Annotated in this window: 49 protein-coding genes and 1 tRNA gene (2 of these 50 running past the window's edge); 27 read left to right on the forward strand and 23 right to left on the reverse strand. The window is 61.8% G+C overall.

The annotated features are described in order from the left end of the window. A protein-coding gene (locus ACWGS8_RS30490; RefSeq protein WP_454584414.1) for an HAD family hydrolase crosses the window boundary here: on the forward strand, positions 1–456 show its 3' portion. Its footprint begins 261 nt before the window's first position; 456 of the gene's 717 nt are visible here — the last part of the coding sequence; its start codon lies beyond the left edge, outside the window; its stop codon occupies positions 454–456. 89 nt (positions 457–545) lie between these two features. On the opposite strand, the gene ACWGS8_RS30495 is transcribed toward ACWGS8_RS30490, so the two are convergent. The 3 genes from ACWGS8_RS30495 to aceA form a co-directional block, all read right to left on the reverse strand. Then, positions 546–953 carry a response regulator gene (locus tag ACWGS8_RS30495; RefSeq protein ID WP_454584474.1) on the reverse strand — a complete coding sequence of 136 codons (408 nt, stop codon included), beginning with the start codon at positions 951–953 and terminating at the stop codon, positions 546–548. 277 nt (positions 954–1,230) lie between these two features. Beyond that, positions 1,231–1,473, reverse strand: a complete 243-nt coding sequence (locus ACWGS8_RS30500; protein ID WP_006202762.1) for an SMc00767 family acetate metabolism repressor — start codon at positions 1,471–1,473, stop codon at positions 1,231–1,233. A gap of 57 nt (positions 1,474–1,530) precedes the next feature. Beyond that, on the reverse strand, positions 1,531–2,820 hold the full coding sequence (gene aceA / locus ACWGS8_RS30505) for an isocitrate lyase (protein WP_454584415.1): 1,290 nt from the start codon (positions 2,818–2,820) through the stop codon (positions 1,531–1,533). 248 nt (positions 2,821–3,068) lie between these two features. Here aceA and ACWGS8_RS30510 point away from each other — a divergent pair, with 248 nt between their 5' ends. From ACWGS8_RS30510 to ACWGS8_RS30535, 6 genes are all read left to right on the forward strand, one after another. Beyond that, on the forward strand, positions 3,069–4,517 hold the full coding sequence (locus ACWGS8_RS30510) for a helix-turn-helix domain-containing protein (RefSeq protein ID WP_454584416.1): 1,449 nt from the start codon (positions 3,069–3,071) through the stop codon (positions 4,515–4,517). Between the two features lie 136 nt (positions 4,518–4,653). Continuing rightward, complete coding sequence (locus ACWGS8_RS30515; RefSeq protein ID WP_454584417.1) at positions 4,654–5,607, forward strand: DMT family transporter; 954 nt, start codon at positions 4,654–4,656, stop codon at positions 5,605–5,607. A gap of 314 nt (positions 5,608–5,921) precedes the next feature. Beyond that, complete coding sequence (locus ACWGS8_RS30520; protein WP_454584418.1) at positions 5,922–7,019, forward strand: polyamine ABC transporter substrate-binding protein; 1,098 nt, start codon at positions 5,922–5,924, stop codon at positions 7,017–7,019. 81 nt (positions 7,020–7,100) lie between these two features. Continuing rightward, the gene (locus ACWGS8_RS30525) at positions 7,101–8,243 is read left to right on the forward strand and encodes an ABC transporter ATP-binding protein (protein ID WP_454584419.1); all 1,143 of its coding nucleotides are present in this window, start codon (positions 7,101–7,103) and stop codon (positions 8,241–8,243) included. Between the two features lie 9 nt (positions 8,244–8,252). Further along, entirely contained in the window at positions 8,253–9,218 is a 966-nt protein-coding gene (locus ACWGS8_RS30530) for an ABC transporter permease subunit (protein ID WP_454584420.1), read from the forward strand. Next, positions 9,215–10,033, forward strand: a complete 819-nt coding sequence (locus tag ACWGS8_RS30535; RefSeq protein WP_183456425.1) for an ABC transporter permease — start codon at positions 9,215–9,217, stop codon at positions 10,031–10,033. The genes ACWGS8_RS30530 and ACWGS8_RS30535 overlap by 4 nt, the downstream gene beginning before the upstream one ends. A gap of 35 nt (positions 10,034–10,068) precedes the next feature. Here ACWGS8_RS30535 and ACWGS8_RS30540 read toward each other — a convergent pair whose 3' ends face one another. Further along, entirely contained in the window at positions 10,069–11,919 is a 1,851-nt protein-coding gene (locus ACWGS8_RS30540) for an AsmA family protein (protein WP_454584421.1), read from the reverse strand. Positions 11,920–12,116: 197 nt separating this feature from the next. On the opposite strand from ACWGS8_RS30540, the gene ACWGS8_RS30545 reads away from it, so the two are divergent. After that, the gene (locus ACWGS8_RS30545; protein WP_454584422.1) at positions 12,117–14,075 is read left to right on the forward strand and encodes an acetoacetate--CoA ligase; all 1,959 of its coding nucleotides are present in this window, start codon (positions 12,117–12,119) and stop codon (positions 14,073–14,075) included. A 238-nt stretch (positions 14,076–14,313) separates the two neighbouring features. Here the strand turns inward: ACWGS8_RS30545 and ACWGS8_RS30550 are convergent, their stop codons facing one another. Continuing rightward, the gene (locus ACWGS8_RS30550; protein ID WP_454584423.1) at positions 14,314–18,366 is read right to left on the reverse strand and encodes a PAS domain S-box protein; all 4,053 of its coding nucleotides are present in this window, start codon (positions 18,364–18,366) and stop codon (positions 14,314–14,316) included. Positions 18,367–18,616: 250 nt separating this feature from the next. Between ACWGS8_RS30550 and ACWGS8_RS30555 the strand changes: the two genes are divergently transcribed. The 9 genes from ACWGS8_RS30555 to ACWGS8_RS30595 all read left to right on the forward strand — a co-directional run bounded on the left by ACWGS8_RS30555 (position 18,617) and on the right by ACWGS8_RS30595 (position 27,699). Then, entirely contained in the window at positions 18,617–19,075 is a 459-nt protein-coding gene (locus tag ACWGS8_RS30555; protein WP_454584424.1) for a phasin, read from the forward strand. 355 nt (positions 19,076–19,430) lie between these two features. Then, a tRNA-His gene (locus ACWGS8_RS30560) sits at positions 19,431–19,507 on the forward strand. Positions 19,508–19,785: 278 nt separating this feature from the next. After that, a complete protein-coding gene (locus ACWGS8_RS30565) occupies positions 19,786–20,004 on the forward strand; it encodes a hypothetical protein (protein ID WP_454584425.1) in 219 nt (72 codons plus the stop codon). Further along, entirely contained in the window at positions 20,001–22,439 is a 2,439-nt protein-coding gene (locus ACWGS8_RS30570; protein WP_454584426.1) for an ATP-binding response regulator, read from the forward strand. Before ACWGS8_RS30565 ends, ACWGS8_RS30570 begins: the two co-directional genes overlap by 4 nt. Positions 22,440–22,444: 5 nt before the next feature. Then, complete coding sequence (locus ACWGS8_RS30575; protein ID WP_454584427.1) at positions 22,445–22,831, forward strand: response regulator; 387 nt, start codon at positions 22,445–22,447, stop codon at positions 22,829–22,831. A gap of 254 nt (positions 22,832–23,085) precedes the next feature. Then, a complete protein-coding gene (locus ACWGS8_RS30580; protein ID WP_454584428.1) occupies positions 23,086–23,478 on the forward strand; it encodes a response regulator transcription factor in 393 nt (130 codons plus the stop codon). Then, positions 23,478–25,235 (forward strand): YaiO family outer membrane beta-barrel protein, encoded by a 1,758-nt coding sequence (locus tag ACWGS8_RS30585; protein WP_454584429.1) that lies wholly within the window; start codon positions 23,478–23,480, stop codon positions 25,233–25,235. The genes ACWGS8_RS30580 and ACWGS8_RS30585 overlap by 1 nt, the downstream gene beginning before the upstream one ends. A gap of 2 nt (positions 25,236–25,237) precedes the next feature. Beyond that, the gene (locus tag ACWGS8_RS30590; protein ID WP_454584430.1) at positions 25,238–26,275 is read left to right on the forward strand and encodes a HEAT repeat domain-containing protein; all 1,038 of its coding nucleotides are present in this window, start codon (positions 25,238–25,240) and stop codon (positions 26,273–26,275) included. Beyond that, positions 26,272–27,699, forward strand: coding sequence for a glycosyltransferase family 2 protein (locus ACWGS8_RS30595; RefSeq protein ID WP_454584431.1), 1,428 nt, complete (start codon positions 26,272–26,274; stop codon positions 27,697–27,699). The genes ACWGS8_RS30590 and ACWGS8_RS30595 overlap by 4 nt, the downstream gene beginning before the upstream one ends. An 8-nt stretch (positions 27,700–27,707) precedes the next feature. On the opposite strand, the gene ACWGS8_RS30600 is transcribed toward ACWGS8_RS30595, so the two are convergent. The 9 genes from ACWGS8_RS30600 to ACWGS8_RS30640 form a co-directional block, all read right to left on the reverse strand. Next, a complete protein-coding gene (locus tag ACWGS8_RS30600) occupies positions 27,708–28,079 on the reverse strand; it encodes an Hpt domain-containing protein (protein ID WP_454584432.1) in 372 nt (123 codons plus the stop codon). A gap of 170 nt (positions 28,080–28,249) precedes the next feature. Continuing rightward, the gene (locus tag ACWGS8_RS30605; RefSeq protein ID WP_454584433.1) at positions 28,250–28,960 is read right to left on the reverse strand and encodes an ATP-dependent DNA ligase; all 711 of its coding nucleotides are present in this window, start codon (positions 28,958–28,960) and stop codon (positions 28,250–28,252) included. 275 nt (positions 28,961–29,235) lie between these two features. Further along, positions 29,236–29,574 carry a slr1659 superfamily regulator gene (locus tag ACWGS8_RS30610; RefSeq protein ID WP_454584434.1) on the reverse strand — a complete coding sequence of 113 codons (339 nt, stop codon included), beginning with the start codon at positions 29,572–29,574 and terminating at the stop codon, positions 29,236–29,238. Positions 29,575–29,592: 18 nt separating this feature from the next. Beyond that, on the reverse strand, positions 29,593–30,153 hold the full coding sequence (locus tag ACWGS8_RS30615; RefSeq protein ID WP_454584435.1) for a slr1658 superfamily regulator: 561 nt from the start codon (positions 30,151–30,153) through the stop codon (positions 29,593–29,595). A gap of 2 nt (positions 30,154–30,155) precedes the next feature. Then, complete coding sequence (locus ACWGS8_RS30620; protein WP_454584436.1) at positions 30,156–32,522, reverse strand: SpoIIE family protein phosphatase; 2,367 nt, start codon at positions 32,520–32,522, stop codon at positions 30,156–30,158. Next, a complete protein-coding gene (locus tag ACWGS8_RS30625; protein ID WP_454584437.1) occupies positions 32,519–33,697 on the reverse strand; it encodes a methyltransferase domain-containing protein in 1,179 nt (392 codons plus the stop codon). The genes ACWGS8_RS30620 and ACWGS8_RS30625 overlap by 4 nt, the downstream gene beginning before the upstream one ends. A gap of 2 nt (positions 33,698–33,699) precedes the next feature. Then, positions 33,700–34,215 carry a ubiquinone biosynthesis methyltransferase UbiE gene (locus ACWGS8_RS30630; RefSeq protein WP_454584475.1) on the reverse strand — a complete coding sequence of 172 codons (516 nt, stop codon included), beginning with the start codon at positions 34,213–34,215 and terminating at the stop codon, positions 33,700–33,702. Between the two features lie 175 nt (positions 34,216–34,390). Further along, complete coding sequence (locus tag ACWGS8_RS30635; RefSeq protein WP_454584476.1) at positions 34,391–36,037, reverse strand: putative bifunctional diguanylate cyclase/phosphodiesterase; 1,647 nt, start codon at positions 36,035–36,037, stop codon at positions 34,391–34,393. 400 nt (positions 36,038–36,437) lie between these two features. Beyond that, on the reverse strand, positions 36,438–37,580 hold the full coding sequence (locus tag ACWGS8_RS30640; RefSeq protein WP_454584438.1) for a helix-turn-helix domain-containing protein: 1,143 nt from the start codon (positions 37,578–37,580) through the stop codon (positions 36,438–36,440). Between the two features lie 232 nt (positions 37,581–37,812). On the opposite strand from ACWGS8_RS30640, the gene ACWGS8_RS30645 reads away from it, so the two are divergent. The 4 genes from ACWGS8_RS30645 (at position 37,813) to ACWGS8_RS30660 (ending at position 40,653) form a co-directional block, all read left to right on the forward strand. Next, positions 37,813–38,115: a hypothetical protein gene (locus ACWGS8_RS30645; protein WP_454584439.1), complete on the forward strand. Its 303-nt coding sequence runs from the start codon at positions 37,813–37,815 to the stop codon at positions 38,113–38,115. A 23-nt stretch (positions 38,116–38,138) separates the two neighbouring features. Then, complete coding sequence (locus ACWGS8_RS30650) at positions 38,139–38,459, forward strand: hypothetical protein (RefSeq protein WP_454584440.1); 321 nt, start codon at positions 38,139–38,141, stop codon at positions 38,457–38,459. 129 nt (positions 38,460–38,588) lie between these two features. Beyond that, a complete protein-coding gene (locus ACWGS8_RS30655) occupies positions 38,589–38,780 on the forward strand; it encodes a DUF1059 domain-containing protein (RefSeq protein WP_454584441.1) in 192 nt (63 codons plus the stop codon). A 568-nt stretch (positions 38,781–39,348) separates the two neighbouring features. Beyond that, positions 39,349–40,653, forward strand: a complete 1,305-nt coding sequence (locus tag ACWGS8_RS30660) for a hypothetical protein (RefSeq protein WP_454584442.1) — start codon at positions 39,349–39,351, stop codon at positions 40,651–40,653. A 264-nt stretch (positions 40,654–40,917) separates the two neighbouring features. Here ACWGS8_RS30660 and ACWGS8_RS30665 read toward each other — a convergent pair whose 3' ends face one another. Beyond that, positions 40,918–41,679: an SDR family NAD(P)-dependent oxidoreductase gene (locus ACWGS8_RS30665; RefSeq protein WP_454584443.1), complete on the reverse strand. Its 762-nt coding sequence runs from the start codon at positions 41,677–41,679 to the stop codon at positions 40,918–40,920. A 102-nt stretch (positions 41,680–41,781) separates the two neighbouring features. Between ACWGS8_RS30665 and ACWGS8_RS30670 the strand changes: the two genes are divergently transcribed. Together ACWGS8_RS30670 and ACWGS8_RS30675 are read left to right on the forward strand one after the other, a co-directional pair. Next, positions 41,782–43,065: a class-III pyridoxal-phosphate-dependent aminotransferase gene (locus tag ACWGS8_RS30670; RefSeq protein WP_454584444.1), complete on the forward strand. Its 1,284-nt coding sequence runs from the start codon at positions 41,782–41,784 to the stop codon at positions 43,063–43,065. A gap of 120 nt (positions 43,066–43,185) precedes the next feature. Beyond that, positions 43,186–44,190 (forward strand): phosphotransferase enzyme family protein, encoded by a 1,005-nt coding sequence (locus tag ACWGS8_RS30675; protein WP_454584445.1) that lies wholly within the window; start codon positions 43,186–43,188, stop codon positions 44,188–44,190. 6 nt (positions 44,191–44,196) lie between these two features. Here the strand turns inward: ACWGS8_RS30675 and fabG are convergent, their stop codons facing one another. The 6 genes from fabG to ACWGS8_RS30705 all read right to left on the reverse strand — a co-directional run bounded on the left by fabG (position 44,197) and on the right by ACWGS8_RS30705 (position 51,870). After that, complete coding sequence (fabG, locus tag ACWGS8_RS30680) at positions 44,197–44,961, reverse strand: 3-oxoacyl-ACP reductase FabG (protein WP_454584446.1); 765 nt, start codon at positions 44,959–44,961, stop codon at positions 44,197–44,199. An 80-nt stretch (positions 44,962–45,041) separates the two neighbouring features. Then, entirely contained in the window at positions 45,042–46,568 is a 1,527-nt protein-coding gene (locus tag ACWGS8_RS30685; RefSeq protein WP_454584447.1) for an APC family permease, read from the reverse strand. Between the two features lie 97 nt (positions 46,569–46,665). Further along, on the reverse strand, positions 46,666–47,364 hold the full coding sequence (locus ACWGS8_RS30690; RefSeq protein WP_454584448.1) for a cysteine hydrolase family protein: 699 nt from the start codon (positions 47,362–47,364) through the stop codon (positions 46,666–46,668). Between the two features lie 9 nt (positions 47,365–47,373). Further along, the gene (locus tag ACWGS8_RS30695; protein ID WP_454584449.1) at positions 47,374–47,793 is read right to left on the reverse strand and encodes a diol dehydratase small subunit; all 420 of its coding nucleotides are present in this window, start codon (positions 47,791–47,793) and stop codon (positions 47,374–47,376) included. Then, positions 47,790–50,060: a propanediol/glycerol family dehydratase large subunit gene (locus ACWGS8_RS30700; protein WP_454584450.1), complete on the reverse strand. Its 2,271-nt coding sequence runs from the start codon at positions 50,058–50,060 to the stop codon at positions 47,790–47,792. Before ACWGS8_RS30700 ends, ACWGS8_RS30695 begins: the two co-directional genes overlap by 4 nt. A gap of 166 nt (positions 50,061–50,226) precedes the next feature. Continuing rightward, positions 50,227–51,870 carry an alpha/beta hydrolase gene (locus ACWGS8_RS30705; protein WP_454584477.1) on the reverse strand — a complete coding sequence of 548 codons (1,644 nt, stop codon included), beginning with the start codon at positions 51,868–51,870 and terminating at the stop codon, positions 50,227–50,229. 226 nt (positions 51,871–52,096) lie between these two features. On the opposite strand from ACWGS8_RS30705, the gene ACWGS8_RS30710 reads away from it, so the two are divergent. The 4 genes from ACWGS8_RS30710 (at position 52,097) to ACWGS8_RS30725 (ending at position 56,028) form a co-directional block, all read left to right on the forward strand. Beyond that, entirely contained in the window at positions 52,097–52,594 is a 498-nt protein-coding gene (locus tag ACWGS8_RS30710) for a DUF1269 domain-containing protein (protein ID WP_454584451.1), read from the forward strand. Positions 52,595–52,657: 63 nt separating this feature from the next. Continuing rightward, the gene (locus tag ACWGS8_RS30715; RefSeq protein WP_454584452.1) at positions 52,658–53,020 is read left to right on the forward strand and encodes a hypothetical protein; all 363 of its coding nucleotides are present in this window, start codon (positions 52,658–52,660) and stop codon (positions 53,018–53,020) included. 538 nt (positions 53,021–53,558) lie between these two features. Further along, a complete protein-coding gene (locus ACWGS8_RS30720) occupies positions 53,559–54,581 on the forward strand; it encodes an AI-2E family transporter (RefSeq protein ID WP_454584478.1) in 1,023 nt (340 codons plus the stop codon). A gap of 307 nt (positions 54,582–54,888) precedes the next feature. Then, positions 54,889–56,028: a helix-turn-helix domain-containing protein gene (locus ACWGS8_RS30725; RefSeq protein WP_454584453.1), complete on the forward strand. Its 1,140-nt coding sequence runs from the start codon at positions 54,889–54,891 to the stop codon at positions 56,026–56,028. 358 nt (positions 56,029–56,386) lie between these two features. Here the strand turns inward: ACWGS8_RS30725 and ACWGS8_RS30730 are convergent, their stop codons facing one another. Together ACWGS8_RS30730 and ACWGS8_RS30735 are read right to left on the reverse strand one after the other, a co-directional pair. After that, positions 56,387–57,394 carry a linear amide C-N hydrolase gene (locus ACWGS8_RS30730; RefSeq protein WP_454584454.1) on the reverse strand — a complete coding sequence of 336 codons (1,008 nt, stop codon included), beginning with the start codon at positions 57,392–57,394 and terminating at the stop codon, positions 56,387–56,389. Then, a protein-coding gene (locus tag ACWGS8_RS30735; RefSeq protein WP_454584455.1) for a hypothetical protein crosses the window boundary here: on the reverse strand, positions 57,297–57,671 show its 3' portion. Its footprint extends 108 nt past the window's final position; only the last 375 of its 483 coding nucleotides appear in the window; its start codon lies off the right edge, out of view; the stop codon is at positions 57,297–57,299. Before ACWGS8_RS30735 ends, ACWGS8_RS30730 begins: the two co-directional genes overlap by 98 nt.

The raw sequence follows: 57,671 nt of genomic DNA on the forward strand, positions 1-57,671 counted from the left end.
ATAGCGGAGATACTCGAGGCCGGCCGTGAGATGCTGAGCCACCCGATCGAGGTCTTGCCGCATGTGCGCGAGACGGTGGAGAAACTTGCCGGCGCATACCGCCTCGTGCTGATCACCAAGGGCGACCTTTTCGATCAGGAGCGCAAGCTGGCCGGATCCGGCCTCGGCGACCTGTTCGACGCGGTCGAGATCGTCAGTGACAAGAATGCCGCGACCTATTCCCGCCTTTTCAGCCGCCACGGCGATGGCCCCGCAAAGAGCATGATGGTCGGCAATTCGCTGAAGTCGGACGTAGTGCCGGCCATCGAGGCCGGCGGCTGGGGCGTCCATGTGCCGCACGAACTGACCTGGGTGCTCGAGCATGTCGAGGCGCCGCTCGCCGAGCCACGGTTCCGCCAGATATCCGACCTCGGGCAATTGCCCGAACTGGTGCAAGACATCACCAGAGGGAGTTAAGCGCGCTTTGCGTGTCGCCCAAAAGTGACCTCGGTTTTGGGAGAGCGGCACGCATCAAAAAGGGACCTAAGGCGCGTCAGCTAATGCGCTTAGCGGCTTATCAGGCGATCGATCACCGGTTGCAGCCGCTCGGGCGTGATCGGCTTGGCGACGACGACGTCAATCACGTTCGACAGGCCCAGGCTCTCCGGCGTACCGGTTTGGGTCGAAAGCAGGATCACGGGTGGAAAGGATTTGCCCGAAGCCCGTCGCAGCGTTTCGATACCGGACATCAGGGTGTCGCAGTCCTTGTTGTCCGCGCCGCCATCCAGCACAATCACGCCGGGCACCAGTGTTCGCAAGGTCTTTGCCGCCATGTCGGGCGATTCCGAGATTGGCTTGAGCCCGGATCGCTCGACGATCTTCGACACCACCACGCGATTGATCGGCGATTTCCCGACAACAAGCACTTGCGAGGGACTGCGTATCGTCTCGGTGCTTGAATCCTGGGTCACCAGATTCGGATGTTTTGCGGTCTCGCCCTTGTTACTCACTGGGCACCCAAGTCGTCCAAGAAGCTCGCCCCCATTTCAATGCAGAGTTGAATCTGGGCGACAATTGGCGTGAGATCGCACTCCATGTCAAGTTGAAATAAAAACCTTCCGAAAACGCCTCCCGCGACAGTGGAGTCAAGCAACAGTACTGTACTGCCCTGTCCACGGATTGGTTGCATAAAAATAAAATTCACCTGCGCATACACTGCGCAGGTGAAGGGTCGGTTGCAACGATTTCCGGTCAGCCATGGCTCTGCTGTGTGACGATCACCGGGATCAGCAGGTCGCCCCAATTGCCGTCGCCGCCATGGTGCCGCGCCGAGCGCACCAACTCCACCGAGACGCCCGCCTCGACCGCCTTCATCACCGACTGGTTGAGCCTGTGCAGATCGTTGGCCAGCATGCGGATCGTCGCCTGCTGGTCGACGCTCATCGTGGTCGATTGTTCTTCCGCCCGTTCCTTGACGCGGCTTATCGATGCCATTGGTCTTCTCCTGTGCCTGAAGCCCTGTCGGGCGTTTCCTCGGTGTTTTCCGATCCGCTATTCGGCGGCCGGCCTGAACTGTGCGTGCTCGGTCGATTCATGCATGGCGGTGGTCGACGACTTGCCGCCGGTGATTGCCATCGACACGGCGTCGAAATAGCCGGTGCCGACCTCGCGCTGATGCTTGGTCGCGGTGTAGCCATTGGCCTCCGCTGCGAATTCGGCCTCCTGCAACTCGGAATAGGCCGCCATCTGCCGTTCCTTGTAGCCACGCGCCAGTTCGAACATGCCGTAGTTGAGCTGGTGGAAGCCGGCGAGTGTGATGAACTGGAACTTGTAGCCCATGGCGCCGAGTTCCTTCTGGAATTTGGCGATCGTCGCGTCGTCGAGATTCTTCTTCCAGTTGAACGAAGGCGAGCAATTGTACGCGAGCAGCTTGCCCGGATGGTGCCTGCGCACGCCCTCGGCGAATTTCCTGGCCTGTGCGAGGTCCGGCTTCGAGGTCTCGCACCAGATCAGGTCCGCGTGAGGTGCATAGGCGATGGCCCGCGCGATGCAGGGCTCGATGCCGTTCCTGACCTGGTAGAAGCCTTCCACCGTGCGCCCGGCGTCGTAGTCGACGAAGGGCTGGTCGCGCTCGTCGATGTCGGACGTCAGAAGCTTCGCGGCTTCGGCGTCGGTGCGTGCCACGACCAGGGTCGGCGTGCCCATCACATCTGCGGCCAGGCGCGCGGCGTTGAGGTTGCGGATATGCGCGGCGGTCGGGATCAGCACCTTGCCGCCGAGATGGCCGCACTTCTTTTCCGACGCCAGCTGGTCCTCGTAATGGACGCCGGCGGCGCCCGCCTCGATGAACGCCTTCATGATCTCGAAGGCGTTGAGCGGCCCGCCGAAACCGGCTTCGGCGTCGGCGACGATTGGCGCGAACCAGGTCTCGACCGAAAGCCCATTGCCCTCGGAGGTCTCGATCTGATCGGCACGCTGCAGCGTCCGGTTAATGCGCTTGACCAGCTCCGGCGCGGCATTGGCCGGATAAAGCGATTGGTCGGGATACATCGCGCTAGCCGTGTTGGCGTCCGCCGCGACCTGCCAGCCCGACAAATAAATCGCCTTCAGTCCGGCGCGCACCTGCTGCATCGCCTGGTTGCCGGACATGGCGCCGAGCGCATTGACGAAATCCTCTTCGTGGATGAGCTTCCATAGCCGGTTGGCACCCATTTCGGCGAGACTCTGGCGGATCTGCACCGAGCCGCGCAGCCGCTTCACATCCTCCGGCGAATAGGGACGTTCGATCCTGTCGAAGCGACCTTCCGGCGCCGAGGGGACGAGATTGTAAAAATCAGTCATGAGTCACTCCAAAGGATTGCTGCGCTTGTCCACACGCCAATCTTCTGGCGCATCGGGGTGTGACTGAATTTACATTGCGGCGCGAAATTGACCAGAAAAATCACGCAATATGATCGCAGATAAGGGAAAATCTGTGTTGTGTTTGACAGAGCGTTGCTGTAAATTTGTCACAATTGTAAAAATCACCGGTAGTGGGCCGGTAGTGGGATTGCCGCGAATGCCATGTAAATTCCTGTCAAGAGCAGTCGATGGCTGAGCAGAAGATTTTCGCCGGGCCGCGCATCCGCCGCATCCGCAACGCCAAGGGCCTGACCCAGACGGCGATGGCCGAGGGGCTTGGCATCTCGCCGTCCTACCTCAACCTGATCGAGCGCAACCAGCGGCCGATGACGGTGCAGCTGATCCTCAAGCTGGCCTCCGTCTACAAGGTCGACCCGCATGAGCTGCAGGGCGAGGCGAGAGGGTCGGTCGCGGCCTTGAAGGAAGTGTTCACCGATCCGTTGCTGGTCGGCGAATTGCCTGGAGACCAGGAGCTGATCGAACTTGCCGAGGCGGCGCCCAATGCGTCCGCGGCGGTGATAAAACTGTTTCGCGCCTATCGCGAGCAGGCCGAGCGACTGTCGGACCTCAACGAGCTCCTGTCGCGCGAGGGCCGCGCCACCGCACTGTCCGGCGCCCGCCTGCCGATCGACGAGGTGCATGAGACCTTCGAGCGGCGGCCGAACCATTTTACGGCACTTGAGGAAGAGGCCGAGGCGTTCACCGCGGTGCTCGATCCCGGCGACGATCTGTTCGGTGCGCTGAAGGCCTGGCTGAAGCGCGAATACGGCATCGTGGTCAAGGTGCTGCCGGTCGCCGCCATGCCGAACTGGCGCCGTCGCTACGACCGCCATTCGCAGCGCCTGTTCCTGTCCGAACGCCTGTCGCCGTTCGACCAGCTGCGCGAAGTGGCGATGGAGGCCTGCCTGATCCGCATGACGGTCGCGGTCGCCGGCGAGATCCAGGCGCTCAAGCTGACCACCGACGAGGCCCGCCGTCTCGCCCGTTTCGAGCTCGGCCGCTATGCTGCGCACGCGCTGATGATGCCCTACCAGGCCTTTCATGCGGCCGCCATCCGCGCCCGCTTTGACATCGACGTTCTGCGCTCGCGCTTCGGCGTCTCCTTTGAACAGGCGGCGAACCGGCTGACCATGCTGCAGCGGCAGGGCGCACCGGGCGTGCCGTTCTTCATGCTGGAGGTCGACAATGCAGGGAACCGGTTTCGCAGGGCCGGCAGCCAGGGCTTTCCGCACAGCCGCTTCGGCGGCGGTTGCCCCAAGCTGCCCGTGCATGCCGCTTTCTCCCAGCCGGGCCAGGTTTTCGTCGAAGCGGTGGAGATGCCTGACGGCGCCGAGTTCCTGTGCATCGCCCGCACGCTGGAGGGGCCGCAGGGCGCGTTCGCTGAACGCCCGCGCCGCACCGCATTGCTGCTCGGCTGCGATATCGGCTTTCGCGACGACATCGTCTACGGCGCGGCGCTGCCCGGCGTCACGGTCGGCGCAAGGGCTGGACAAGGCGCCGTCGCGGCGACGCCGGTCGGACCCGCCTGCCGGCTTTGTGAGCGCGTCGGCTGCCTGGCGCGGGCCGAACCGCCAGTGACGCGTCCGCTAGGCCTCGACGAGATGGTGACGGGCCTGAGTGCTTTCGATTTTCAGTAACGCGGCAGCAGAGGTGCCACAATCGTCGGCGGTGTCTGGATCACCCGCTCTCCAAGTCTTTGCGTTACGCGAACAGAGCAGTTTTTTGTCGTCCCTCGCGCATCGTTCCGTCCACAAAAGCTCGACAATCGCGCCCATGACAGACGCAGCATCATCGCCAAGCCTCGCTGTATCGACCGCCTCGCCGCGCGAGGAACGCATCGGCATGCTTCTGGTCTTCCTGTCGGCGCTGATGTGGAGTTTCGGCGGCACCATCGCTCGCTTCATCACCGTCGGCGACAGCTGGACGGTTATTTTCTGGCGCTCCGTCTGGGCCGCCGCCTTCCTGCTCTTGTTCATGACCTGGCGTGACGGCTGGCGCGGCATGCTGAGATCGTTTCGCGACATGGGCCTGCCTGGCCTTGCCGTGGGTTTCTGTTTCGCCATCGCGTCTACCGCCTTCGTCGTGGCGCTCGCCTACACCACCGTCGCCAACATCCTCTTGATGCAGGCCGGTGTGCCGCTTCTGGCGGCGCTGTTGGCCTGGGTCTTGTTTCGCGAACGGGTCAGTGCCGTGACCTGGATGGCGATCGCCGCCGTCATTGCCGGCGTCGCCATCATGGTGTCGGAATCGCTCGATGGCGCCGTCTCGCCGATAGGCGACGGGCTGGCGCTGCTGATCGCGTTCATGTTCTCGATCGCCACCGTCATTACAAGGCGGTTCGCCAGCGTGCGGATGACGCCGGCGACCTGTCTCGGCACGCTCCTGGCCGCCGGCTTTGCCGCCTCGCAGGCGTCGACCTTCACGGTGTCGGCCGCCGACACGGGCTTTCTCTTCGCCTTCGGCGTGGTCAATCTCGGCATTGGTCTTGCGTTCTTCGCCACCGGCGCGCGGCTGATCCCGGCGGCCATCGCCGCACTGCTCGGCACCTTCGAGCCGATCCTTGGGCCGATATGGGTCTGGCTCATCCATTCCGAGGTGCCGTCCGGGCGCACCATCATCGGCGGCGCGGTGGTGGTCACGGCGCTGATCCTCCATATCGGGCTCGAGTTCAAGCGCCAGGCACGGCCGCAGCGGGCAGGCGTCACCGGGGTGCCGTCGCCGAATTGATGCGGGCGGCTGAAGCTTTGCCATTGACAATGTCGCTGCCGCCCGGGCAGGCTGGGGCCACGGCAACAACAAGACAGGCGTATCTTGCCAAGTCTCCCCGCCGGTCAGATCGAGACCGGACCATATTTCTGTATTTCTGTCCGCCCGGCGGCGAAAGCTTCTGACGGCACCGTGATTCCTTCCAGCCTCGGACGATTGCGCGGCCTTGGCCGGCGCTTGTTGTCCCCTGGAAAGCCCAATAGTCTGAAACAAATGCCCGGCCGCGCTCAAGTCGCGACGAGCCGGCGAAGGAACACTCACCAAAGGAGAATAGCATGATCCGCAAAGCGCTCTGGCTTTCGGCGACCTCGGTATTTCTGACATTGTTCACGCCCGCCGGGCATGCCGAGGACCGCGTCGTCAATGTCTTCAACTGGTCGGATTATATCGATCCTACGATCATCGACGACTTCACCAAGAAAACCGGCATCAAGGTCGTCTATGATACGTTCGATTCCAACGAGATCCTGGAAACCAAATTGCTCGCCGGCGGCAGCGGCTACGATGTCGTCGTGCCGAGCGGCAATTTCCTCGCCCGCCAGATCCAGGCCGGCGTGTTCCAGAAGCTCGACAAGTCGAAACTGCCGAACCTCTCCAACATGTGGGACACGGTTTCGCAACGAACCGCCAAGTACGACCCGGGTAATGAGTATTCGATCAACTACATGTGGGGCACGGTCGGCATCGGCTACAACATCAAGAAGGTGAAGGCGGCGCTCGGCACCGACAAGATCGACAGCTGGGATGTGTTCTTCAATCCCGAAAGTCTCGCCAAGCTGAAGGATTGCGGCGTCTATGTGCTGGATTCGCCGGCCGACATCATTCCGGCGGCGCTGAAATATGTCGGCCTCGACCCGAACAGCACCTCTCCCGACGACATCGCCAAGGCCGAGGAAGCCCTGATGAAGGTCCGTCCCTTCATCAGGAAATTCCACTCCTCCGAATATATCAACGCTTTGGCCAATGGCGACATCTGCCTGGCGGTCGGCTGGTCGGGTGACGTCTTCCAGGCGCGCAACCGCGCCCAGGACGCCAAGCAGGGCGTGGAGATCGGCTATTCCGTGCCTAAGGAAGGCGCTCAGATGTGGTTCGACCAGATGGCGATCCCCGCCGATGCGCCGCATGTCGCCGAAGCGCATGAATTCCTCAACTACATGATGACGCCGGAAGTGATCGCCAAATCGTCGAATGCCGTGCTCTACGCCAACGGCAACAAGGCCTCGCAGCAGTTTGTCGACAAGGCACTGCTGAGCGACCCGGCCGTCTATCCGGACGACGCGATCTTGCAGAAGCTTTACACGGTCTCTCCTTACGATCCCAAGACCCAGCGCGTCATCACGCGCACCTGGACCAAGATCGTCACCGGCCAATAAGCATCTGAAGCGACCTCGGCGGACAGCTGCCGGGGTCGCGTATTTTGGGGCACAAAGCAAGAAACAGCACGGAGTGGGGATATGAAATCGCTTGGCAGCATCCGCAGGGATTTCGCGCCATGGAACGACCCGAACGCCAAGCCATACATACAGTTCGACAACGTCACCAAGAAGTTCGGTGACTTCACCGCCGTCAACAATCTGTCGCTCACCATCTTCGAGCGCGAGTTCTTCGCCTTGCTCGGCGCCTCAGGTTGCGGAAAGTCGACGCTTCTGCGGATGCTTGCCGGTTTCGAGGAACCGACCGCCGGCCGCATCCTGCTCGACGGCCAGGATCTGCGTGGCATTCCGCCCTACCGCCGGCCGGTCAACATGATGTTCCAGTCCTATGCGCTGTTCCCGCATATGACAGTGGAGAACAACATCGCCTTCGGCCTCAAGCAGGAAGGCATGCCCAAGCCCGATATCGAAATGCGCGTTGCCGAGATGCTGAAGCTGGTCAAGCTCGAGCAGTTCGCCAAGCGCAAGCCGCACCAGCTCTCCGGCGGCCAGCGCCAGCGCGTCGCGCTTGCTCGCTCGGTCGCCAAGCGGCCGAAAGTGCTGCTGCTCGACGAGCCACTCGGCGCGCTCGACAAGAAGCTGCGCGAGGAAACCCAGTTCGAATTGATGGACCTGCAGCAGGAACTCGGTCTGACCTTCGTGGTCGTCACCCACGACCAGGAAGAAGCGATGACCATGGCCGATCGCATCGCCATAATGGACAAGGGCGAGGTGATGCAGGTGGCGACGCCCGCGGAAGTCTACGAAGCCCCGGCCTCGCGCTTCGTCGCCCATTTCGTCGGCAATGTGAACATGTTCGAGGGCAAGGTCGCCGAGCGGTCGACCAACACCACCCGCATCACCGGACCGAGCGGGGCCCAGATCGTCGTCGAGAATGGCGGTGCGGCGGCCGCGTCCAATGCCGATATCGTCTTCGCCATCAGGCCGGAGAAGATCAAGGTGTCGTCGAAGAAGCCGGCCGATGCCGTCAACGCGCTGGAAGGCGAGGTCTATGACGTCGCCTATCTCGGCGACATGACCGTCTACCACATCAGGCTCGACGATGGGCAGATCGTGCGGGCAAGCGCCTTGAACGCGGCACGCGTGACCGAGGATCCGCTGACCTGGAACGACCGCGCCTGGGTATCCTTCCGGCCCGATGCCGGCGTCGTGCTGGCACGGTAGGGGGCCGATATGTCCAACATCGCCGTCGCCGATGCCGCCGCGCCATCGACAGCCAAGCCTTTGCTGACGCGGCTGGGTGCCGGTTTCATCAACCGGCTCGTCATCATCGTCCCCTACCTTTGGCTGCTGTTTTTCTTCCTCATCCCCTTCGTCATCGTCTTCAAGATTTCCCTGTCGCAGACGGCGATCGCCATGCCGCCCTACACGCCGGTGCTCGACTTCAGCGACGGCGTCTCCGGCTTCTTCGCCGGGTTCCGCGACCTCAACTTCGACAACTATGTCTGGCTGACGCAGGACGCACTCTATTTCAAGGCCTATGTGACGAGCGTCATCATCGCCGCCATCTCGACCGTTCTGACGCTGATCGTCGGCTACCCCATCGCCTATGGAATGTCACGCGCGCCGGCGACCATCCGTCCGACCTTGTTGATGCTGGTCATCCTGCCGTTCTGGACGTCCTTCCTGATCCGCGTCTATGCCTGGATCGGCATTCTCAAGCCAGAGGGCCTGCTGAACCAGCTTCTTTTGTCGCTGCACATCATCAACCAGCCGCTGGTCATCCTCAACACCTATACGGCGATCTTCATCGGCATCGTCTATTCCTACCTGCCGTTCATGGTGCTGCCGCTCTATTCGTCGCTGGAAAAGATGGATTACTCGCTGATCGAGGCGGCCAAGGATCTCGGCTGCCCGCCGACATCGGCTTTCTGGAAGATCACCTTCCCGCTGTCATTGCCGGGTGTCATTGCCGGCTGCCTGCTGGTGTTCATCCCTGCCGTCGGTGAGTTCGTCATCCCCGATCTGCTCGGCGGCTCGCAGACGCTGATGATCGGCAAGACGTTGTGGAACGAGTTCTTCGCCAACCGTGACTGGCCGGTGTCGTCGGCCGTCGCCGTCATCCTGCTTTTGCTGCTCACCGTGCCGATCATGCTTTTCCAGCAGGCACAGGCGCGTGCCCAGGAGCAGGGCAAATGAACGCCACTTGGAGCCGGTTCAACGTCACCTCGATCGTGCTTGGCTTTGCCTTCCTGTACCTGCCGATCGTGCTGCTCATCGTCTTCTCATTCAACGAATCCAAGCTCGTCACCGTCTGGGGCGGTTTCTCGACCAAATGGTACGTCTCGCTGTTCCACAATCAGGGCCTGATGGACGCCACCTGGGTCACGGCGCGCGTCGGCGTCATTTCGGCGACCGTGGCGACCGTGCTCGGCACGCTGGCGGCACTCACCCTGACGCGCTACACGCGGTTCCGTGGCAGGGTGCTGTTTTCCGGCATGGTCTTCGCGCCGCTCGTCATGCCGGAAGTGATCACCGGCCTGTCGCTGCTGCTGCTTTTCGTTGCCGTCGGTCTCGACCGCGGCTTCTTCACGGTGACGCTCGCCCACATCACGCTGACAATGTGCTTCGTGGCGGTCGTCGTGCAGTCGCGCCTGGTCTCCTTTGACCGGTCGCTGGAGGAAGCGGCGATGGATCTCGGCGCAACGCCGGCTAGGACCTTTTTCCAGATCACGCTGCCGGTCATCCTGCCGGCGATCGTGTCCGGCTGGATGCTGGCCTTCACGCTGTCGCTCGACGATCTGGTCATCGCCTCCTTCACTTCGGGGCCGGGCGCCACGACGCTGCCGATGAAGATCTACAGCCAGGTCCGTCTCGGCGTGACGCCGGAGATTAACGCCGCCTGCACCATCCTGATCGCCGTTGTCGCGGTCGGCGTCATCATCGCTTCGATCGCCAACAAGCGGCGTGAGGTACAACGCCAGCTCGACGAACAGGCGGCGCAACGCGGCTGAGCATGGTCGTGCTCGGCTGAACGAAAAGCGCGCAGCTACTCGCCCGAAACGCCACGGCTTATCGGGGAAATGAACGGCGTGCTCCAGGTTCCGCCGACAAAGAAGGACGACTGATTGGGACCCTGCTGGCCGCTCTTCTGCGCCGCCTGGTCCGGCTGGATGACGCCGCCGGACAGCGCCAGCCCGCGCCCGGCATAGGAGGCGATGCCGGAAAGCCAGATCTTGTATTTCGCCGAATTGGCCTCGGCCTTGTCCAGCCTTGCCACGCCTCGCGAAATGGTCGCCTTCACTTCGGCGCCGTCGATCGGCAAAGTCCCGTCCGAGACATCGTCGAGAGCGAAGAAGCCGCCCTGTCCGGTATGCTTGAGGAAGGCCGGCAGGTTGAACTTGCTGAGCGCGCCGGGGCCGAAGGTTGCCGTGACCGAGCCGTCGGCGTTTTCAAAGATCGAATCCCAGGTCCTGCCCGGTCCCTTGAGGATGACCGAAACGGTCCCCGTGCCGACCGGCACCAGCCGGGTCATGCCGGCCGCCGTGCCGAACGCGCCGCCATCGACGTCGGAAGCAAGCAACCGGATCTCGACCTGTGTGCCCTCGGGCTTGCGGTCGAAACGAAGACTGGTCTGGATGTTGCCGCCAAAGGCCGAGGCGTCCGAGATATCGAAGACGGAAAGGCCATCCTTGACCTGGGCGGTGGCGGCGACATCGGCAAGCTGGATCGTGCCGGCCGTGGCATGCGCCGCCGACAGCCTGAGATCGAGATTGACCCGGTCGGCGAAACTTGCCTCGACGTCACCAGGGTTGGCCCCGCTCGCTGGTCCCAGCGGGGTGAAGGCGGACAGGAAGGACCTGAGGTCGAGTGTGTCGAAGGCGAGCGTGCCCGAGATCACGGGTTGGGCGTCGCCAAGCGACAGGTCGAGCGCGCCCATGCCCGGATTGTTGTCCAGCGTCAGCGCGGTGTTCTCGAACTTGACGCGTCCGGCCGACGCCGTGACCTTGCTCGAAATGCTGACCGAGCCGATCGCAGCACTTGGCGCGACGCCGGCCTGCGACCACTCCAGCACCCGGCGCAGCGAGGGTGCCGCGAACTTCACCTGGCCGTCGAAATAGGCGTTCTGCGACATGCTGGCCGTGCCGTCGAAGGAGAAGGTGGCGGGCGCTGCCTTGAAAGACAGAGTGAGCGGGGCCACGCCGCCGGCAAACAGCACCAGCGGCTTCTGTGAGGCGGCGTCCAGGGCGACACTTTCGCCGCGCCAGATCCCGGTTGCCGACAGTGTCGCATTGCTGTTCATCGCCGCCCAGGTCGCCTGGCCGCTGAGGCTGCTCAGGATCTCCACGTCCTTGCCGTTGACGGAAGCCACCATGCGGCCGTCCCTGAACTCAACCGTGCCGAAGGCATCTGTCGGCAGCTTGTCGAGGTTGGGTTTGGCGGGATCGGCACTGACCACGCCGCGCGCGGTGTCGATGGAGCGCGCGATGCGCCCGCCGGTCGGCGCGGTGGGCAGGAACAGGCCGTCCGCCGTGCGCTGGACCCGGATTGTCGGCCGCACCAGCCGCGCCGTGGAAAACACCACATCACCCTGCAACGCCGCCATGGCCGATAGGTCGATTTCGACGCGTTCGGCTTCGACGACCGGTGGCGCATCGGTGTCTGTCCATTTCGATAGCGTCACATCGGTCAGGATCGCCCGGAATTTCGGCCAGACCTCGATGCGCGGCGCGCCTTCGATGGCGACCCGGAAGCCGCTCCAGGCGCTCATTTCCCAGGCGATGCGGTCGCGCACGATGCGCGTCGAGGCGATCAGCGGCAGCGCGGCGACCACCAGAGCGATGACGATCACGGCAGCGCCGATCGCCCACACTCCGCGGCGGATCAAGGATGATGGCATCTCGCCCTATACAGTTCCGTTCCGATTAATCGCCCGATGTATAACCCCAGTCGTCACTACGACCTAGGACTGAGGCATTTCAAGTCTTTATGGCCCGGCGATGGCATTTGCGCACACCTGGTCGCTTCGGCCCAACAAAATCTTGCTCTGCTGCGCTGCGATATGCATAAGCGATGACGACCGTGGGAGGATCGATCATGGCTGCCGAAGTACCGCTCTGGACCCCGACGCAAGACCGGATAGACGCTTCGCCATTGACGGCTTTCCAGAAGGCTGCGGAGGCGAAAGCCGGCGCCTCCTTCGCCTCCTATGCCGACCTGCACCGCTGGTCGGTCGAGGATCGCCAGGCATTCTGGAGCCTGGTCTGGGATTTTTCCGGCATTGTCGGCGAAAAGGGCGAGCGCCTGCTGGCCGACGGCGACAAAATGCCGGGTGCCTCCTTCTTCCCCGACGCGACGCTGAATTTCGCCGAGAACCTGTTGAAGAAGACCGGCGGGGGCGAGGCGATCGTCTTTCGCGGCGAGGACAAGGTCGAGCGGCGGCTGTCCTGGAACCAGCTGCATGGCCTGGTCTCGCGCCTGCAGCAGCTCTTTCTGTCGCTCAAGGTCAAGAAGGGCGACCGCATTGCCGCGATGATGCCCAACATGCCCGAGACCGTTGCAGCCATGCTGGCCGCCGCCTCCATCGGCGCGGTGTGGTCATCCTGTTCCCCCGATTTCGGCGAGCAGGGCGTGCTCGACCGGTTCGGCCAGATCGAGCCCGTCATCTTCATCGCGCCCGACGGCTATTGGTATAATGGCAAGGCGATCGAGGTCGCCGACAAGGTCGCCGCGGTCGCGGCCAGGCTCGGAAGTGTCCGCAAGGTGCTGCTTGTCGATTATCTCGGCACCTCGACCGATGTGGCGGCAACCATCGACAAGGCGGTGGCGATGGAAGAGGCGCTGTCGCCCTTCGCCGCCAAGCCTGTCAGCTTCGAGCGTCTGCCGTTTTCGCATCCGCTCTACATCCTGTTTTCATCGGGAACCACCGGCATTCCCAAATGCATCGTTCATTCGTCCGGCGGGACGCTGATCCAGCATGTCAAGGAACACCGGCTGCATGCCGGCCTCGTCGACGGCGACCGCTTCTTTTATTTCACCACGTGCGGCTGGATGATGTGGAACTGGCTGGTGTCGGGCCTGGCTTCCGGGGCGACGCTGCTGCTCTATGACGGTTCACCCTTCTATCCCGACGGCAATGTGCTGTTCGACTTCGCCGATGCCGAGAAGATGACCTTCTTCGGCACCTCGGCCAAGTTCATCGATTCCGTGCGCAAGGCCGGCCTCAAACCGATCCGCAGCCATTATCTGTCTGATGTGCGGGCGATCTCATCCACCGGTTCGCCACTGTCGCCCGAGGACTTCCGCTTCGTCTATGACGGCATCAAGCAGGACGTGCATCTCGCCTCGGTTTCCGGCGGCACCGACATCGTCTCCTGCTTCGTGCTCGGCGTGCCGACGCAAGCTGTCTGGACCGGCGAGATCCAGGGACCAGGCCTCGGCCTTGCCGTCGATGTCTGGGATGATGACGGCAAGCCGATCCGGCAGGAGAAGGGCGAACTGGTCTGCACCAAGGCGTTTCCGTCGATGCCGATCGGCTTCTGGAACGACCCGGACGGCAAGAAGTACCAGGCGGCCTATTTCGAGCGTTTCGACAATGTCTGGTGCCATGGCGATTTCGCTGAGTGGACGGTGCATAGCGGCATGATCATCCACGGCCGCTCGGATGCCACGCTCAATCCGGGCGGTGTGCGCATCGGCACCGCGGAGATCTACAACCAGGTCGAACAGATGCCGGAAATCCTGGAGGCGCTGTGCATCGGCCAGGATTTCGACAATGATGTGCGTGTCGTGCTGTTCGTTCGGCTGGCCGCGGGCGTCCAGCTGGACGAGGATCTGGAAAAACGCATCCGCGCCAAGATCCGCAGCGGGGCGAGCCCCCGCCATGTCCCGGCCAGGATCGTCGCCGTCACCGACATCCCGCGCACCAAGTCGGGCAAGATCACCGAACTTGCCGTGCGCGACGTCGTGCACGGCCGCGCCATCAAGAACAAGGAAGCGCTCGCCAACCCGGAAGCGCTGGAGCTGTTCAGGAACCTGCCGCAGCTTGCCGAATGACGGATGGTTAACAAACCATGTCGCGGGAATTTACCTAGATTTCACGAGTGGTACACATTCGTAAACTTTTCCGCGAGCCGGTAAGGAGTTGTTAAGGCCCGGCCCGGATAGTCGCATGTAACTTGAGGGAGAAATCCCGTTCCTCAGCCCCCGGAGGATCTGAATTCGCTCAAGCCCCGTTGTGACAGCAATCCCATCTCTTAAGGCGTCCTCCAGGGCGCCTTTTCTTTTGGACCTGCTATTCCGCCAGCACCCGGGTCGAGGGGAAAGCCACTTCCACCAGCGTGCCTTCGCCGGGCGTCGAATTGATGGTGAAGCGGGCGCGGTTTGCTTCCACCATCGCCTTGGTCAGCGGCAGGCCAAGGCCGGTGCCGTCACCACGCCCGCGCTTCAGCGCGTTGATCTGCTTGAACGGCTTCAGCGCCTGTTCGATCTCGGCCTGGCTCATGCCGATGCCGGTATCGCGCACCCGCATGACGACGTCGCCTGAAGTCTCATAGGCGGTCGAGACGATCACCTGGCCGCCGGCCTGGGTGTAGCGGATGGCGTTGGACAGGATGTTGAGCGCGATCTGGCGCACGCTGCGCAGGTCGGCCACCACCTCCGGCAGCCGCGAGGCGAAGCTGGAGCGGATGATGACGCGTTCGCGATTGGCCTGCGGCTGCATCATCGCCACGGTCTCGGCCAGCGTGTCGTTGAGCGAGACGGCCTCATAGGCCATTTCCTGCTGGCCGGCCTCGATCTTCGAGATGTCGAGCAGGTCGTTGACCAGATCGAGCACATGGTTGCCCGAGCGATTGATGTCGCGCAGATAGTCGCGGTAGCGGTCATTGGCGACCGGCCCGAATTTCTCGTCGACCATCAATTCGGAAAAGCCGATGATGGCATTAAGCGGCGTGCGGATCTCGTGGCTGATGCGTGCGAGGAAATCGGTCTTTTGCGAGGACGCCCGTTCGGCCACCGCGCGCGCTTGGGTGAGATCTTCCTCGGCTCGTTTCCACTGCGTGATGTCGCGCACGACAGCACAGAAGCCGCTGTCATTGGGCAGCCGGCCGATGGTCATGAACAGCGGGATGAAGCGCCCCTGCGCCTCGCGCCCGATCACCTCGCGGCCGTCATTCATAACGCTCGCCACGCCGGGTTCCGACAGCCCGGTGAGATAGTCGCGCGCCGCGCGCTGGCTTTCGATGGCAAACAGCGAGGCGAAGGGCTTGCCGGTCACCTCGTCGCTGTCGAATCCGAACAGCGCTTCGGCCGGGCGGCTGATCGAGCGGATGGTGCCGTCGCTGCCGATCAGCACGACGCCGTCGGTGGCGGTGTCGATGATGGTGCGCATCTCGGCGATGCGCGCCTTGAGTTCGGAAATGTCGGGTTGCGTCGGCTCTTCGCCGACCGCGTGCAGGGCCACGGGCGCGTCATCCTCGCCGGAACGGCGCACGACGAGCATCAGCGCCTTGCCGTCGCGCCAGGGAACGGAGCGCAGGATGGCGTCGATCGGGAATTCCTGGCCATCGCGGGTCTTCAGCCGCAACGCCCGGTCGCTGCCGTCGGAGGCGCCGTCATCGGCATAGGGATCGGCGAACAGCGCACCCAGCCCGCCGGCATCCTCGAGGTCCTCGAGCGTGTCGTAACTGGTCAGGTCGAGGAATTCCTCATTGGCATAGTGCAGCTGGTCGCCCGAATGGATGAGCAGCGGCACCGGCAGCTTGCCGAGCAGCGAGGTGTCCGGAGCCTTGCTTTCGTCGCCGATGGAAAAGGCCGACGGCACGATCCCTTCGGTCTTGAGCGGCGGTATTTTCAGGCGTGCCCTTTCGGCCGGGCTCTCGACGACGTCGCTTGCACTGGCGGCTTGACCGCCAAATGTCGCGGCCTGCTCGTCAGCGGCTGCGGCCTTCTCGCGGTCGCCCCAGTCCTCATTGTCTTCGGCATCGCGAAAATCGGCCGAAGTCATGCTGTCATCGTCGTCGACGGCATCATGAGTGGCGGCTTTGGTATCGGCATCTTCGCTCGTCGCGACGGGTTCCGTAACCTCCGGTTCCGCCGCCACGGCTTCTGAAACCGGGGGCTCGCTATTGTCCGCGAGGGGGCCGGATTCATCATTCCGGTCGGCGTAATTAAGCAAGGAGCCGCTCACGCCAGGCAAGGTATCGGCGGGTTCGGCATCAGCCACGTCGTCCGGGTGACCGCCATCAAGCCGTGCGAGATCCGCTTCGTCCTCGGCATCGGTCTCGGACGGTTCGGCCAGCGTCGCGTCGCTCCCCGGCTCCGCCACCGGGATTTCGCCGGTCTCTGCCGGCGCTTGATCCTGGGCAGCGTCAGGCGTCGACGCAACATCGGAGGCGGCCTCGATCGGAGTTTCCGTCTTCGCGGCCGGAGCCTCGGCCGCTGTTTCAGCCGCGGGCTCAGCCGGTGTCTTGATCACCGGTTCTGGCGGGCTTTCGATCCCGGGCTCGTCGGCTTTCGGCGGCTCGGCCGGCGCACTGTCCTTCTTCAGCCGCTCGCCAATCTCACGGAAGGCGCTGCGTTCCAGTGTCGACAGCCCCTTGTCGTTGGCCGGCTGCCGGTGTTCGGCCAGGCGGATGACCTTGTCGGCAAAGCGCCGCTCTTGTTTCGGCACGATGGTCAGCGCCGGCACCTCGCCCTTGAACGGGTCCGCAGCGCTTGGCTCGTCGGCCTTCGGCTCTTCCGTCTTCGGCTCTTCAGCGGCAGGTTCGACGGCTTCCGGTTCCGGCATCGCCGGCGCCTTGCCATTGGGCAGCAGCGCCATGCCGATCGCTTCCGGATCGACGACCGCGTCGCCAGTCCGGGCAACGCCGAAGCCGCGAAAACCTTCGAAGGCACGGCTGCGGCCATAGACCGGCAAGGCCGCCAGGTCGACGGGGATCTTCAGGTCAGTGCCGACGACAGGCCAAAGCACCGAGCGGCCGGACCAGGTATCGCGCCGCTCCAGCAGCCCTGCGATCTCGCCGGACGCGTCGAGGCCGAAGGCGGCCGCGACATCCCTGAAGCGCCGGCCGATCACGTCGGCGGCCGGCTTGCCGACAATGTCGGCGAATTCCGGCGACAGCGCGCTGAATTTGCCTTCGGCATCGGTGCGCCAGACGAACCGCAGCGGCGCTGCCGAGCGGTCTATCGTCCGAGCTGGGGTCGCGGTCGATGCAGCCGGGGAGGCGGCCTCGTCCTGCTTCGCGCTGTCCACCGGAGCTTGAGCGTCAGTCGCCTGGGCCACGTTTTTCGCTTCCGGCGCGGCAGGCGCGGGTGGCGCGCCGTCCTCGCCGGCATGGAAGTACCAGTGATCGTGCTGTGCCGGCGCGCCGCCCGCGGCGGGCTGATCATTGTCGGCGGCAACCGGTGCCGGCCCGGCCGGCTCCGAAACCTCTTGCGCGGCCCGTTCCGGCCTATCTTCGGCCACGGGCTTGGAAGGGGCGGGCTCCGGCTCGCTGTCGGCAGTGCCAGGCGACCGTTCGACGGCCTCCGCCTGCGGAACATCCGCCGTCGGCGGATTGTCCTGGTGAGGTTCGGATTGTGCGGCTTCCGCCGTTGTCGGTGCGCCGCCAATCTCGTTGATGGGGCTTTCCGTTGTTGCCGGGGGCTCGTCTGCCGAAACCTCCGCAACAGGCAGGTTGTCCTCGAGCTGATCCTCATCAATCACCACCAAGAGATGCCGCTCCGGTGTCAGCCGCGCGAGCCCGGCGGGGTAGGACGTGTTGCCGCCGGGGACGAGACGCTTGACGATGCGCTCGTCCTCTGCGGCGACATCGGCCACCAGGGCTGCCAGCGTCGCGGGCTGGATGCCGAGCTTCGAAAAGCCGTCCGACGCGGCCTCGATATTGCCTCCGGCATCGATGAAGGCGATGAAATGGCCGTCTTCGGTGAAGCCGCTGATCGCCCGACTGGCGATCTCGGCGGCACCGCGCGAGCCTGTCTGCGCCGCTGGCACCGCCAGCATGATCGCCTTCTCGCCGTCCGGCAGCGTCACGGCACTTGCCTGAAAGCCGACGATGCGGCTGGTCATGCCGGTCGCCAGCCTGACGGTGATGCCGCGATCGCTGCCGATCTCGGGAAAACCGCTGGTCGCCATGATCTGGCGGCGGGCGATCAGCGGCAACTGTGCCCAGGCGCCGATGATCGCTTCGATGTCGGGGTAGCCGAACACCGCGGCTCCCGGCCCGTTGGCCCAGATCACCTGCTCCAGATCAACCGACAGGATCGCGATCGCGTCGCCGGTGGCAAAGCGCTGGCGCACCGCGTCGAGCACGGCGACGTCGAGGAAGGAATATTCGGACGGCATGCGCTTGGCGAACCCTCACGGAGCGGCGAAATTTGCAGTTAACGCTTTGTTAATAAAAGCCGCAGCCGCGAAGGTCCACAAGCCAGAACGTGCAAAGGCTGGTTTCTGGGCTTTTGGTTAACGGCCCGAAAGAAATTTATGGTGCACTGCAACAAAGATATTGCAATGCACAAAATTTGCCTTTATATTGCCATCATAACTGAACGAGACGGCTTTCTGTCAAAGCCGCTGCCGCTGAAAAGGATGGAAAATGTCAAGGACTAAGACTGCCGAGACGATCGAAAACGTTGAATTCCCGAGCTTCGACGCTTCCAAGGCCACAGACCAGATCCGCGCTTTCGCCGAAAAGGGCGTTGAGCAGTCGAAAGAGGCCTATGCCAAGCTCAAGACCGGCGCCGAGGAGACCCAGAAGGCTCTGGAGTCGACCTACGAGACCGCCAAGACCGTTTCCAGCGACCTGTCGCTCAAGACCATCGCGGCGCTGCGCGCCAATGCCGAAGCCGGCTTCTCGCATCTCGAAGCCCTGATCGGCGCCAAGTCGCTGTCGGAAGTCGTCGAGCTGCAGACCGCTTTCCTGCGCAAGCGCGTCGAGTTGACGGTCGAGCAGGCCAAGGACTTCCAGGCTGTTGCCTCCAAGGCGGCCGAGGAAGTCTCCAAGCCGATCAAGACCGCCTTCGAGAAGGCGATCAAGGACATCAAGGCTGCCTAATATTTGCGCATGATCTGAGGATGCAACAAAAGGTCGCATTTTCTTAAAAACGATCAGGCGTATGATGGTAGCCGTTAAGGAATACCCGGCGAGTGGAACCTCCTCCCTCTGCTCCCCGGGGTGACCAGCCAGCTCCTCCTCCCGCTGGCTCGTAACAGGAAAAGGCCGGCACCTCCTCCCGCCGGCCTTTTTCTTTGCCCACTGAATCCCGCTCGATGCCGTGAGATGTGGGGAAGTGGCCTTTGCTTCGCAAAAGCCTTGAATTAAAATCCATAAGCCCGTATGGACGCATCGCCGAACGACAGAGCGGATCGCTTGGGATCAGTTCCTGAAGAGATTCTGCTCAGGCAAATGTGCCGTTGTAGCTCAGCTGGTTAGAGCGCCGGATTGTGGATCCGGAGGTCGCTGGTTCGATCCCAGCCAACGGTACCATATTCAATAATTAATTGATTTTGCTGTACAATTTCAAGTTTTCGGCCGCTAGTTTCGCTTCATTCTGCTTATTTGTGTTACCTATTGTGCTGTTTAGCGGACAAATTTGGGTGTTCTGAACGAAACGGCTCTGGGCCCGTCGGTGGAATTTCTCCGTCTCGTTGATGGCGCCCTCACGCTCGGCCCTCCCGGTTTCGAAAGACCTTGCAACGACCCGTGCGGCAATCGGCGGCAACGACGTGCAATTGGGCGGCTTCTGATTTTCGGCAGCAGGCTTAATGCTCAAAGACGAGGTGCCGATCCAGCCGTCATATCTCGTCGACCCGAGGATAAACTGCGTCTGGCTTGCAGCCCAGGCATTTGTCGATCGCATTTGCGCTGGGTCGGTTCACCCGCCTATACCGAAGCGCGTCCTGCTTGACGATCTCGACGCTGAGCAGGTTGAGCAGCCGGACAACGCGCTTCTCCTCTGGAAAAAAGGAGCTGGAAAGTCATGAACGAGATCTGGCATTCACTCCTCGCCAATCTTGCCCTGGTCTGCGTCCTGGTCATCGCCTGGGACCTTGTGGCCGATTTCACCGGGCGTCTCTCGCGGCGGATACAGTCGCTGCTTCTCGGCGCGGTCATGGGCATGGGGGCGGTCTTTTCAATGGCGACCGCCTTGTCCGTCTCCGGCTTCGTGGTCGATCTGCGCGCCGCCTTTATCGGTGCCGCCGCGTTCTTCGGCGGATGGCCGGCAATGTTCGTTGCCACGACCGGCTCCATTGCCTATCGCCTCTATCTTGGCGGGCAGGGGGCCAATGTCGGCGTCATGGGTATCCTGATCACCGCCGTCGTCGGCCTGGCATGGCACCACATTGTCGCGGCCCGGTCTCGCACGATGCTCGACATATTCGGCTTCGGCGTGTCAGTGGCGCTTGCCGGGCTGATCACCCTCCTGGTCATACCCCCGCAAGTCACAGGCCTGATCCAGCAGAGCACGTTCCCGTCCCTCCTGTTCCGCTTCCTCAGCACTATGGTGATCGGCATCCTGCTCGACCGGCAACAGCGGCGGCGCGATCTCTCCATGTTCAACATGATCTATCGGGCCATGGTTCGTGAACTGCCGGACTGCCTGAACATAAAGGACGTGGACGGGCGCTTCATCGCCGCCAATCGCGCCACCGCCGAAATGCTGGGGGCCGCTTCAGTCGAGGAGCTCATCGGCAAGACCGATTTCGATTTCTATTCGAAGGACGTGGCCGAGCGGTTCAGGCAGGACGAGATGGGCGCACTGAAGGCTGGGCAGACATTGCGCATCGAACAGCCGGCGGTCTTTCCGGATGGCAAACAGGGCTGGCTTTACACGCTCAAGGCGCCGTTCCGCGACGAGGCCGGCAAGATCACCGGTGTCATCACCTACAATCGCGAGATCACCGAGCAGAAGCGAAACGCTCAGCTCAAGAACGATTTCATTTCGACGGTCAGCCATGAGCTGCGCACCCCTCTGACATCCATCCGCGGCTCGCTGGGCCTGATCGCGGCGGGCGTAGCGGGCGAATTGCCGCCGAAGGCCGCCAACCTCGTCAATATCGCCCACACCAATAGCGAAAGGCTGGTTCTTCTCATCAACGACATCCTCGATATGGAGAAGATCGAGTCAGGCGTGATCGCCTTCAAGATCAAGCAGATGCCTGTGCGCCCGATCATGGAGCAGGCCATCGCCGCCAGTTCCAACTACATGGCCGAGAGCCGGGTACGCATCGTCCTGGTCGACGATGCCCCGCGCGCCGAAGCCAACATCGATCCGGACCGCCTGCACCAGGTGATGGCCAACCTTCTGTCGAACGCGATTAAGTTCTCGCACGCCGACGGCACCGTGACGGTGAAGCTACAGCGTCGCGATCGCGATATGTTGCGCATCTCGGTGATCGATCAGGGGGCGGGTATCCCCGAGGCGTTTCGCAGCCGTATATTCGGCAAGTTCGAACAGGCCGACGCGTCCAGCACCCGCAAGAAAGGCGGCACCGGCCTCGGCCTCAGCATCGTCAAGACCATCGTGGAAAAGCTGGGCGGCGCTGTTTCCTTCGAAACCGAGGAAGAGAAAGGAACCTCGTTCCACGTCGACCTTGCCGAAGCCCGCAAGCTCCACCCGAGGCCGTATCCGCCACCGCGCCCGCCACGGGAGCCCGATGGCCGCCTACGGGTTCTGATCTGCGAAGACGAAACCGACATCGCGGCGGTGATTGCGGCACTCCTGGACGCGGAAGGCTTTTCCAGCGACGTCGCCCCGGACATCGCCACCGCGAAGGCGCTTCTGCAGTCCCGCGATTATGTGGCACTGACACTCGACATCAAGCTGGCGGAAGAATCGGGTATCAAGCTCTTCCATGACATCAGGGCGTCACCGGTGAATTCCGACATTGCGGTCATCGTCATCTCCGCCGTCGCCGATGAGGCCAGGCGCTCGCTGAACGGCACCGCCGTCGGCATCGTCGACTGGCTGGAGAAGCCGGTGGATTCGGGGCGGCTTCACGCCGCTCTCGCCAAGATCGTCGCCAGCAGGAATGAGCAGAGGCCGAAGATCCTCCATGTCGAGGACGACGAGGGCGTGGTAGCCGTGATGTCGGCGGGGCTGGGCTCCGACGTCTCGATCATCTCGGCGAAAACGCTGCAGGAGGCACGGCGGGCGGTTGCGAAGCGTCGCTTCGATCTGGTCATCCTGGACATTGCGCTTCCAGACGGATCGGGACTGGATCTGCTCGTCGATCTGCCGCTGGAGACCGGAGTCATCGTGTTCTCGGCGGCGGAACCGGACCAGAAACTCGGCGATCGGGTGCAGGCGATGATGACCAAGACCAGGGCGTCGGAGATCGACGTCGCAAAGCTGGTCAGAACCATGTTGGCCTCATCGCGCGATGGAACCAGACCCGCAGCCAGCGCCAAGGAGTGACGATCATGCCGGCAAGAATCCTCTACGTGGATGACGAGGACGATATCCGCGAAATCGCACAGATGTCCCTGGAGCTGGAGCCGGAATTCGAGGTGCGGTCCTGCTCTTCGGGCGCCGAGGCGCTGACCGATGCCGCCGCATGGCATCCTGACCTCATCTTGCTCGACGTGATGATGCCGGACATGGACGGGCCGGAGACGCTGAAGCGCCTGGCTGCTTCACCGCTGACGGCGTCGATACCCGTGGCCTTTATCACCGCGCGCACCCAGACGCATCAGGTCGAGCGCTATCTCGCCATGGGAGCGGTCGGGGTCATTGCCAAACCATTCGATCCGCTGGCGCTCGCCGGCGAGGTCAGGAAGCTGCTTCCGGAGCGCCCCGGGCAGGCATAGCCGCCGGGTCGAAGGCAGCGGCAAGAAGACTGTCAGCAAGCTCGGTTTGCCGCTTACGGCACCTGTACCATATCCCAATATTCATCTACTGATTGTATCGAAATACGGCAGTCGCGAATCGGTTTTATTTATGATTGCGCGGCATCGGCCGGCGCGGGAGACCGCACCGGCGTTTGCATGGACCACATTGGCGGATGTCGGTTCATGGGTTGATCACTCCGGGGGGCAACGAGGCGTGAACCGGAGCAGGACTGGTGAATGGAGCGAAGGCAAGAGTTCTGATCTGCGATGATGATCCCCTGTTGCTTGAACTGATGGAATTCAGGCTGAGGGCGAAGGGATACGAGGTCATCACGGCAGTGGACGGTGCCGAGGCACTGGCGAAGGCGGAACAGGACGGACCCGACATCATCGTGCTCGACGCGATGATGCCCAAGGCCGACGGCCTGGAGGTGCTGGCTCGCCTCAAGGGCGACCCGGTCCTGTCAGACACGCCGGTGGTGATGCTGACCGCCCGCAAGGCGGAACGGGACATCGTCTCGGCCCTCCAGAAGGGAGCCGACGACTATCTGGTAAAGCCATTCATTCCCGAGGAACTGCTGGCCCGGCTGGCGCGTCTGATCGCGCGCAAGAATGGGAAACGCTGATGCGGCGCAGCCGGCGCGCAGCCCTTGCCGCATGCCTGGCCCTGGCAATCGCGGCCACTCCCGGTGCGGTGCTGGCGCAGACTGTGGACGAGCTCTACACTTCTGCCGTGAAAGCCAGGCAGGCTCGGCATTTCGACGAGGCGGCGGATCTGCTTCGGCGCGCTCTCGCACTCAAACCCGACAATGCCGACGCCCTGGTTCAGCTCGGCTTCGCCGAACTCGGCCGCAACGATCTGGTGGCGGCGCGCGACGCCTTTTCCAAGGCGCTTTCCCTTGCTCCGACCTATCAAGATGCCAGCTTTGGCCTGGCCGAGATCGAGTTCCGTTCGGGCAATCTGGATGCCGCGCTGCCGCTCGCCGAATCGGTGGCGCGCGCCCAGCCCGGCAACACCGACGCCGCCGCGCTGGTAGAGAACATCCGCAAGGCCATAGAGGCCGCCGGCGGTGAGGCGAGGAAGGCGTCGGTGGCGGCCCCGGCGCCGAGGGTGAAACCACCCCTCCGGCGGCCCGATCCCGTCGCCGGCCTGATGGAGAAAGGTCGGCGGTTGCGAACAGCGGGAAAGCTGCCCGAAGCGGAGAAGGTCTATCGCCGCGCGCTTGGGCTGGCGCCGAAGAACACCGACATCTTGGTCGCTCTTGGCCTTACCGTGGGCTCCAGCCAGCGGTTCGACGAAGCCGGGCATTTCTTCGACCGGGCGCTGGTCATAAAGCCCGGCCTTCTCGACGCGCGGATCGGCAAGATCCGCCTGGCGATTTGGCGGGGCGACGTGCCGGGCGCCCGCGCGCTGGTCGATGGCGTGTTGGCCTCGTCGCCGGACAATGTGGAGGCGCTCGACCTCGATGCCAGGATCGCCGTGCTCGAAGCCGACTACACGCGGGCCGGGCAGTCGTTCCAGCGCGTGCTTGCGATCGATCCGCGCAATGCCGAGGCGCTGGTGGGGATCGGCGATGTGCGCCGCGCCCAAGGCGACGACGATGCGGCGCGGCAGGCCTACAGAGAGGCGCTCGCCATCGAGCCCGGCTCTTCCGACATCGAGCAAAGACTGGCCGTGCCGCCCCCGCGCAAATGGCGGCTCGACCTTGGCACCGAGGTGAGCGATCTCACCAACGGGCTGGGCGACTGGACCGACAGCTCGGCTGGCCTTGCTTATCGGCTGTCGCCGCGCACGACGATTTCGGGCCGCACCCGCGTGGCAACCCGCTTCGGCCGTACCGACGTTCAGATCGAGGGCCGCATCGACGAGGCCTTCTCGCCTGCCTTCTCCGCCTATGCGCTCGCCGCGGCGACGCCGGACGCCGATTTCCTGGCGCGCTATTCGATCGGCGCCGGCGCTTCCTTGCAGCTTATGGCGGCGGCGAAGGCGTTCGGCCCTTTGTCGCTCAACATCGACACACTCTACGACAATTTCACCGACACAAACGTCACCAGCGTCTCGCCCTGGGTCCAGGGCTATATCTTCGACGGCCGCCTGGGGCTTTCCGCCCGTTGGGTCCATGCGGCCGACAATATCGGCACGCGCGCGGACGGCTATGTGCTTAGGGCCGACCTTGCGATGACGCAGCGCTTCAACCTGTTCGGCGGCTATGCGGACGCCCCCGAAATCTCCGACGGCACGCTGGTGCCGACGCGCACAGTCTTCGGCGGCATCTCGTGGGATGTCAACGATCCGCTGACGCTCCGCGCCAGCATCGCACATGAGCAACGCCCGACATTTGACCGAAGCACATTCGGGCTCGGCCTGACCGCGCGGTTCTGATCATGTGGTACATCTGGGACCTTTCCATTTTGCTCAGCGCTCTTTCCCTGGTGATCATGCTGTTCCTGATCGCACGGCGGGTGCTGCAGGAACGCCGAGGCAGGGCGCAGATCGATCAGCGGCGCCAGCTTCACACAGCACTGATCGCCTTCACGGAAAACCGGGACCGCGAGGCCTTGAAGGTGGTGGTGCTCGCGGTGCCGGCGGGCGTGGCGATCAACGCCGGCTTCGAGTTCATTTCGCTGCTTCGCGGCGAGGAGTATGACGACGTCCTTGCTGCCTTCAACGAATGCGGCCTGCCGGCGCTTGTCGGCAAGCAGCTGGAAAAAGGCAATAGCGCCGAGCGCATGCACGCGGCCGAGATGCTTGCGGCGCTGCGTTCGGAAAACGCGGTGGCGAGCCTGCTTTCGGCGCTCGACGGTGACCGTTCGCGGGAGGTGAGGATCGCCGCCGCCATCGCGCTCTGCGATCTCGGCAGCCTGCCGCCGCTCGGTATCGCGCTGGGCAAGGTCGGCGTGGCGGGACAGCGCTCGCGGCGCCTGATCGAGCTGTTCAGGCGCTTTCCGCCGGCGCGCTTCGAGGAGCTCAGGGATCACGCCGCGCGCACGGACGCGGTGCCCTTCATCCGGGCGGCCGCGATCGACGCGCTGGCTCATGCCGCCGGGTTCCATTTCGCCGATTTCTTCGCCCGCGCCACCGGTGATCAATCGCCCGAGGTCGCCGCCGCGGCGCTGCGCGCGCTGGGCCTCACCGGGCACGCCGAGGCGCCTGCCATCTTGGCGAGCGCGATGGCCAATGGCGACTGGGATGTGCGCGCCGCCGCCGCCGATGCCGCCGGACGCCTGGGGCTCGCCGGGCTCGCCGCGCCGCTCTCTGCGCTGATGGACGATGAGGCATGGACCGTGCGCTATGCCGCCGCCAACGCGCTGCGCTCGTTTGGCCAGCCGGGAGAACGGCTGCTAAGCGACATCGCTGCGAGCGAGGTCTCGCGCAGCCAGCGCACTGCCTCGCTCATCCTTGCCGAGGGGCCGGCTGCATGATGTCCGACTGGAGCCACGAGATCGTTCTGGCCGCCTCCATCCTGTCCTGGTTCATCATCGCGGCGGGGCTGGCGCAGACGACGATCTATCTGTTGCAGCTCATTGTTGCCGCCTACGCGCTTTCCAGACGCCCGCCGGTCGCGCGCTCGGCTCTGCTGTGGCACCGCTATGGCGATGTCGCGCCGCCGATCGCACTCCTCGTACCCGCCTATAATGAGGAAGTGAACGTGGTCGAGAGCGTCCATTCGATGCTGGCGCTCGAGTATCCGAATTTCGAGGTAATCGTCATCAACGACGGCTCCAAGGATCAGACGCTGCAGCGCCTGATCGAGGCCTTCAAGCTGGTGAAATTCCGCCGGCCTTATGAGGAGGCGCTGGCGCACAAGCCGATCCGCGGCCTCTATTCCTCGCCAATGACCGAGCGGCTGTTCGTGGTCGACAAGGAAAACGGCGGCAAGGCCGATGCCCAGAATGCCGGCATCAATGTCTGCCGCGCGCCGCTTTTCTGCGTGATCGACGGCGATTCCATTCTCGAGCCCGATGCGCTGATGCGCGCCGCCCAGCCCTTCATCGACGACCCCGAGCGCACCATCGCCGTCGGCGGCACGATCCGCATCGCCAACGGATCGAGGATCGAAGCCGGCAGGGTGCGAGAGATCCACCTGCCCAACCGCTTGCTGCCGTTGCTCCAGGTTGTCGAATATCTAAGGGCCTTCCTCATGGCCCGGCTGGCCTGGAGCCGCATCAACACTCTGATGCTGGTGTCCGGCGCCTTCGGCATGTTCCGCCGCGCGGAGGTGGTGGCGGTGGGCGGCTTCACCAAGGGCTCGATGGGCGAGGACCTCGACCTCGTCATCAAGCTGCACCGCTACATGAGAGATGCCGGGCGCAAATATCGCATCCAGTTCATTCCGGAGCCGGTGTGCTGGACCGAGGCGCCGGAAACGCTCAGCGTGCTCGCACGGCAGCGCACGCGCTGGCAGCGCGGCGCGCTCGAGAGCTTCTTCCGCTATCGCGCCATGCTCTTTAACCCGCGCTATGGCCGCGTCGGCTTCCTGGGCTTCGGCCACATATTGATTGTCGACGTGCTGGGGCCGGTGGCGGAGGTGCTCGGCTACATCCTGATCCCGGCATTCTGGCTGCTCGGTATCCTGTCGGCCGAGTATCTGCTGGCCTTCACCTCGCTCATCTTCACCTATGGCGTCTGCGTCAGCGTGTGCTCGCTGGTCCTCGAAGAGGCCGAGTTGCAGCGTTTTCCGCGCGCCAGGGACCTGGCGGTGCTGACGGCGGTGGCAGTGATCGAGAATTTCGGCTACCGCCAGCTCAACAATTTCTGGCGCGTGAAGGGCTGGTGGCAATATCTGCGGGCCGACCAGAGCTGGGGCGAAATGACCAGGACTGGCCTGTCCAGCGCTAAGAAATAATGCCCGCTTCATTTCAGCGTTTGCTCAATCTCCGCGATGAGCGCATCGAGCGCGGCTTGGGCGGCTCCTTCGTTCGGCTGTTCGATTAGCAGCGTTTCCAGTGCCGACGCCCGCGCGCCGATATCCGGAAAGCCGAATGTCCCCGCCGCACCCGCCAGCGAGTGCGCGATCCTGACCAGCGGATCGCCCGCCCCGCGGGGCAAAGGACCGCCCTCACATGCGATGGCCTTCAGCTGCCCGAGCTGATCGGCGCACCGGGCAAGGAAGCGTTGCCGCAAGGGGGCGAAAGGATCGTTTGAGATGGGGTGGTGCTCCAGTGGGATGTCGAAAGTATTCAAGCAGAAAGCGGCGTAGGTTTGAACTGCCTGCTTCTCGCGCATGATTTCCCGCCCGAGGACTACCGCGATAGGCTGCTTTTGAGCCAAATGCGACTTCCGACAGACGGGCAATGGACGGCCGCTTTGCGCCCCATGTCGGTCGTGCCAGCTTGATCACCTACCAAAAGCGGACATCGCTAGGGCCGGGGTTGCGCCAGAACCGTCGTCAATGCTCAGAAATCGGCTTCCTTGAAGTATTTGGCCTTCAACCATGTGTTCGACGGTCCGCTCTTGTAGCTGCTGTCGGCGCGCTTCGAGATGATGCTCTTGAGCCCCACCTTCTCGATGGCACGAAAGATCGCCAGCGCACTGCTCTCGAAATGCTCGCTGTACTGGATCTTGCCGAGGCCGCGCTCAACCAGTTGCCATAGCGCCTGCTTGCGCTGCAGCAGGGGCAAGGAGACTAGATTGCGGCCGTCGAGATGGAGGATGTCGAACGCGACGAACGCGAGCCGGCTCGGTTCGTTCCAGATCGCGGCTTCCAGCGAAGGCCGATCGTGAGCGCTCTGTTCGTCTGGCACAATGACATCGCCGTCGATAATGGCAGCCCGGCATGGCAGCTCGACAGCCAGCGCGATGGGCCAATATTTGGTGGTCCAGTCACGGCCGTTCTTGCTGTAAAGGCGCACGCCGCCTTTATCGATGATGATCTGCGTTCGGTAGCCGTCAAGATTGACCTCGTGAACCCATCCCTCATCTCCGGGCGGCTCCTCGACCCGAGTCGGGATCTGCGGCGGAATGAACTCCAGCCGGCCGCCGGTCACCTTGGCACGCTTACTCAATGACGCCACCTTTGATCGCGCAGCGGCGGCTAATCGGCACAGGCAGCCCGACATCCCCCCAACATGGACGCCTGCCGCCTGTGCCGAGCCCCCGCCGAGCAATTTCTAGCATCTGCGCACCAGGCCGAATTGTCGTTACCTTCGCATCCAAATACTTGTCATGGAGTACATATCTCACTCGGTGCGGCACTCTTGTAGCACGCAGTCCGCAGGCTGATTTCGGGCGACCTGGTAAAGGTCCGTTGAGATTCAGGTCGGCCTGAGCCGAGAATGGTGGTTTCCGAGAACCGGAACGGAGCGTACGTTTAGCTATGTGAGTACAGGAAGCGCAGGAAGCCGCCGTTCGCAGGCCGGCCTCACCTGAACGTCGACAGACCTTAGTCCATCAAAAGCACCACGGCGGGATGCAGCTTCTTCAGATTCGGCAAGGATTTCGATTGCCAGGGTATGTCGGGCGTTCCACGCACGACGAACCGGACACCGGGATGCTTGCGCACCTCGATGGTAAATTTCGCCAGCAGGTTGATGCCAGAAGAGTTGAGAAAGTGAAGGTCCTTTAAGTTGAGCGTCATCGAAGAGGGATTTGCGGCAAGAACACTGGTCGCCAAGGCCATGATAGGCGCGCCGGCTTCGGAACTGGCAAGCCGCATGACACCGTCGAAAAAAATATCGCTTCCTTCAATCCACACGCGGTAGTCGTCTGTTTTGATTTCCATAGCCTGGCTTCGCCTCATCTAGTTATGAGTTTGCGAGATCGGAATGGAGGCATATGTCTCCAGGCAAATCCGATCGCTTTCGTCGGCGGTGCTGAATATCCAAGCCATCCGTGCGCCATAGTCGCTCATCAACGTCAGCAATCCGAGTCCGGAGCCTGCCATGTCGGGGTTCGCGGCATTCGCTTCAATTCGCTGTATCAGCAGGTCCTTGGGGTCGCCGACCGTGATGTTCGCCAGGAGACTTTGGAACTCGGACGCGTCATCACCATCGACGTCATTCAACACCTTGAGTTTGAAGTACTCCGAATCCATCGATGCCTCGATCACGATCTCACCCGGTGCGCGAAACTTGACGGCATTTTCGATGAGCTCGTTGACCAGATATCCGATGCTATGGCGCACTTCCCTGTAGTCATTGCGGGACGACTGAAAGCGCAGCGCGAAAAGATCGGCGAAGAAGTCCGAGGTCGTGGCACAATGACGCCAACTCAAGTCGAGTGGTCCGTCGAACAGCCGCACACGACTGACACCTTCCATCGTGCCGATAGCAAGCTCAGGGGTGCCGAACAGCGTGGTCATGCCTATGTATGCCTTATGATTACGAGGGTGATGTCGTCGTGGATCTTCTGGATTCCGATATGGGCCATCAGATCCTCGACGATCCCGGTTTTGATGTCCTCTGCGCTCCTGCCTTGACGTTTTCGTGCGCTCTGGCAAAGGCGCTCGAACCCGAACAGCCTTCTGTCCTGGTCTTCCGCCTCGGTCACACCGTCGGTGTGCAGCACGATCACGTCGCCGCTCCCGAACTTGATGTCATACGTGTCAATGAAGGGCGAGATGTCACTCTCCAGACCAACCGGCAGACCCAGATCAAGCGTGTCGATACGTTCGACTTCCCCGCCCGCACGGACGACAAGAACGTCCTCATGTTGGCCAGATAGCGTTACCCGTCCATCCTCAAAGTCAAGGAAGGCCAGCGAGAGATGCTTGTCGGTGTTCGTCCGCTCAATGTTCTTGTAGATCGCTCTGTTCAACCGATCCAGAAACCGGTGCGGATCCGCTTCGTTGGTCTCCTGCAGCGCGCGTGCGACGGATTGGACCATCAGCATCAGCACGCCGCTTTCGAGACCATGACCAGTCACGTCGCCAATGCCGACCTTGACCCGTGAACCGTTCTGCAGAACGTCGTAGTAGTCCCCGCCGACCTCGTCTGCCGGCCGCATATACGCTGCGATCTCCAGCCCCGGAATCGCTTGGAGTTCGACTGGTTTCGGCAGGACCATCATCTGGATTCGTCTGGCAACCGCGAGTTCGGCACCGAGGCGGACGTTCTCGTCCCGCAACTTTTCGTTGAGTGCGGAAATCTCCTGATTGGCGTCCCCGAGTTCCTTGGTTCGTTCGTCGACGAGTTGCTCGAGGTTTTCAGTGTGAAAGCTGATCTCCTCAGCCATCCGGTTGAAAGCAATCCCCGCCGCTCCAACCTCGTCGCGCGTTGGAATGCTCACGCGCACCGAATAATCTTTGGACTGGAGCTTCTGGGCGGCACTGGCAAGCGCCCTGAGGCCCGCCGTGATCCGCTTCGAAATTCCGAGCACGGCTGCAAAGACAATCAGAAGCGAAACGGTGATCGCCGCGATCTGAAACAGCAGGATGCGATTGGTTGCGCGCGAAATGCTCTCCTGCGCGGCGAACAGGGATGCATAGATCTCCCGTTCGGGAACGACGATCCCGACCGACATCGTCTCGGACGTGACCGGTCCCGAACTCCATAGATTGGTCGGCTTCAATCTCTTGAGGACAACGATGTAGGGAACGTGTTCGCCCTTGTTGTCGAGCATGATGTGCTGGATGACACCGTCATTGTTCTGGTCGAGAGGCAGCGACGCGATAGCCGGCTGCGTACTTCCCCGCAGAGACCTTTCCAAACCGGTGACGCCCTGCGTGCCGGCATCGCTCGATGAAGTCAGGCCGATGATCGCCTGGCCAGACGAATTGATCGCCACCACATTGCCAGTCGACATCGTGAGAAAGCCGAATCCGGTTTGAGCGATCTTCACCCTTTCGACGACTTCCGCGAGCTGATCGAGCGTAATGTCTGCCCCAGCCGTGCCGGCGATACCGGTGCGATCAAGTGTCCACAGCGGGTGGAAAAAGCTGACGATCAGCTTTCCCGTGATCGCATCGGTGTAAGGCGCTGTCTGGGTAATATCGTCAGGGACCGGACGTGAGGCTGGGTTCTTGGCCCATTGCTGCCATGAGCCATAGATTCCCGGAAAGAAGAACTCCCAGAACTCCGCCTTGTTGTGGCCCGGATAGAGCTTGTCGAAGGTCTGTGCCTGGTTCGTATATGGCACCGTCCTGAAGATCGGCCGTTCTTTTGGGCCAATATAGTACATCTGCAGCTTGGACGCCCCGCTGGCCATGAGGGTCGGCGCGACGAGATCGATCACGGTACTGTCTTCTATTTCCTTTTGAACGCCCGGCAGCGGACTGTGGTCGGCGCCGAGTAGGTAGCCCCAGACGCTTATCACGGAAGGCGAGCCCGGCAGATTCTGCGCCCAATTGCCCTGCGGGTCGTAGACGATCTTCACGGAGCCGGGCGCCTGATGCGAAAGCGTCGCTCCGACCTGTTGCTGCCTGCTCGGATCGTCGATCTGGGCCTGCAGCACGCCGGCCAGCGCCTTGACGTCCCCATGAACCCGATCGAGCAACAGGTCGACGCTCAACGCCGTCGACTCGGCATAGGAACGAATGTATTCCTGGTTTGCGGTCGTCAGGCCCTCACCGACTTCCGATGTGGCGTCGCGCGACAGCTTTTGAACGTTCCAAAGCGCCAGGCCGCCGCTCAGCAGGAGGTCGAACAGTACGGCGCCGCCGACGACCAACACGAATTTCGCTCGAAAGGAACGCAGGCCGAAGCGTGGTGTTGGCTCATTGTCGGCTTTCATTGTGGCCGTTGCCCCGATGCGACCCAGATCGGCCAACCCGCGTAACCCTTGGGGTGGAGTGCAGCGAAAATGTGGTCCTGGAAGCCCTGCCGGAAGCGTGCGATGAACTCCGGTCCGTCGCCGCGTCGGGTCGCCATCTCGCCCGCATAGACATCCGCCCAGGCCACAATGACATCGGCAAAGTCCTGCGGATCGCCGTCAAGGTTAGTGACCATGAAGGACTCCACACGTATATCTTCGAACCCGGCTTCGACCAGGTATCTTCGACTCTTGGGCCCGAGCTCGACGTCCATCTCGAAATGCCCGAACAGCTTCGCCACCTCGTTATAGGTCCAACGAATGCTTTCGGAGCGCGGCTCGCCGAGGCAATGCGAATTCTTCTCGTTGGTAATGTAGACCCGCCCGCCTGGCTTGCATATGCGGTAGAGCTCCTTGAGGATGAGTTCAGGCCGATTGAAGATTTGAAGGGAATGCCGGCAGGTGACCAGGTCGAACTGCGCCTCGTCGAGCAGCATCTCCGACGCATCGCCATAGGTATACTCGATGCCCCGGATATCGAACTCCTTCATCACTCGTCGAGCATAGCTGAGGCTTGACATGGAGTGGTCGAGGGCGACGATCCGCGACGGCTGGAACTCCTTCTGCACGAGCACGGCGAAATCGCCGATCCCGCAACAGATGTCGGCCATGACGATCCCGGGCCTCATCCCGTGTCGCGGCAAGATTGCGCGCTCGTGGCGCCATGTCATCTTTGTCTGTGTGCGCAGGATCGGAACGAACCCGCCTTCTTCAAGGAAACCCTGCCCCGGATAGAATTGACTGTCATACTCCTCGACCGTGATGTTCGGTTCGATTCCGCTCAAGCGACCGAATTTTCGCGAGGTCCATCCGACCACGCTTGACGTGATGACGACGAATTTGAGCTCAGGTCGAGCGCGGCAGGCATCGATGATGATCCTCGAAAAGGCGTGAAACGCAGCGCTGTTCATCTGCGTCAGGCGTCTGACATTGACATAGAGAACGCCGCGCACACGACCGATCGCATCGCGAAGCAATGCTATGCTGGGGCCAAGCTCATCGATTGCCTGAGGCCGGACCACCCCCGATATGGAGAACTCCTGGTTGTTCGCGTCGTATTGCGCCTTGAAGCGCGGGAGAAGGTCGTACGGGCCCAATTTTACAGGCCCTCAAGCGGAAGATCCACGACAAGCTTGATTGCATCGCCGTCGGCTTCCTCGACCCAGAGTGTCGCGTTGTAGTCGACAGCCAGTTCCAGGAGTACGATCTCCCGGCTGGGCGCAAGATCCCCGGACACCGAGTTAAGGTATCGCTCCTTGGCCTCGAATCCTGCCACTTGCGACAGGGCCTCTTGGTAGAATTGGCGCTCCCCTGGCAGGCAAGGGAATGTCAGCTCGATCCTGTCCGTAGCGCCATGGCGAGACACCTTGCATGCCAATTCGCCGTCGGCAAGGCGCGTACGAAAGGCGACTTCCAGCAGTTCGTTAAAGGCGGAGGAAAAGAGATTTGAATGCCGGACCGAGTCTGATCTGTTTTGGCTGATCATCCGCGCCATGTATGTCGAGACATAGTCGCAGTGTCTCCAAGCGGAGACGAAAGCCTTGATTTCCATGTCGACCTGGATCATGGGCTCGAAGGTCGGCTCGCCAGCCAGGTCATGTTGAACAGGTCCCATCGGCATATTCCCTTGTTCAGTCGATATGAGCCCTGGTGGAGCGATGACCTCCGCGATGGAAAATTTCACCGCGCCCATCGTGCGTCAGTCTCGCACCGACCCGTAGAATTGTGCGGTATCTGCCTCGATCGTTTCTACAAATCTCCATTTCACCGTTAACAAAGGGTGCAAGGCGCTAGACCGCCCGATTTGCCTCCATCGCGCGTACCACCCTCAACGGGGACCGCCTGATGAAATCGCTGGTTGCCTCGGCTCCGAGCGGACGACCCAGGAAATTGCCTTGCAGGCAATCGCAGTTCTCCTTGATCAGCCACCGTGCCTGTACCGGCGTCTCGACCCCCTCGGCGGTGACGCTTATTCCCAGGCCGTGCGCCAGACTTATGATCGATCGGACGATCGTCTGGCTCTTGAGATCCGTCTCTAGGTCTGCAATGAAGTATTGGTCTATCTTCAAGGTGTCGAATGGAAAGTTCTTGAGGTAACTCAACGACGAATAGTATGTTCCGAAATCGTCGAGCGAAATTCGTATTCCTAAGACGTTCAGAGTATTTAATGTGTCGATATTGTCGATCGTCTTCTCAAGAAGAACCGTCTCGGTTATCTCAAGTTCAAGTCTGTCGGCCCGGATTCCAACTGCGTCGATGATCTGAGCGACCGTGTCCGTCAGCGTGCCGCTAAGGAACTGAGCCGGCGAGAGGTTGACTGCGACTGTCAGCGAGGAAGGCCAGGTTAATGCCTGGCGACAGGCTTCCTCGAGCACCCATCGTCCAATCTGGTCCATCAGCCCGTCGGCCTCGGCGATCGGTATGAACACGCTGGGAGGAATGATTCCGACCTCGGGGTGTCGCCACCGCAACAGCGCTTCGAAACCGATCACCGACGCGGGAGGGCGAATGAGCGGCTGATACTCCAGATAAAGCTCGCCCCGCTCCAGTGCGGTTCGAAGGCTGCGCCTCAGATTCTCGCGTTGCTCGAGCAAGAGCAGCATCGAACGGTTGAATGTTCGAGCGCAGCCACGTCCATCGGTCTTGGCTGCGTAAAGAGCAATGTCAGCGGCTTTCATCAACTGCTCGCCATCGGTCCCGTGTTCCGGCCCGAAAGCAATTCCGATGCTCGAGCCGACGAAGACGGGGATGCCGTTGATGACGAAGGGGGTCTTGAAGGCGTCGACCAGCGATCCGGCGAGGCGCTCAGCCTCTGCGGGCTGCTCCCTTCCCAATTGGATGACAGCGAACTCATCGCCGGCATATCGGTACGCGGATTCGCCGTCCTGCAGCGCGTCGCGGATACGACCCGCAGCCAGCTGCAGAAGCGTGTCGCCCGCTCCATGGCCGAGCGTATCGTTGACCGATTTGAAATCGTCAAGGTCGATCTGCAGCAGGGCGGCTTTCGGCTTTGGCTCACCGAGCGCCGCCAGTGCCTGCTGCAGCTGCTCGCCGAATCGCCGCCGATTCTGCAGTCCAGTCAGCACGTCGTGCGTCGCCAGATGGAGCAGAATTCCACGCTCCTGCTCCTCCGCCGCGCTTCGCCCGCCATGCTTCCTTGTTTCGATGATCCCCACACCATTTGCGGTGCCGAAGACGAAAACGGACCGGAGCGCTTCGCCCGATGATGGCGGCAAGTCGATGCTTGCCGGAGAGCCGCCCTGGAACACCCGAAGAAATTCGTCGCGGCACCTCGCATCGAGGAAGCTCGGGTAGATCGCCCAGATGGCGGCGCCCGTCGACACCACGCCTCCGTATACGCCTTTGAGCGTGGTCGCGTAGTGCGTCAGACAGAAGTCGCGGTCATAGAACGACAAAAGTTCAGTCGTGTTCGCCAAAAGGTCGGCGAGAAGCGCTTCGCCGGGACGCGGAGCATCGCTTGAGGAAGGCCCCCCACTCTCTGAGCCGACGCCTGATGCCTCTGGGTGCAAGAACCACCTCCATAGGCGGTGCGAATCCACGTCCCCCAATTTAGAAATAGCATAACTACCAGACTTGGCAAACTTTCAACTTGCAGTCTTAACAAGTGCGGATGCGGCGTAGTTGCAATGCATGTTCCGCTGCGGTTGGCGGCGACAACGATGAACAGTCCCAGTTGGTCGATAAATCGAAAATTGGCGGGAATTGGCTATATGATTGACGGCGTGCTGGACGCGACATGAAATATTCTGGGCCATGAGGCGGCATGGCCCGCCCCGTGTTGATCTCGCCCCATCTCGATCTTCGCCGGTCCTGCACTCAGCTTCCGAGCGCTTTGAGCCAACCTTCAAAGGAAGAGGTCTTCTCGCGTTCAGCAAGCGAAACAGAGTGGGCGGGGCGCGGCAACACCATGGTACTGCGGCCTTCTCGGGGGCTGTAGCCGAATTCCTTGCTGAATGCCCGGCTGAAATTAGCCGCTGAACTAAACCCGAAGGTCTCGGCAATATCAACAATTCGCCGGCTGTCCGTCGGATCGCTGAGCGCAACATGGGCTGCCAGAAGTCGGCGACTTTGTATGTAATGGAGAACGCCACCGCTCGGTTCGAACAATTGATAGAGACGGGAGCGTGATACCCCGAGAGCCCGGCACATTGTATCCGGCGTCAGATGAGCCGCATCCAGATTGTTTTGGACGTATCGACGCGCTCGCTCCATCAGCGCGACACTCGCCAATTGTTCCGCGGCGGCAGCATGTTCCGCCGGAGGCGCGAGGCAGGCAATGATCATGCTGCGTGCTGCGTGTACGATGCGGGGCAGATCTTCAGCCGTGAGACTGGGTAGCCTTGCTTCGACGCTATTGACATAGTCGACCAAGAGGTCGGCAAAGTTGCCGGACAGAATTGAATTGTTCTTCGCGTCGAGGGTTGACGCCGCATCAGAGAACAAATCGCGCGGCAGATAGAGAAAGAGACTTTCCGAGTCCGTTACCCTCCCTCGAAACGGGTAGCCAAGCGATCTGATCTCCAATTTGCCTGACTGGGTCTCGGCAACGCGGCGATCGACCTCCGTCCACGACCGGCCAGTACGTGGCAAGACCATATACCAATGATCAATCGAACTGGATCGGAGCTTGGCGGCGGAGCGTATGTAGCTATGTGCCGGCGCGCGCTGCTGAACGATCAGCATTCCACCGAGATTCCAAGCTGTGTGGGAGGCTGGAAAGCCATCGTCCGGCGATTTGTCATCCGGCAATCTGACATCGACAAGCGGCGCCATATGCACTTGCCAAGCCGCGAATTGATCGCGTGGCGCCAGTTCGAGCGTTGAAAAGGACAGAGGTTCGAGCACCGGCACGAGCGATGGAGCGGCCTCATCGTGGGGTTGGCCTTCGCGCGGCCAACGTCGCCTGTCACGGTCCCGCGGCTGCCTCGCTGGGGCCTCGTCTTGCCTCTTAGTGTGCATCGCGTGGTGCCATATCCGAATCGGGTATGCCCATGCCCCTCTCAATCATGTGGTGTACTTCAGGCATCTGGCAAGACTGGCGGAACTCGAGTCCACCGAAACGGCGATCACGCTGGGTCGCATCAAGAAATGCATTCCGTGATAAGTTTATGGATGCGAAGCTAACGACACTCTTCAGCCCGATGCGTATAGAATCTGGCATCGTGAATTAGTAGTTGAGGAGGTCGAAAGAATGAACACAAAGCTCAGCAGCGAAGATCGGCACAAGATAATTCTTGATGGATATGGTAACAACGAGCCGTTGAAGGTTATTGCGGAACGGATCGGATGCTCACTAGCGAGCTTGAAAGTCACTGCCAGTAAACTCGGATGCACTCGAACTCCGAAGGAAGCGGCGGAATTTCGGCGCGGATTTCACATCCCGGAAAACAAACGGCGAGATTACTACCAGCTTATGATTGCTGGACAGTATAGAGCTCGTGAGTGTGCGGTGATTTTGGGACTCTTAACAGAGGAATCATCAGGTAGCAGGTAGCTGATTCCAATGCCCTGTGGACGATGTTGTCGCTCAAGAGTTCCATCGCGTCAGCGGTTCATCAGCAAAAGCCCGCCGCAAGCAAGGGGCGGGCCCTGAAAGGTTTCGCACGGATGCTGCGTCGACGTTTCAATCGCACCTGCCTGAGCCCTCATGATCTGGCTATTTGTGAACGCGTGTTCGAACAGGTTTGCTCGGATGAGAACCTCGACCCTTTGGACCCGGACGCCGAAATCTTGGCGGTGATGGTGGTGTCCATTTTTCGAAATGCTCACACCAGCGAGCGCGAACTGCTGGAGGCGGTGAGGGCGCGCGCGCCCGGCCCCGATGGGAAAAACGCGTGATCTGGAAAGACGAGCGATAAGGTGCCCTAGCGGAGAGCGACCGGCGGAAACGCGCGCTGGCGGGGCTCAGCCTGCAGGAGTATGCTGTTTGGCCGCTGAAAAAAGGCAAGTGTTACCAGGGAGGAATCGATGGCACGCAAATACATAGACTGCCGAGAATTCCCGAGTGAAATGAAATGCACCATTGTGATCTCCGCAGATCGAGAGGACGAACTGATCGAGGCTGCGGTACAACACGCCGTGTCTGTTCATAGGGAACACGATACGCCAGAACTCCGCACCCAGGTCAGGAAGGCGATCCATGAAGGCGTCCCGGCCTGAAGCCACGCGCCTCTAGCGCAGGAAAATGGCCGGCACCTCGTTGGGCGGGGGGCGTTGGGGTAAAGGCGCCGGCCAGCGGAAACAGGTCCGCCATCGACGCAAATTATCAAAGGTCAGGGCAGGGGAAATGGTGTGATCGCGGAAGGGTTGGGCTTAGGCGCGCCCGTCCGTTTCGCCTATCTTCATCTCGGTCGCGATTGCGTCAAACCGGGTACAGGCTCGAAGGCGGGTATCGCAACCGGCCACCCGATGGGGCAAGGTCCGGCGTTAGTATGGTCGTTAGTGCGCGGGCGGGCTCTCGTCACGCTGCCGCGCACGTTCCGCCGCGCCTGGCTCTATATCCGGCGTGCGTTAGTTCGATCGCGCAGCCCGGTCCGGGTGGCTGTGATCCCTTGATTGCCAAGCGACATGCGAAAAGGAGCCTTTCCCGGGGTCGAAAGGGTTCCTTTTTCTGAGCCAAGCGCAGCCGATACCTGTTAAATGACGAAACGGACACGCCAATCCTTTGGTCGTGACTATCTGTTGGTGAAATGTCCCTTGAATTCTTCACATAGACGGAAGCGATCCAATGGGTGCCTGGGGTGCTGGAATTTATTCAAACGACTTTGCCCTTGATTTGCGCAACAGCGTGAAGGCGTTGTCGCGCCTGCCCTTCGAGCCCGACCGCCTCCTGGATTTGCTTTGTTTGGACGAGACAGCGGCGAACGACGCGACCGACTCAGATCACACCACTTTCTGGCTGGTCGTTGCGGACCAATTTGCCAAGCGAGGGATCGATTGCCCGAACGCTCGCCGCCGAGCCTTGGCGATTATCGAGGATGGCACCGATCTTGCGAAGATGGCTGCCTTGGGCATGGATGAAAAGTCCCTCGGCAAACGTCACAGGATTCTGGAAGATTTGCGCGCGCGGATCACGGCGCCAGTCGAACCCAAGCCGCGCACCATTCTCAAGGCGCCGCAAAAGTTGCTCCTGCAGGTAGGCGAGGTGTTGAGCTATCCGATCTGCCGAGGGCGCCCGATCAATCCCTATGCGGTGGGCAAGGACTTTGCATTCGTGAAGGCCTGGCAACAGGACGGCTGGGGCGCGCTTGTGGTCGCCGAACGGGGTCTGGTGTTCGATTTTCTTGCGTGGTACCGCCCAATCGTGATTTGCGACCGTCTGGCGGCAGCGCCCACAATAGCTCACCTCGCAGAGCCGCATTTGTGGCGGCTCGGCAACCCAGGCACATTGAGCGCGCGCCATTACACCAACATGCAGTTGAAATCGCTTGGGCGCATTTCAATTGACGCAACGAAGCTCGATCATTTCTTTCCCGAACGCATGTCGACTACAGCGTGCGCCGTCGGGGACATTTCTCTCGCCAACGATGTGAGCGTCAAGCCTCCTTCGGCCCACGAGGAACTGCGCATTATTCAGGGTTATCCACCCAGGGCGCGGATCAACAGACTGGCGGACATCGTGGATATCCCTGGGACGGAATGGTGGCCCGGCGGTGCCGAACCAGCGCCTGCCAATCTGTCGGGGCCGTGGCAGGGAATATTCAGCTACCTGACCGCCGAGAAGGCACCCGGTCACTTCTCTGCCACCATAAGCGAATCCGATGGACGGCTTACCGGTGAAATTCATGACGAAGACGGCGCCGTGGCGGCGGTGAGACCGTTGTTCGCGACTTTAGAAGGCCGACGCGCAGGGCGCGATGTGCGATTTTTGAAGCGTTATGTCAGCGACGCCAAAAAATACGCTGCCATTCAGTATTTGGGCGAGATCAATGACGGCGCGACCGAAATCGCCGGGCAGTGGTTCGTGCCCGGCCACTCCTCGGGCAGTTTTGCGATGACCAGGTCCAAGATCATCCCGGCGACCGATGCGTGATGGTGGAGGAGGCGAATTGCTAACTCGCCGAAGCCAAATACAGATTGAACTACATTGTGCCGATCGAGATGTGTCGTCGCCATGAACCCCCGCATACGCCGTCGACGGCACGATGCGGGCCGTTCCACAGCGCGGCCAGTCCGGCCTGCTGCTCATGCGCATCGAGAATGATCGTTAGCACTGCAGTTTGGCACGCGAAAAGGTCGACGAAATCAAAGGATTTCTAGCTCGGGTCCGAATTGACAACCTCCTGAAGGCTCACGGCTAGATCACCGTTTCTCCTCCATCGACAACCAGGATCTGACCCGTCATGTACGAGGACCGGTCAGACACCAGAAACAGCACTGCCTCCGCGATCTCCTCGACGCTTGCCCAACGGCCAAGCGGCACCCTTTCGCGGATGTAGGCTTCGATGGCCTCCCGGCCTCCCATCTGGGCGATGAAAGGAGCATTGAAGGGCGTGTCCACCCAACCCGGGCAAAGCGCGTTGACGCGAATGCCGAAGCGGCCATAGTCGCCGGCCATCTGCCTGGTCATCGCGATCACCGCGTGCTTGGTCGTCGTATAGGCGATCATCTCGCGGTCGTAGAGCACGCCGGAGCTCGACGAGGTGTTGAGGATGACGCCGCGGCCTGCCTTCTTCATGAATGGCATGACGATGCGGGCACCGAGGAAGTGAGCCCGCACATTGAGCGTCCAGGAGGTGTCGAAGCCTTTCACGCTCACACCGAGCACGTCGCCTTCGACCTGTACGCCGGCATGATTGTGCAGGATGTCGATCCTGCCCTGAGTGTGGATGAAATCGTGAAAGCCGGCTTCAAGTGCCTGATCGTCGGTCAGGTCGAACACAAGCGCTTTTGCCCGGCCACCGGCGGCAAGAATCTGTTCGACGGTCGCGTTGGCGCCGTCGGCGCTACGATCCGCCACGCCGACCACCGCACCCTCGCGCGCGATGATCAGCGCCGCCGCCCTGCCGATGCCGGATCCCGCGCCGGTGACGATCGCGGTCCTGTCCTTCAGGATCATCCCTCTCCACCCTTTCTCGCCGGCTTGTAATCCTGCATCATCCGGCGGGCGGGCCTCGCCCGCTCCGGCGCGCGCCGATCAACCTTTGAGGACAAGACAGGCATGTACGACTTCGGCCCCTTCGAGTTCGAGTCGAAGCAGGATTTTTTCGACAAGGCAATGCGTTTCTGGAATCCTGACAAGACCAGGTTCTGGCAGAAGGCCGGGATCGATCTGGTGATCGGCAGGCGGGAGGGTTATTTCCTCTACGACATGTCGGGGCGCTGCCTGATCGACCTGCACCTCAATGGCGGCACCTACAATCTCGGTCACCGCAATCCGGAGCTGGTCGAGACACTGAAGAGCGCGCTCGACTATTTCGACATCGGCAACCACTGGTTCCCTTCCGTGGCGCGAACGGCGCTGGCCGAATCCCTCGTCAATGTCTCGCCCGGAATGAAATACGCGATCTTCGCGCCGGGCGGCGCGGAGGCGGTGGACATCGCCATCAAGAGCGCCCGCTATGCCACCAAGCGGCGCAAGATCGTGTCGATCATCAAGGGCTATCACGGGCATTCGGGGCTCGCCGTGGCGACCGGCGACGATCGCTTCACCAAGATCTTTCTCTCCGACCAGCCGGAGACGTTCATCCAGGTTCCCTTCAACGATATCGACGCCATGGAACGGGTGCTCAAGGGCGAAGACGTCGCGGCGCTGATCATGGAGACAATTCCCGCCACTTACGGCTTCCCGATGCCGAAGGATGGCTATCTCACCGCCTGCAAGGCGCTGTGTGAAAAGCATGGCGCGATGTACATCGCCGACGAGGTCCAGACCGGCCTGATGCGCACCGGCAGCATGTGGGGCTGGCAGGCCTACGGCGTCCAGCCGGACATCATGGTGACGGCAAAGGGCCTGTCCGGCGGCCTCTATCCGATCAGCGCGACGCTGGTGAACGACAGAGCCGGCGGCTGGCTTAACGAGGATGGGGCAGCCCACATTTCGACCACCGGCGGGGCCGAGCTCGGCTGTGTCGTCGGCCACAAGGTCATCGAGATGCTGCAGCGGCCTGAACTGGTGGCCAATGTCGGCACCTTGACCGAGTTCATGGCGCAGGCCATGCGCGAGATGCTGGGTCGTCACGGCGACATTTTCACCGGGGTGCGCCAGAAAGGCGTGATCCTCGGGCTGGAATTCAGCAATCACCCGGAAGGCGCCGTCTTCGTGTCGCGTGCGCTCTACGAGCACGGCGTCTGGGCGATCTTCTCATCGCTCGACAAGCGGGTGCTGCAATGGAAGCCCGGCGTTCTTCTGGATCAAGAGACCTGCCGGGACATCATCGATCGCTTCGACGCGGCAATGCCGCGCGCCCGGGAGTTGCTGCATCAGGCAGGCAAGGCGAGTTGACATGGTCCAACCCTCGTTGAAATTGTCGGACGTCCAGTGCGAGCTGGCGGCCGGGCTTGCCGTGATCGCGCGGGTTCCGGCGGAGGACAGGTGTGCCGGGATAGGGCAGGACGGACAGTGATGGATTTCGACGGGCTCACCCACGACCAGCAACTCGGGATCCTGCAGGAAACGGCGGAAGCGGCCACCGCCAACTACGATCTGCCGGCGGACGTTTCCGTCGATATGATCAACCTGTCGGAGAACGCGACCTACAAGATTGCGGCTCGCGACGGCCGGCGGTGGGCGCTCCGCATCCACCGCGACGGCTACCATTCAAGGACGGCCATCCAATCTGAGCTGGCCTGGCTGACCGATCTGCGCCAGACCGGGATCGTCACCACGCCCGTGCCGGTCGCGGGCAAGGACGGCGAACATATCCAGCGTGTCGCCCATGCCAGGTTGGCGCAACCACGCCATGTCGTGTTGTCGCAATGGGAGACCGGTTCGGAGCCGGGCATAGGCGAGGCGCTTGGCGAACCTTTCGAGCTGCTGGGCGAGGTGACGGCCCGCATGCACATCCACGCCCGGCAGTGGAAGCGCCCTTCCTGGTTCAGCCGCCACGTGTGGGATTTCGAAACAAGCCTCGGCGAGGAGAGGCCGCATTGGGGACGCTGGCGTGACGGCATCGGCGTCGACGCCGCTAAAGCCAGGCTTTTTGGCCGCACCGCGGAGCTGATCGGCCGCCGGCTCGCCGCCTTCGGCAAGGGCCATGACCGCTTCGGCCTCATCCATTGCGATCTGCGGCTCGCCAATCTTCTGATCGACGGCAAGACGGTGAAGGTCATCGACTTCGACGACTGCGGCTTCGGCTGGTACATGTACGACGCGGCGACGCCGATCTCTTTCTACGAGCACGAGCCACAGGCAGCCGATCTCATCCGGTCATGGACGACCGGCTATCGCCGCGTGCTTGACCTGCCGAGCGCGGACGAGGACGAGATCCCGACCTTCGTGATGCTGCGCCGCTTGCTCCTGGTCGCGTGGATCGGCTCGCACGCCGAGACGGACCTCGCCAAGTCGATGGGCCTTCCCTATACCGAGGGAACGGTCGGGCTGTGCGAGGCCTATCTGAGCAAGTTTTGAACCACTCTATGCCAGTGCCTCCAGGCTCTCCGGCAGGATCTGGCCGCCATCGACAATGATTGTCTGTCCCGTCACGTAGCCGGCTTCCTTCGACGCAAAGTAGAGCGCGGCGTAGCCGATGTCCTCCACGGTTCCGAGCCGCTTGAGCGGGATCGAGGCGGCCATGGTCTTCTGATAGTCCTCGCCCAGGCCGACAAGGCCCTCGGTCACGATGTTGCCCGGCATGACGGCGTTGACGGTGATGCCGTATTTCGCCAGTTCGATGCAGGCCGTTCGCATGAAGCCGAGCTGTCCCGCCTTGGTGGCGCCGTAGTGCGACCAGCCGGGAAAACCGGTGATCGGGCCGGTGATCGACGACGTCAGCACGATGCGGCCCTGGTCGGACGTCTTGAGATAGGGAACCGCTGCCTTGACCGCGTGGAAGGTGCCCTTGAGGTTGGTGTCGACAACCTCGTCCCATTGCTGCGAGGTCATGTCTTCGAGCCGTGCCTGCGGGAAGATGCCGGCATTGGCGCACAAAACGTCGATACTACCGTTTCTCGCAGCTGCCGCTGCAAGCGCGCCCTCGATGCTGGCGAGCGAGGTAACGTCGCCAACCACGCCAAACGCGCCATGGCCGATCTCAGTGGCCGCGGCTTCGGCCTGGTCGGGATGGCGCGCAACGATGGTGACCTTGGCACCCGAGAGCGCGAACACCCGCGCTATGCCCTTGCCGATGCCCTTCGACCCGCCGGTAACGACGACGGACCGACCCTTCAAAGACTGGGTCATGACTTGAAGCTCCAAGATGAGACGGGGACAGAGTGATGCTCCGTCCCCGTTGACGCTGGAAATCTAGGGCGAGGAATGCGCTAGCCCTCGTTCACCATGTGGCCGATGTTCTCATACGCCTTGGGGTTGGCCGACTTCAGCACGAAGCCCCAGATCAGGCCAACGATAAGGATCGCAAGCCCGACATAGGGGATGCTCCTGGCAAAGCCATTGGTGCCGCCCAAAGTCGCCAGATTGGCGACCAGCGTGTAGACGAGGACCAACTGCACAACCAACGAGATCAACGGCGCGATGACTGTCGTCAGCATGCTGCCGCCGCCGTTCTTCTTGAACCACATGTAGATGGCCAGCGAGACAACGGCCTGCAGCACCAAAAGCAGTCCGGTGCCAAGCACGGCAAACAGCGTATAGACGCCAAGCCAGGCCTGTCCCGACGGATCGTCGAAGCCGTAGGCCAGACCGTAGAGCAGCACCCATACCGCCGCCAGCACCGACTGCAGCGCCGAAGCCTTGTGTGGGCTCTTGTGGTGGTCATGCGTCTCGGCGATCGCCTGCGGCAGGACGCCTTCGCGCGCCAGCGAATACAAATAGCGGGAAGCGGTGTTGTGGAAGGCCATGCCGCAGGCGAAGGAACTGGTCAGGATGAGCAGCGACATCAGCTGGTAGCCCCAGCCGCCGACAAAACTCTGCACCGGTGTCAGGAAGAAGTTCACGCCGTCGGAGAAGGCCTTGGCCACCATATCGGCCTCGGTCGGATAGGCCGCTACCGCGCACCAGCTGACGAAGGTGTAGAACAGGCCAAGGCCGATCACCGAAATCAGCAGCGATTGCGGAATGATGCGCTTCGGATCGCGGGATTCCTCGGCATAGTTCGGCGCCATCTCGAAGCCGACCCACGACCAGAACGCCATGAAGATGCCGACGGCCGCTTCGCCCGCCGGTATGGCGACACTGCCGACCTTCTGCTCGGCGACAGGCGTGAACACCTTGAACACATTGAGCGAATCGCCGGAAAAATTCGTCCCGCCATTGGCAAAGATCACCCCCAGCGAAAAGATCACCAGCATGATCACTTCAAGAATGAGGGCTATGCCGAGCAGCCGTGCCGACACCTTCACATCGCGGTAGGCGAGCGCTGCGATGACCACGATCATGGCGAGCGCCAGCACGATCCACGGCACGTTGATGCCGAAATGCTGGGAAAGCCACAGATTGCCGAAAAAGGCGAACAGTCCGGTGAGCGAAGCTTCGAACAGCGAGTAGCAGGCGAGCGAGCCGATGCCCGCCGACATGCCGACCTCGCGGCCGAGCCCTTGGCTGATGAAAGAGTAGAAGCCGCCGACCGACGATACGCGCGATGCCATCGCGGCATAGCCGACCGAGAAGATGGTCAGCACGATCGTCGCCATCAGGAAAGCTGCCGGCGTGTACTTGCCGATGCCGTAGCCTGCCGCGAACGGGACATTGCCCAGCATTGCCGACATTGGCGCCGCGCCGGTGACGGCCAGAAAGAGCACTCCGGCGAGCCCCACGGCCTTCGAGTGCAAAAGATTGATGCTGTTACTCTTCGAGACGTCGATCGTCCCGCGTGCAGTTTCTATGGCCATGAAGCCCTCTCCATTCGTGACAGCTGTATGCAGTTCCCCGCATGGCGGCCGATGTGTCCCAGCCTGCTCGTGCAGCCATGACAGTACGGACGCAGCGTCACTTTGCCAAGGCCATGATTTTGCATAGCTCGCCGCTCGACATCACGTGGCAATAGATCATGTTGATGATTTCGAGCTCCTTGCGATGAAGCTCCTCGGTCGCCGCCGCGCAGCAATCCTCGACCACGATGACGGCGTAGCTCTCGTCCGCCAGGCTGCGCACCGTCGACGACACGCACTGGTCCGTGAAGATACCGCAGCAGATGACATTCCTGATGCCGAGATTGTGAAGGATCAGGCGCAGGTTCGTTCCCGTCAGCGCGGAATCGGTGGTCTTGGTCACCACGATCTCGTCGCCGGTCGGCTGAAGCTCGGCAACGAGCTGCGACGGTGCGTCGTTCTTTGGCAGCAGCAGATTGTTCCAGCCCGGCATTTTCTGGGAAAGCGAGCGGTCGCGCCCGTCCTTGGTGTGACAGGCGATGCGGGCAAAAAGGCATTCGATGCCGCTTTGCCGTGCCAGCGCCAGCAGCCTTGCCGTGTTCGGTATGACCGTACCGTGCATGCGCTCGTGGAACGGCGTCCACAGATCGTAGCGTTGCTGTTCCTGCTGCGAAAGCGTCGCGCGATCCGGCCGTTCCAGGTAGGTGTTCTGAACGTCGATGACCAGGATAGCGGTTTGCGCCGGCACCAGCACCGGATCATCCGGCTCGGGCGCGCCGAGGTAGTAGAGCGAACGGAATCCGGTTTTCCAGCTCATGCGGTCCTTTCAGAAGCGGAATGTGAAAAGGCCGCGCGCCGCATAGGTCTCGGCGGCTTCTTCGATGAAACGGGCAATGCGTTCGGCCTGGTAGGTATCGCGCATTGTGGCTGCGGCCTCGAGCAATTCTTCCTTGGATTTGGCGCGGCCGGGGCGCAGCAGTTCATAGACCTGCATGATGAAATCCTGCGGCACCTCGACAAGCTCCGCCCCACGCTCGAAGTTGAGGGCGAGAGTCGGCCGGCCGACATTGCGCGCGATGTCGGCCTGCGCCTGCAACGCCTGCGGGGTGATACGAAGGTCTTCCATTGTCACGTCGCCCGCAAGCACCGCATCCAGGGTTATCTCCGGAAGCGACTTGCCGCGCTTGCCGGTCACGGCGCCGGGCTGGGTTTCGGCGAGCGGATAGTCGGCGCGCGTGCGGGTCACGATTTCGCTCCCGTCAGGATGATGTCGACCTCTTCGGGAACAGCACCGGCCTCGGTCAGACCGGTTTCGATGGCGTAGATGAGGGCAACGCGGGCGTGGTGGCGTGACCCCATGGCCTCGCCCCGCTGCGGCACGACGATGGGCTCCGGCATTTCGCCCAGCGCATAGGCCGCCGCATTGGCACCGAGCGCGCGATAGTGCTCGATCCTGGTGATCGGCGCATTGGAAAACAGTTCGAGGTTGTTGTGCGGCTGGCGGTCACGCTGGTGGATGACGGCCGTGCCCTTGGCCTGGATGCCGATGCCGATGCTGCTGCCGGCCATCCGGGCGGCGGACAGGCCGAGGAAGGACGTATCGGCCGTATGGCGGAAGCGGACGACGCGCGCCTTGAGCCCGCGTGCGCGGATTGCATCGAGCATGGCGCCGAGCACTTCGGAGAGCCGATGTCCGGCCGTCGTCCGATAAAGCTTCAGCCCGAAAGCCGGGCTGATGCCGATGACCACGTCGTCCTTCGCCGATCCGTTGGCCGCCGGCCCAAGGTTGCGATAGCGGATGTGCCTTGCCTCGTCCTTCTCGTGCAGGGCTTCCGAGCGCAACACCTCCTTCTGGTCCAGCACATCGCGGATGTCGTTGAGCTGCAGGCGCCGTTCTTCGGACACGCGGTAGCCGGAGCCCGGGCCGAGATAGTCGTTTGGATCGTTGACCGCACTCACGATCCGCCCATCGCGGATCATGGCCGAGGTCTGGAGATAGTCGCCGGAAAGGCGCAGCTTGACCACGTCGAGGAGGTTCTCCGCCTCTTCGCGGAAGCCACGCTTGGCCAGCGCCTTGACGACGTCGATCACGGTGATGCCGCGCTCCTTGATGGCTTCGCTGATAAAGCTGACGTCGCGCGGCATCAGGCTGCGCGTATCGTCAGAACCGGACGCGTAGACCACGCTGCTCTTCATGTCCTCGGTCGGCGTCGACAGGCCGAGTTCCTCGAACACAGCGGCGATCGCTTCCACCGCCCGCTCGCGCAGCTCGATCGCGCGCGACTCCGGCAGTGGCGTCAGCCCGCCATCGGCCTCGAAATCGCGCTGCAGCACAAGATAATCTTCCAGTTCCTCGCCGTTGATCAGCGACGGGTTGAACGAATTGTCGTATTTCAGGATCGATCCCATGCCGGAGCAGATCAGGTCCGAGCCGGCAATCAGGTAGGGAAGGATCTTGGCGCCGACGCGAATTTCCGATTCGGTCGAGCGCGCGTCATTGCCCGAGGCGCATTCGAGATCGAGCCAGACCGCAATGAGGTTCTCGGCCATCAGTTCGCGAACACCGCCGGGTATGGTGGCGGTCAAAGGCGCTCCGTCGATGCCGCCATTCTGCGTGCCTTGTACCCCCATGCCGCGCTGCAGGCAGAGGCAGCGCGCTTCCAGGTAGAGCAGCGATTTGGCTTCATGGAAGCCCATCAGCAACTCGGAGCCGGCGCCCGACGTACAGCGCATCTTGACGCCGCGCGAGGCGTAGGCGGCGGCGAGAAATGCCTTGGACCACGGCGTGTCGTCGCCATCGGTGAACGACTTTTCAGTGCCGTAGACGGAAACGGTTTCGGCGTAGGAGGTAAAGCCGGCCATGGCGATGCGCAGCTCTTCGGCTTCCTCGCTGGAGCATTGGAACAGCGTTCCCCAGCGACCGACCGCGCCGCCTACCGCGCACGCCACCGCGTTGGACCAGGCGTTGCGCGACACGCGCATCGTTGTCTCGATCTCGTCGAAGCCAAAGGCGACGGCGGTCGCGGCATCGGCGGCGAGTTGCAGCGGATCGTCCTTGGCGTTGGTGACGTGTGCCTGGTTGCCCGGTGTCTTGCGGGCCCGCATCTTCGAGTAGGCGAAGGCGATCTCCAGCGCGTTGAGCTGCGACACCACTTCGGCGAGTTTGGCGGGTGTCATGCCGTGGGCGAGCCGCACCAGCGTTTCGCGCGGCACGTTCATGTCGACCAGCCAGCGCGCAATGGTCGCCGAATCCAGCGCCATCGCTTCAGGCGCCACCTCCGGATCGATGTGATGGCGGGCGATGAAGCGGTCGATCATGTCGTAGTCGTGTTCGAGCACTCCATCGAGGGATACGACGCGCCCGTCCTTGATGCCGATGCCAGGTTGGGGATCGGCCGGACTGGAGAAAGCGGAGAAGCCGTTGGCCGGGTCTTCCGCCGCAAACTTGTCCAGACGCAACGGCCGCTCGTCCCAGTCGGCGAAGCGCTTCCAGCGGTTCAGTTTCGGCGTCATGCGTGCGATCCTCGACCCAGCCGAAAGACTAGTGAATGCTTGCTCGCCACACAATGACCATGGATCGACCGCCGGCAAAGGGGGTGCACGCCACGGGCTCAAAATACTCGAAGCTCCTCGCGTGCCGTAGGCTTGGTTTCCAAATGGCCAACGACATTGTCCTGTTTCAGGGCAAACGACCGAGATGTCGTTTCAATTCCGCGATTTGCTGCAGGGACCATCCTTGAACATTTGTCACCTCAATCCACCCCTCGACGTAATCGCCCGGCGCATAGACGTGTCCGTGTCCGATCGGCGCGGTCGTTGCCATAGCCATGTCAAGTGTGAGTTGCAGAAAAGTCACCACCGGATACCACCGCAGTTCGGGCGAGACGTCAGGACCGCGCGGGGGCTTTATCCAATCCGGCTCGCGGTAGAGATCGCGATAGTCGAAGAATGTCACCGGGTCGCTCGCATATTGGAGATAAACGATTCGCATCGGCCCCCAGACAAAGCCTGGAGCCACTGCCGCGCCCTCTTGGTTCATGAACCGAACAATCGATCCGTTACGAAAACGGGGAAGCCAGGCAGGCGACCCCGGACTACGGTCCCTGGTAAACGAACGCCAAAGGTCGCTCCGGTATGGCGGTCCGCTCCACAGCGCGCCCTGAAACGGATCTCCGACCACGTCGAACAGGTCGGTTGATCGTTCAGAGTTCATCGCGCCCAAACTGAGGCCATGCAGATAGAGCCGCGGGCGGCTATTCTTGGGCAGCCTGATCCAATAGTCGTAGACATCCCGGAAGAGGGCCCGCGCAGTATCGGCTCCATAGTCCGGCTCCACAAGCAGCGACAGCCAGCTGGCAAGGTAGGAGTATTGCACGGCGACGCTCGCGACATCGCCGTTCTGAAGATATTCCAGACTGTCCATCGCCGCCGGATCGATCCATCCGCTTCCGGTGGGCGTCACGACGACCAGCACCGAACGCTGGAAGCCGCCGACCCGTATCAGCTCATTCAGCGCGAGCCGCGCTCTTTTTTCCGGGCTATCGGCGGATCGCAGCCCGACATAGACGCGGATCGGCTGCAGCGCCTCCTTGTTGGTGAAAGCGTGTATTTCCTCGCCCGTCGGCCCCTCGGCAACGAACGCGCGCCCTGCTCGCCCCAACTCGTTCCAATCAAGCAATGAGGCGCTGCTGCCAGTCTTGTCGGGGTCGGTTGGCCGTGCAGTCTCCGGTTCGACCAGGGCGTCGTATTGCCTGTAGAACGAATCCGCGAAGTGAAGCGCGACACGAAACAGCACGCCGCTGGTGATCGACCAGAAGATCGCAACCGAGACGATCACGCCGACGATGTTCGAGACCCTCCTCGGCGCAAAGCGGCTAACTCTGGTCGACACGAAACGGATCGTCAGCTGGAAGAGCCGTGCCAGGGCGATGACGAGAGCGAATGTCACCAGTGCGAGCAGACCAACCTTGAGTGGATGCGCGCTTTCAACGAGGTCGAGGCCCATCAGCTTCCGGATCGAGTTCTGCCATTGCGCCGCCCACCAGAGGAAGATGCAAGCGACGAGCAAGCATCCGACGGCGGCGACCAGTTTTGCGGCGCGCAGGCCTCGCGGCACTGGCAACTCCAGATAGACAAAAAGCCACCGGCCGAACACGCCGATGCCATAGCCTGCCGCCAGGGCGAATCCCGAAAGTACACCTTGGGTCACAAAGGTCCGCGGAAGCAGCGTCGGGGTGAGAGAGGCGGCAAAGAACAGCGTTCCGAGAAGGAGGCCGCCTGCCGAGAGCGAATGCCACAGCCCGAACAGCCAATGCCGCTTCATGCAGACCTCCGGATTACGGCTGCGTACCGTCGAGATGAAGTAATTGCCTGCGGTGATCCGGCGCAAGTCGAAGCTGTTCTGTCGCCCTGGGCTGCGATCAAAAAGGGACGCACGGCAAAGGTCTGGGATTCCCGGCTAATTTCTTCGCTGCGGCAGAGACCTAAAGTGACATCCCGCAAGCTTGTGGGCGCATCTCGATCCCATCGAATTTCGTAGTGGAGGCCCCATGTCCGACCTGGTCGTCATAGTCTACCCCACCGAAGCCAAGGCTGAAGAGGTGCGCCAGCGCCTGTTTGCATTGCAGAAGGAATATCTCATCAACATCAGTGATGCCGTCATTGCGACCAAGACTGAAGCCGGCAACGTGAAGCTCAACCAGATCATGAACACGACCGTCGCTGGTGCTGTGTCGGGCAGCTTCTGGGGTTTGCTCATCGGTGTCATTTTCCTCAATCCCGTCATCGGTGTGGCGATTGGCGCCGCTTCCGGCGCGCTTGGCGGCGCACTGACCGACGTCGGAATAAACGACGCTTTCATGAAGGATCTGTCGGCCACCTTGCAGCCGGGAAATGCTGCATTGTTCGTGCTCATTCACGGAATGACCGCCGATAAGGTGCTGAGCGCAATCAAGGGATTTGGTGGCGTCGTACTCAAGACATCCCTGGACGAGACGAAGGAGCAGATCCTGCGTGAGGCGCTTGGTCAGGCGTCCGAGGCTGCGTAAAGCAAACTTCAGCTGCCGCCCTGGAATCGCTTGAACCGATCGCCTGGCAATTGGACAAGACCGATGGGCGTAGTCGAAACTGCTGTCGCATTCACTATCGAGATCGTCTGTGGTGCAGCCGCCGGCCTCGCTCTCGGGCGGTGGACGGATCTTGGTCTGGGCGCAAAGGTCGATGCTTTGACGGGCGCGATCGGCGGACTCGCTCTGACCTGGCTCGCCGGACACCTGCCGGGCGTCAGCCGTTTTGTCGGAAAGGTCGAAAGCGCGGTGGACGCCACGGCGCAAGGCGTTGGCGTACTGACCCCGGCAATCCTTGTCGGGGTTGGCATTGCGGGATTGGTGGGCGGCCTCGTCCTTACCGCGTGCATTGCCTTGGCCGTAGGCGGAGTGAGGCGCCGGGGGCGATCCGAAGGAGACGTGAGATGACCCAGGCACAACGCCTGTTTGCCCGCCCGAGCACGTGGCTGCTGGTCGCCGCATTGTTGTCGGCATGCACTGTCGCCGTCGATCAGGCTCGTCCTGTGCCCCGGCACCCCCAGGCCTGCGGCCTGGTACATGCGCCCGTTTGCGGCCGACGCGGTGAAAGGCTGCGGACTTTTGGCAACGCGTGCATGGCCCGCGCTCAGGGATATCAAATCGTGAGAAATGGTGAGTGCCGCGTATCGCGGCCGCAACGGCCAGCAGCCTGCACGCTCCAGTATGCTCCGGTTTGCGCGACCAGCAGCGGGCGCTTTCGCACGTTTTCCAACGCTTGCCTGGCTCGTGCGGACGGGTTTCGGCCCGTTCATGCCGGCCGCTGCCGCTGAGCCTATTGAGAAGATTTGAGGGGGGCTTTCTCCCACGCGAGAGTTTCCATGACCCGTGGCATGAGTCTGTGCCGGATTTCCGCATGAGTGAAACAACATTGCGGCGACCGCGCTCGAGAAACGACAGGGCAAACGTGGCCGAAACGAGCACACGCCGCATGGTCAACCCTATTGCGACCGGCATCCTCGTTCTCGCTGCGCTGTATTTCGCCAGATCAATTCTCATGCCCCTTGCATTCTCACTGTTCGTGATCGCATTGGCATGGCCAATTCAGATGGCTCTGCAACGGCGGATTCCGCGGCTGGCAGCCTTGCTGATTACACTTCTGCTTGTCGTTCTGGTGATCGTAATCGTGGGCTCGGCGATCGTCTGGGGGCTCGGCGAACTATCGCAATGGCTTTTTTACAATACCAGCCGATTGCAGGCGATCTACACCCGGTGGACGGACTGGCTGGAAGGCCACGGAATTGCGATCGTCAGCCCGCTAGGAGAGCTTTTCAGCATATCCCGGCTAGTCGGCCTGACCCACAGCCTTGTCACGCGGCTGAACAGCGTCGCCGGCTTTGCCGTGTTGACCTTTATTTTCGTGATGCTGGGCCTGTTGGAAGCCGAAGACCTGCAATGTCGTCTGCGGTCATCGTCGGCCCAGCCGCAAGGGGAGATGCTGTTGCATATCGGCCGCGAAATTGGCGGCAAAATTCGCCGTTTCATGGTTGTGCGCAGTCTCGCGTGCTTGCTGACGGGCCTGGTCGTGTGGGCTTTTACGCTTGCTGCCGGTCTCGAACTCGCAAGCGCTTGGGCAGCAATCGCCTTCGCGCTGAACTACATCCCATTCATCGGACCGCTCATGGCCACAATCTTCCCGACCCTGTTCGCCATCGCGCAGTCCGGGTCCTGGCAGTTGGCCCTGATTGTGTTCGTTGGCTTGAATGTCATTCAGTTTGCCATTGGCAGCTATCTGGAGCCATTTCTGACCGGCGCATCGCTGGCGATCTCGCCTTTCGCCGTTATGTTCGCGGTGTTTTTCTGGAGCTTTATGTGGGGGGTGCCCGGGGCTTTCATCGGTGTGCCGATCCTGATTGTAGTGGTCACATGGTGCGCGCACGAGCAGTCAACACGCTGGATCGCAACGTTGCTGTCCGGGGGCGTCAATCGACCTGATGTCCATCGGCGCGGTTAACTATACCTGACCCCATGCAGAGCGAGTGGTTTGGCAATTCAACTTGAATTTCCAGACAATTTGGTCTAAGTCGGTGCGTGTGCGGAGGGATGTTCTTTGGTGGAAAGATATCCCCAATGGGTGTACTTGCGTGTTTGGCGCACGCAGAATGCGCCATAAAGACTACATATTACAATATACTAATACATTGGGGCCTTCGACATCGTGTCGTGGAGGTGGGGTTTTCTAATGGCCCAGATCGAGATCTCATTTCGCTCCACCGCCTTCTCACCCTGTGCCCGCTTTGTGTGCCGTCGAGGGTTCTGTCGTGACCTCACACGTGGCGACCGCGGCACCGGCAGGATGGAACGCGCATGCGATCGGCGAACTTCCGGCTAATCCCGCCGCCGCGCCAACATTGGTTGCTCCGGAACAAACTCAAATTCCCAGCTTCGAATTCTCGACCGGCGACTTGCCCCCGAAAGATCAGTTCGCGGCGTGGCGTCAGAGCTTTGCGACCATGCTCGACTTTGTCGAGCCGGGCGATACGGAGGCGGGTTTCGCCGGCACGCAGGTCATCTGGGATCTGGGCGATCTTGCTTTGGCTCAGGTCAGCACCAGTGGTTTGGACTTCACCAGTCTGGCGGGTCACGTTCGCCGTGATCCTGTCGATCATTGGTTGGTGACCCTCATCCAGGACGGCAGATCGCAGACGATCACTCCCTCCAGGTCTTTCGACGGGGACGCCGGATCGGTGCAGGTGCATCCGCTTGGCCGGGTCTTCGAGGGAAGCGTTACAGACAGCGAAATGCTGCTGCTGTTCGTGCCCCGCGACTTCTGCCGTGACATGAGCTGGGGTCTCGCCGCGGCCGAGTTCTCCGTCCTTCGTGGGGGCATGGGACCGCTGCTAGCCGACTATCTGGCCAGTCTCGTCCAGCGGCTTCCCACGATGGCTGTCGACGATCTCCCAGGCTTGCTCAGTGCGACCCGAGCGATGCTCCAGGTTTGCATCGCGCCATCTCCTGATCATCTCACCGAAGCTCATGACCCGATTTCGGCTACCTTGCTCGAGCGCGCCCGTCGATTCGTCCAGCACCATCTTTTCCAACCCGATCTGTCTATCGAGCAAATGACGCGCGAACTCGGGATATCGCGTTCCCGGCTCTACCGGCTTTTTGAGGCTTCCGGAGGAATCGTGCACTACATCCAGCATCGGCGCCTCCTGGCAGCCCATGCAGCGCTCGCGGATCCGAATGACCGCCGTCGAATTCTGGACATTGCCGACGAACACGGCTTCGGTGATGGCGCGGAATTCAGCCGCGCTTTCAGGCGCGAGTTCGGATACTGCCCAAGCGAGGTGAGAACTGGCGTCAAAAACGGCCCATCGCATTGGCACACGGACGAGCTGGAAACCGCCGCCCCGGGCCAGCGGTTGGGCCGGCTCCTTCGGCGACTGCAGGCGCAATGACCAGGCATGGTCGATATCGCTGAAATCCGGCTGGGAATTCGAGCCAATCCAGTCAGCCAGCGAAGCTGCGGATCCGCGGCAATCAAAGATCACGAGCGGGACTGCCGAGGATCTACGCTGTCATGGCCGTCGGTAACCAGCCATATGTCAGCCAGGCCATGCCATGCGAAATGAGGTCGATACCCAGCAAAAGCCCAAGTACCCAAAGGCCGGTCGAGGGCCATCCAGTCAGGAGAACAAGCCCGGCCAGAAATCCAAATGTTCCGAACAGAACCATCGTCCAGCCGACGTCGCTCCAAAGCTTGACGCCAAAGCGCGTCGCGCTCGAATCCGTTTTGACGCGACGCGCTTTAGGCCTCTATAGTCCGAGGAACTTGAATGGTTCTGCGGGTTTGAAATCGCGTGTAGCGTTGCCCGAATAGGTGTGGTTCTGATTTTTGCCAAGGTCAAGCTTTTGAACCGTGCCGGTGCCCGTAGAAAAATCGATCGCCTTCAGATCGACCCAAAAAGTGTTTGGGGTGAGCGCCGACTCGAAGAAGTAAAGCTTGCGCTTGTGGTCCACCACGGTTCGCCATCTGGTTGAGGAAATGTTTGGCTCGTCGGGCGTCGTGATGCCATATGGCACCGATACGTTGCGGATGACGCTGAACACACTTGCGACCGCCTGGTTCGGATCCTCATCTTTCGGTATGGCGTTCACATAGAAAGAAGCTCGAGCGAACCGGTCCGACGCGCGGTTCGTGCCAGGCAACATCACCGTTCCGCCGATTTGTTTCCAATACGCCGCCAGGGCCAGTTGTTGGTCGAATGGCGGCGAGTTGGTCAACACCTGATATTGCCGGCCGTGGTGGATCACCTGTTTGCCATCGATGTATTCAACGATGGCACTGTCGCCAGATGCGTCAGACATCGAAAGGTGAAGGGTCGCCAGCCGGTCCTGGCCAGGCACATTGTCGGTGACGATGGTGAATGGTTCCGTTTGGAGGACTTCGACCGCTTCCTGAACCGTGGCGAAGTTGTCGAGGACGTATTGCGCCCACGCGGCGAGTGTCAGTCCAGGTTTTGATCCATCGAAATCGGGATACTTCGATTCGACAAGCCAGAGAACGTTGGCGGCAAGTCCTGCCTCATTCACCCCGTCGGTCGTCGAGATGTCATAACCGGACGCGATCACACTTCCGTATTTGGAGGTCCACTTGAGGGAATTAGGACCAGCCTCGCCGCTGCGCTTCATACCGCGCGGAAAGATCCAAAGATTTGACTCGATATCATATCTCCAGTCCATAGACCGCGCAGTGATTACTTCGCCGTCTGGACCATGATAGACCAGTCGCGTGCAAGCCCATGACGGTAACGCGGTCGCCATCGAAGTCGCCAATACTACGGTGAATGAGGGTCTGAGAGCCGATTTCATCCAGGTTAGCATAGCGCCCAATCTCCTTCGCACCCATGACGTCGGCCTGCGTCACCCAAACCACCGTCGGAATGTCGATGACTGCAGTTCCTTCGGCGTTCACGATTATCCCGCCACCGACCAGGGGCTGAACACCCAGTCTCGACCCGCTGTAGATGTATAGCTGGTTAGAGAAGAACACGCCTGGTGGGGGAGTGACGCCGGCGCCGCCACTGCGCAGGCCAAGCAA

Source organism: Mesorhizobium sp. 43Arga, from assembly GCF_053714255.1.

Bases quoted from the DNA above. Each gene is read 5' to 3' on its own strand.
- ACWGS8_RS30570 (WP_454584426.1), top strand. From the start codon at position 20,001: ATGAACGAGATCTGGCATTCACTCCTCGCCAATCTTGCCCTGGTCTGC.
- ACWGS8_RS30595 (WP_454584431.1), top strand. From the start codon at position 26,272: ATGATGTCCGACTGGAGCCACGAGATCGTTCTGGCCGCCTCCATCCTG.
- ACWGS8_RS30520 (WP_454584418.1), top strand. From the start codon at position 5,922: ATGATCCGCAAAGCGCTCTGGCTTTCGGCGACCTCGGTATTTCTGACA.
- ACWGS8_RS30555 (WP_454584424.1), top strand. From the start codon at position 18,617: ATGTCAAGGACTAAGACTGCCGAGACGATCGAAAACGTTGAATTCCCG.
- ACWGS8_RS30550 (WP_454584423.1), bottom strand. From the start codon at position 18,366: ATGCCGTCCGAATATTCCTTCCTCGACGTCGCCGTGCTCGACGCGGTG.
- ACWGS8_RS30660 (WP_454584442.1), top strand. From the start codon at position 39,349: ATGGGTGCCTGGGGTGCTGGAATTTATTCAAACGACTTTGCCCTTGAT.
- ACWGS8_RS30585 (WP_454584429.1), top strand. From the start codon at position 23,478: ATGCGGCGCAGCCGGCGCGCAGCCCTTGCCGCATGCCTGGCCCTGGCA.
- ACWGS8_RS30545 (WP_454584422.1), top strand. From the start codon at position 12,117: ATGGCTGCCGAAGTACCGCTCTGGACCCCGACGCAAGACCGGATAGAC.
- ACWGS8_RS30590 (WP_454584430.1), top strand. From the start codon at position 25,238: ATGTGGTACATCTGGGACCTTTCCATTTTGCTCAGCGCTCTTTCCCTG.
- ACWGS8_RS30645 (WP_454584439.1), top strand. From the start codon at position 37,813: ATGAACACAAAGCTCAGCAGCGAAGATCGGCACAAGATAATTCTTGAT.
- ACWGS8_RS30630 (WP_454584475.1), bottom strand. From the start codon at position 34,215: ATGGGACCTGTTCAACATGACCTGGCTGGCGAGCCGACCTTCGAGCCC.
- ACWGS8_RS30730 (WP_454584454.1), bottom strand. From the start codon at position 57,394: ATGGCGACCGCGTTACCGTCATGGGCTTGCACGCGACTGGTCTATCAT.
- ACWGS8_RS30655 (WP_454584441.1), top strand. From the start codon at position 38,589: ATGGCACGCAAATACATAGACTGCCGAGAATTCCCGAGTGAAATGAAA.
- ACWGS8_RS30510 (WP_454584416.1), top strand. From the start codon at position 3,069: ATGGCTGAGCAGAAGATTTTCGCCGGGCCGCGCATCCGCCGCATCCGC.
- ACWGS8_RS30575 (WP_454584427.1), top strand. From the start codon at position 22,445: ATGCCGGCAAGAATCCTCTACGTGGATGACGAGGACGATATCCGCGAA.
- ACWGS8_RS30615 (WP_454584435.1), bottom strand. From the start codon at position 30,153: ATGACCACGCTGTTCGGCACCCCTGAGCTTGCTATCGGCACGATGGAA.
- ACWGS8_RS30530 (WP_454584420.1), top strand. From the start codon at position 8,253: ATGTCCAACATCGCCGTCGCCGATGCCGCCGCGCCATCGACAGCCAAG.
- ACWGS8_RS30710 (WP_454584451.1), top strand. From the start codon at position 52,097: ATGTCCGACCTGGTCGTCATAGTCTACCCCACCGAAGCCAAGGCTGAA.
- ACWGS8_RS30610 (WP_454584434.1), bottom strand. From the start codon at position 29,574: ATGGAAATCAAAACAGACGACTACCGCGTGTGGATTGAAGGAAGCGAT.
- ACWGS8_RS30540 (WP_454584421.1), bottom strand. From the start codon at position 11,919: ATGCCATCATCCTTGATCCGCCGCGGAGTGTGGGCGATCGGCGCTGCC.
- ACWGS8_RS30525 (WP_454584419.1), top strand. From the start codon at position 7,101: ATGAAATCGCTTGGCAGCATCCGCAGGGATTTCGCGCCATGGAACGAC.
- ACWGS8_RS30675 (WP_454584445.1), top strand. From the start codon at position 43,186: ATGGATTTCGACGGGCTCACCCACGACCAGCAACTCGGGATCCTGCAG.
- aceA (WP_454584415.1), bottom strand. From the start codon at position 2,820: ATGACTGATTTTTACAATCTCGTCCCCTCGGCGCCGGAAGGTCGCTTC.
- ACWGS8_RS30600 (WP_454584432.1), bottom strand. From the start codon at position 28,079: ATGCGCGAGAAGCAGGCAGTTCAAACCTACGCCGCTTTCTGCTTGAAT.
- ACWGS8_RS30665 (WP_454584443.1), bottom strand. From the start codon at position 41,679: ATGATCCTGAAGGACAGGACCGCGATCGTCACCGGCGCGGGATCCGGC.
- ACWGS8_RS30515 (WP_454584417.1), top strand. From the start codon at position 4,654: ATGACAGACGCAGCATCATCGCCAAGCCTCGCTGTATCGACCGCCTCG.
- ACWGS8_RS30640 (WP_454584438.1), bottom strand. From the start codon at position 37,580: ATGCACACTAAGAGGCAAGACGAGGCCCCAGCGAGGCAGCCGCGGGAC.
- ACWGS8_RS30620 (WP_454584436.1), bottom strand. From the start codon at position 32,522: ATGAAAGCCGACAATGAGCCAACACCACGCTTCGGCCTGCGTTCCTTT.
- ACWGS8_RS30700 (WP_454584450.1), bottom strand. From the start codon at position 50,060: ATGACGCCGAAACTGAACCGCTGGAAGCGCTTCGCCGACTGGGACGAG.
- ACWGS8_RS30685 (WP_454584447.1), bottom strand. From the start codon at position 46,568: ATGGCCATAGAAACTGCACGCGGGACGATCGACGTCTCGAAGAGTAAC.
- ACWGS8_RS30720 (WP_454584478.1), top strand. From the start codon at position 53,559: ATGGTCAACCCTATTGCGACCGGCATCCTCGTTCTCGCTGCGCTGTAT.
- ACWGS8_RS30705 (WP_454584477.1), bottom strand. From the start codon at position 51,870: ATGAAGCGGCATTGGCTGTTCGGGCTGTGGCATTCGCTCTCGGCAGGC.
- ACWGS8_RS30670 (WP_454584444.1), top strand. From the start codon at position 41,782: ATGTACGACTTCGGCCCCTTCGAGTTCGAGTCGAAGCAGGATTTTTTC.
- ACWGS8_RS30500 (WP_006202762.1), bottom strand. From the start codon at position 1,473: ATGGCATCGATAAGCCGCGTCAAGGAACGGGCGGAAGAACAATCGACC.
- ACWGS8_RS30535 (WP_183456425.1), top strand. From the start codon at position 9,215: ATGAACGCCACTTGGAGCCGGTTCAACGTCACCTCGATCGTGCTTGGC.
- ACWGS8_RS30690 (WP_454584448.1), bottom strand. From the start codon at position 47,364: ATGAGCTGGAAAACCGGATTCCGTTCGCTCTACTACCTCGGCGCGCCC.
- fabG (WP_454584446.1), bottom strand. From the start codon at position 44,961: ATGACCCAGTCTTTGAAGGGTCGGTCCGTCGTCGTTACCGGCGGGTCG.
- ACWGS8_RS30715 (WP_454584452.1), top strand. From the start codon at position 52,658: ATGGGCGTAGTCGAAACTGCTGTCGCATTCACTATCGAGATCGTCTGT.
- ACWGS8_RS30565 (WP_454584425.1), top strand. From the start codon at position 19,786: ATGCTCAAAGACGAGGTGCCGATCCAGCCGTCATATCTCGTCGACCCG.
- ACWGS8_RS30650 (WP_454584440.1), top strand. From the start codon at position 38,139: ATGTTGTCGCTCAAGAGTTCCATCGCGTCAGCGGTTCATCAGCAAAAG.